Raw genomic sequence first — 57,671 nt, 5'->3', positions numbered from 1 at the left:
TGCCACCACCACGGCGCGGCGCTCACCGGCGGACGCCGTCGCCCCGCCGGTGAGCACACGGCGGGGCGTTTGATGCGTTTTGACCCTCAGGCCAGGGGTAGGGAGTCGGGAGCCCGCTCGCACACGCTCCATGGAGAGGTTCGTTCATAGTGGATTCCAGCAAGCCCGCCGAAGCGGTCAAGCACGCCGTGAAGACGGCCTCAGAGAAGATCGCCGACATCCTGACGCCGGACGTCCCGGGTGCACCGGGCAGCGCGCCGCCGACCGTCGAGGAGCCCACGACGCCGCACGACCCGCTCCCGCCGAAGAAGGAGCAGGGCGCCCCGCAGACCCGCACGCCGACCGGCGCGGAGACCGGCGCGCCGACGACCGCCAACGGTCAGCAGGGCGCCTTCCTCACCACCGCACAGGGAGCGCGGCTCCGCGACACCGACCACTCCCTCAAGGCCGGACCACGCGGCCCCGTCCTGCTCCAGGACCATCACCTGCGCGAGAAGATCACGCACTTCGACCATGAGCGCATTCCCGAGCGCGTGGTGCACGCCCGTGGCACCGGCGCACACGGCGTCTTCACCGCGTACGGCACCGCGGAGGGAGTCACGAGGGCCGGCTTCCTCAAGAAGGGACGGCAGACCGAGGTCTTCGTCCGGTTCTCCACCGTCCTCGGCTCGCGCGGTTCCGCCGACACGGTCCGCGACACCCGCGGTTTCGCGACCAAGTTCTACACCGACGAGGGCACGTTCGACCTGGTCGGCAACAACATCCCGGTGTTCTTCATCCAGGACGCCATCAAGTTCCCCGACATCATCCACGCCGGCAAGCCGCACCCGGACCGGGAGATCCCGCAGGCGCAGAGCGCACACGACACCTTCTGGGACTTCGTCTCGCTGCACACCGAGGCGCAGCACCACACGATCTGGAACATGTCCGACCGGGGCATCCCGCGGTCGTACCGGACGATGGAGGGCTTCGGCGTCCACACCTTCCGCCTCGTCAACGAGGCCGGGGAGACGGCGCTGGCCAAGTTCCACTGGAAGCCCAAGCTCGGCGTGCACTCCCTGACCTGGGAGGAGGCACAGATGCTGGGCGGCGTGGACCCGGACTTCCACCGCCGGGACCTCTACGACGCCATCGAGGCCGGCGCGTTTCCGGAATGGGAACTCGGCATCCAGGTCTTCCCGGACACCCCCGAGGAGACCTTCGCGGGGATCGACCTGCTGGACCCGACGAAGATCGTGCCGGAGGAGTTGGCACCGGTGCAGCCCGTCGGGACACTGACGCTCAACCGGACGCCGACGAACTTCTTCGCGGAGACCGAGCAGGTCGCCTTCCACCTCGGCCACCTCCCGCCGGGCATCGACGTCACGAACGACCCGCTGCTGCAGGGCCGGCTGTTCTCGTACGTCGACACGCAGCTCACCCGGCTCGGCGGACCGAACTTCTCCCAGATCCCGATCAACCGGCCGCACGCCCCGGTCAACGACATGCTCCGCGACGGCTTCCACCAGCACGCCGTCCACGCGGGGGTCGCGCCGTACCGGCCGAACTCGCTCGACGGCGGCAACCCGTTCCCGGCGGGCGATGACGAACACGCGTTCCTCGACGTGCCGGTGAAGGTCGCGGAGGCGCCCAAGGTCCGCGCGAACCCCGCCTCGTTCGACGACCACTTCAGCCAGGCGCGCCTGTTCTGGCTGAGCATGTCGCCGGTCGAGAAGGAGCACATCATCCGCGCCTACACCTTCGAGCTGGGCAAGTGCTACCACCAGGCGATCAAGGAACGCCAGCTCCAGTGCCTCGCCAACATCGACCCGGTGCTGTGCGCGCAGGTCGCCACCGGTCTGGGCCTGCCCGCGCCGGAGCCGACCGTGCCGCTCGCCGACGCCACGCCCAGCCCCGCGCTGTCGCAGGTCGGCGGGGAGTGGCCGGCCGACGGCCGCATGATCGGGATCGTCGTCGACCCCGATTCCGACCTCGACGGCGTCAACCAGGTACGCGAAGCCGTGTTCGAGGCCGGCATGGTGCCCCTCCTGATCGCCCCGCACGGCGGCACGGTCGGCAACCTGCCCGTACAGCGGACCTTCGCCACCGGTCGATCTGTCGAGTTCGACGCGCTCCTGCTGGCCGGGGCGCCGGCGCCCGCCCCCGATGCCATCCCCGCCCGCGACGACAAGGCGGGGACGCCGGACCGGACCACCGTGGATCCCCGCGTGCTGCTTCTCGTCCAGGAGTGCTGGCGGCACGCCAAGGCGATCGGCGCCTGGGGCGCCGGCGGCAACGTGCTGGAGCAGGCCGGCGTGACCGGCACTCCCGGTGTCGTCACGGCCGGCACCGGCGTCGAAGCCCTGAGTGCGGTACGGCAGCTGATGGCCGCGCACCGCGTGTGGGACCGGTTCCCCGCCTCGGTCGCCTGACACGACCAACTGTCGACGAGGGCTGTCCTCCGGTTCGCCCGGAGGTCAGCCCTCGTCAGCGCGGTTCACCACGCGTTGTCGTGAGCGAGCACCCGGTTGATCGCCGCACGGATGTACGGGGGAATTCGCAGCTCCGGGAGGCGCTGCGGCGGAAAGAATCGCAACTCGACACCCTCGGAGAGGATGAGTCGTTCCGGTCGGCCGGTCCAGCGCCCGGCGAAGAAGGTGATCAGCTGTCCCGACCCGAACTCGTCCCTGATTTGAAAGAGCTCAACGAACCCGTCGGCGGTCAGACCCGCCTCCTCGGCGAGTTCACGCTCGATGGCCGCACGCGGGCTCTCCCCCGGATCGCAACCCCCACCCAGGACGCTCCAGTAGCCGGGCCAGGAGATCCCCGGGATGTCGTCCCGCAGGTGCAGAAGAAGATCGCCGACATCGTCGAAGATCAGGGCGACCGCGCCCTGCGGCTCCTCAGACGTCATGCCGCGACCGCCTCCATCGGGTGGTGGAACCTGCTCTTCCTGACAGCAGATTTCGACGGACGACGTCGGCCTTTGTGTGCCTCGGACCATTCCCGTCGACCAGAGTCAGCCGATGTCGGCCAACCGCGGCAGCACCTCGTCGCCGAGCCGCCGGGCGAACTCCACCGGGTGGCGGTCCGGCGTGACCTGCACCTCGGTGACCCCGAGCGCGGCGTACGAGGACACCTCGGCGAGGAACGCGTCGACGTCGACCAGGGGCGGCTGGTGGGCGACCACGGTCTTGGCGATGGTGTCGTAGTCACGGCCCTCCGCGTCGCAGTGCCCGCGCAGCACGTCCAACTTCCGCGCCACGTCGTCGGCGCCGGCGGCCGTGCCGAACAGGTTGCAGGCGTCGGCGTACCGGGCGACCAGGAGCAGGGTCTTCTTCTCGCCACCGCCGCCGATCATGATGGGCGGGTGCGGGCGGCTCAACGGCTGCGGCGAGTTGATCGTCTCGGCGAGCTGGTAGTGCCGTCCGGCGAACGGCCCGTTGTCGTCGCTCCACATCTGCCGCACGATGCGCAGCGTCTCCTCCAGCCGCTCGAACCGTTCGGCCATGGGGACCACGGGGACGCCGAGCCCGCGCTGCTCCCGCTCGTACCAGGACGCGCCGATCCCGAGCCGGGCCCGGCCGCCGGAGAGCACGTCGAGGGTCGTCACGGTCTTGGCGAGCAGCCCCGGGTACCGGTACATCACGCCGGTGACCAGCACGCCCAGCGTCATCCGTTGCGTCTTCGCCGCGACGAAGCCCAGCGTGGTGTACGCCTCCAGCATCGGCTCCTCGGCCGCCGCCACCGCCTCCATCTGGAAGAAGTGGTCCATCACCGTGAACGACGCGACGCCGGCCTGCTCGGCGGTGGTCGCCGCCTCGGCCAGGGTCGGTGCGATCGCCGCCGCCTCGGCCGGGGTCGAGTAGGTCCAGTAGTGCAGTCCGAGTTTCATCCCTCGCCACCTCCGCACCGAGCCTAGTGGCCCCGCCGACATCCATTACCGGTTCATGACACTTCACGGATCACCCGGGGATATCCGACTGACACCTTCGGTCGGGTGATCCGACAGCCGACAACCACCGACGCCCGGCCACCCGAGCATGAGCCCGACGGTACGCACGTCCGGTTCCGCCACCGGAGGCACCGGACGCTGTCCGGCACCACCGCGGGACGGCCACACCGAGCGGAGTGGGCCGACGCCGCGAAGGGCGTCTGCATCATCCTGGTCGTTCTGTGGCACGTGGTGGTCAAGGACTACCTGCAGATCGACTGGCACATCGGCGTACCGGTGCCGGGTCTGTGGGGAACGGTGGGTGAGCAGTTCCTGCCGCTGCGGATGCCGCTGTTCTTCACCATCTCCGGTGTCTTCGCGGCGAACGCCGTCCAGCGGCCCTGGCGGGTCGTCGCCCGCAGCCGGATCGCGGGGTTCCTCTACCTGTACGCCGTCTGGCTGCTGATCCACACCGCGATCCTCGCCGCGGTCCCGGACTTTCCGACCGACCGGGCCACGTCGGTCCCCGGTCTGCTGGAGCAGCTCACCGTCACGCCCTCCAACCTCTGGTACCTGTACGCGCTGGCGCTCTACTTCACGATCGCCAAGGTCGTCCGCCGGGCCCCCCGCGTACTGGTTCTGGCACCCGCCGCGACGCTGTCCGCCGTCGCCGCCGCCGGCCTGCTCGCCACACCCGGCAACCGCGCCGGCCTGTACCAGAACCTGATCTTCTTTCTCGCCGGCCTGTACCTGCGGCCCCGGATCGAACGCTGGGCGCCCACCGCCACCGGGCGCCGGCTCGCGCTGACCTCGGGCGCCTACGTCCTCGCGCTCGCCGCGATGGCGGCTGCCGGCGCGCAGCGATGGTTCGGCGTGTGGCCGGTGGTCTCCGTCGTGGCGGTCGCCTTCGGCATCACGGCCGCCGCCCGGCTGGGCCGGTGGCCCGCCCTCAGCACCCGGCTCGCCACGCTCGGCCGCAGCACCCTGCCCATCTACGTCATCCACATGCCGGTGCTGGCGCTGCTGCACCGGCTGCTGCTCGGGCCGGTCTCCGGGCTCGACCAGGTCGGCCAGGGCCTGCTCGTGCTCAGCTACCCGATCGTGCTGACCGGGCTCGTGATCGGCGCAAGCCTGGCCATCCACCGCGGCCTCCTGGCGGTCCACGCGCGCTGGCTGTTCGCCCTCCCCGAACACCGGCGGGTGGAGGCGGCCGGATGAGCGCCCTGGGCGAGGCGGTGATCGACCTCGACGCGATCGCCCGCAACGTGCGGATGATCGCGGCGGTCGCCGGCACCCCGCTGATGGCCGTGGTGAAGGCGGACGGGTTCGGCCACGGCGCGGTGCCGGTCGCGCGGGCCGCGCTGCGTGCCGGCGCCGGCTGGCTCGGGGTGACCTCGGCGTCCGAGGCGCTGGCCCTGCGTGCGGCGGGCATCACCGCACCCACGCTGAGCTGGTTGCACCGCCCCGACGACGACTTCGGCCAGTTGATCGCCGCCGGCGTCGACATCGGCGTGTCGACCACGACCCACCTGCATGCTGTCGTCGACGCCGCCCACCGGCTCGGTGTGCCGGCGACGGTGCAGCTCAAGGCGGACACCGGGCTGTCCCGCAACGGGGCCGCCGGCGACGACTGGCCCGAACTGGTCGGCTGGGCCCGCAAGTACGAGGTGGAGGGCGGGGTCCGGGTGCGCGGCGTGTGGTCGCACCTGACCGACGCCGACGAACCGGGCAGCCCCCGGCTCGTCCCTCAGGTGGCGGCCTTCGAGGAGGCGCTGCGGGTCGCCCGGTCCGCCGGCCTCGACCCGGACCTGGTGCACCTGGCCAACTCCGCGGCCGCGCTGGCGGCGCCCCGGACCCGCTTCGATCTCTGCCGGATCGGGCTCGCGCTGTACGGCGTGGATCCGTTCGGCCCGAGCGGTCCCGGCGACGTCGGGCTACACGCCGCCATGACCCTGCGTACGACCGTGGTCAACGTGAAGCGGGTGCCGGCCGGAACCGGTGTCTCCTACGGACCCGGGTACGTGACCCGCGCCCCGACCACCCTGGCCCTGCTGCCGCTCGGCTACGCCGACGGCCTGACCCGGGCCGCCGAGGGCCGCGCCGAGGTGTGGCTGGGCGGCCGGCGTCGCCCGATCGCCGGACGCATCGCCATGGACCAGTGCGTGGTCGACGCGGGCGACCGTCCCGTGGCGATCGGGGATCCGGTCGTGGTGTTCGGCCCCGGACACGGGGACCGTGCCCAGCCGACCGTCGCCGATTGGGCGCGGTGGGCCGGCACGAACCCACACGAGATCTTGACCGGTGTCGGGGCCCGGGTGGCCCGCGACCACCTCCAGGAAAGGGCGGAAACGTCATGACGATCCGACTGGCAGTGCTGTATGGCGGGCAGAGCGGCGAGCACGAGGTGTCCCGCCGTTCGGCGGAGAGCATCCTCGCCGGCCTGGACCGCAAGAGGTACCAGGTCACCGAGGTGCTCATCGGTCGGGACGGCGGGTGGCACGTCGACGGCCGTCCGGTGCCACTCCCCCTGGCGCTGCGCGTGCTGCGCGCCCAGGACGTGGTGTTCCCGGCCCTGCACGGCCCGTACGGCGAGGACGGCACCGTCGCGTCGCTGCTGGAGTGGCTCGGGGTGCCGTACGTCGGCAACGGCGTCTTCGCGAGCGCGGCCGGCATGGACAAGGGCGTCACCAAACGCCTGCTCGCCGCGGAGGGCCTGCGGGTCAGCCCCGGGGTGACCCTGCGTCCCGGCGAGGAGCTGTCCCCGGCCGAGCAGCGACGGCTGGGCCTGCCGGTGTTCGTCAAGCCCGCCCGGGCCGGCTCCAGCCTGGGCGTGGTCAAGGTGACCGACTGGGCGCGATTTCCCGCCGCGCTGCGGCAGGCCCGGGAGGTCGACCCGAAGGTGCTGGTCGAGCAGGGTGCGCGGGGACGGGAGATCGACGTGGCCGTCCTCCAGCATCCCGACGGCCGGGTGCAGGCCGGGCCACCGTTGGAGATCAGGGTGGCCGGCGCCGGCTTCTTCGACTACCACGCGAAGTACGACGGCGGGGCGGTCTTCCAGATCCCCGCCCCGCTCGACCCGGCCACCACCGAGGTGCTTCAGGACCGCGCGATCCGCGCCTTCGACGCCCTCGACTGCCGGGGGTTGCTGCGCGTCGACTTCTTCCTGCCCACGCAGGGATCCACCGAGCCCATCGTGAACGAGGTGAACACGTTCCCGGGGTTCACCACCGCGTCGCAGTTCCCCCAGATCTGGCAGCAGGCGGGAATCGGGTTCGCCAGCCTGCTCGACATCCTGATCTCCGGTGCGCTGACCAGTCCGGGCCGGATCCGGGCCGGCGGGCTGCCCCGGCCGGCACGAGCGGTCGACCTGGTCTGAGGGGCCGTCGCCCCGGTCACTTGATCGGACAGGGCCGGGGCGGGCGGGCGCCGTCCGGCCCGGCGATGGTGACCGGGGCGAAGCTGTCCCCACCTCCGGTGACCGCCACGGCAAGGGCCGCGGTGCAGATGATCTGGTCGGCCGCGCCCGTCGACAACGGCAGCACCGGACCCGTCATCGTCACCGTGAGGCCGGATCCGTCGGCCGTCCACGTCACCGGGGAGGCCGGGACGAGGCCGGCCGGCACCTCGCTGACGAGACCCTGGCTCCGCTCGGACTCGCCCGGACCCGCCGCCAGCAACCCGAGCGTCTGCTCGGGCGAGACGGTGATCCCCTTGGTCTCGCGGATGACCAGCGCGGGCCGTCCGTGCGAGAGCAGGTAGAGGCCGACGCCCACGGCCGGGCCGGTCGTCGCGGAGCGGCCGGTGATGACCCCGCTGGGCCGGACCCCGCAGCCCGTCGCGAGCAGCGTGAGCAGGAGCACGCCGGTGAGCAACGCCCGGGCCGCCCGGCGGCCGGTCACCGTACGCCTCCGGCGTCCGCCGCGACCGCCGTGTCCGTGGCCACCCGGGGCAGCCGGAGCGTGAACACCGCGCCGCCCGACGGGTCGTTGCCCGCGATGAGACTGCCGGGCTCCCCGGCGTGCTGGTGCAGGCGCGCGTTCTCCCACGCGATGGCGAGCCCGAGGCCGCTGCCCTCCGAGCGGGTCCGGGCGGTGTCCGCCTTGTAGAAGCGGTCGAACACGTGCGGCAGCACCTCCGGGTCCAGCCCCGGCCCGTGGTCGCGGACCTCGATGGTGATCCAGTCCGGCTCGGCGCGCAGGCGTACGGACACCGGCTCGGCCCCGTGCCGGAACGCGTTGCCGACCAGGTTGGCGACGATGACGTCGAGCCGGCGGGGGTCCAGCCGGGCGAGAACTCCGGACGGCAGCTGCGCGCGTACCCGATCGGCCCAGCCCCGGACCCGCAGGGTCGCGGTCACCGCCGCGGCCACGTCGACGTCGTCGAGGGCGAGTCGCGCCGTCCCGGAGTCGAACCTGCTGACCTCGATGAGATCGTTGACCAACTGGGTGAGGTTCTGCGTCTCCTGGCTGACGAGCCGGGCGGCCCGGCCGGCATCTCCGGGCAGCCGGTCCGCCTCCTCGTCGAGCACGTCGGTGACCGCCGTCATCGCGGCCAGGGGCGTGCGGAGTTCGTGGGACACGTCGGCCACGAAGCGTCGGGCGTCGGCCTCCATCCGTCGCAGCTCACCGACCTGCCGCTCCAGCGTCCCCGCGGTGTCGTTGAAGGTCCGCGCCACGTCGGCCAGCTCGTCGACCCCCCGGACCGCCAGCCGGGTGGTCAGGTCGCCCTCACCCAGCCGGCGCGCCGCCCGGCCCAGCTCGCGGACCGGCCGCAGAACTCCCCGGGCGGCCAGCAGCGCCAGCAGGACGGCGAGGACCAGGGAGAGCCCGCCGGTCAGCCACGCCAGGGTGGCGAGCCGGTCGACGCTCTGCTGCTCGGAGGCGAGGCTGCGCACCGTGTAGACCTCCAGGCCGGACGGCATGGGCGTGCCGTCGGGCCGGTCGATCTCCAGCTGGGTCCCGATGAGCAGCACGGGCTCTCCGTCGCGCGAGACGCGTTGCCAGGCGAGGACGCCATCCCCGACCGCCTGCCGCAGCTCCGGGGTGAGCGGCTCGGGCACCTGAGCGCCCTGCGCCCGCATGTCCCGGTAGAGGACCACCGCGAACCCCTCCCGGTCGGAGAGGCGCTGGGCCAGCGTGTCGAGGTCCTCCTGGGACGGCGGGATCCGGCGTAGCGGGTAGACCTTCGTGAGTTGGTCGGTCAGCGACGCCACGGCCGCGTCCTGCGCCTGCTGGAGGATGACCTTCCGGGCCTGGAAGTAGCTTCCGCTGGCCACCACCGCCGTGGTGGTCACGCCCAGCAACGCGAAGGCCAGCAGCAGCCGGACCCGCAGGCCCGACGCCCGGCCACCGGCCCAGCGCCACGGCGTCACAGCGGCCCGAACCGGTATCCGAAACCGCGTACCGTCTGGATGAAGACCGGCGCCGACGAGTCGTCCTCGATCTTGGCGCGCAGCCTCTGCACGCAGGCGTCCACCAGCCGCGAGTCGCCGAGGTACCCGTGCTCCCACACGGCCTCCAGCAGTTGCTGGCGGCTCAGCACCTGGCCCGGCGTCTGCGCGAGTTCGAGCAGCAGACGCAGCTCCGTCGGGGCGAGGCTGACCGGCACGCCATCCTTGCTGACCACCAGCGCGGATCGGTCGATGCTGAGGCCACCGTGCTCCTCGGGGCCGGACCGTTCGCCGGCGGTGCGGCGCGACTCGCCAGCGGTCCGCCGCAGCACGGCACGGATACGCGCCTCGAGCACCCGGGGCTGCACGGGCTTGACCACGTAGTCGTCGGCGCCGGCCTCCAGGCCCGCCACCACGTCCATGTCGTCGTTGCGGGCGGTGAGCATGATGATCGGAAGGTCGCCGAGCTGCCGGATCCGGCGGCAGACCTCGAACCCGTCCATCCCGGGCAGCATGAGATCGAGGACCACGACGTCGGCCGGGACCGCCCGCAGGCGGTCCAAACCCTGCTCACCGGTCGCCACGGCATCGACCGTGTGGCCCTGCCGGGTGAGCGCCAGTTGCAACCCGTCGCGCACCGTCTGGTGGTCTTCGATCAGCAGGACCTGGGACATGTCGCCAAGTATCCCATCATGAATAGATTTACCCATCCGTCGATGTCCGGGCCGTCGGGTATGAGCCCTGTGGCGTCCCGCCATGCCCGCTGTCCGACGTCGGGTGCCCCTGGGCACGGCGCCCCAGCCGGGTTGGGACGACGAATTCCGCCGACCTAAACAGGAACACCACCGAGCCCACCGCCAGCATCGTCACCCCGGTCACCACCGCGATGGCGACCAGCAGCCCGGACTGCACCGACGCGGCCAGACCGGGCAGCACCACCAGAAGCGCCCAGAGCAGCACAGCCAGCCCCACGGTCCCCTCGACCAACCGGCGGCCCACAGCGCTGTCCGGTCCGCGGCGCGGACCGGCGCCGCCGCCCGGGTCGGCGTCACCGCGCCGACCCGCGGCCAGCGCCGCCGCTGCCAGGTAGAACAGCGTCACGCCCAGCAGGACGCCGCCGAGCGCGTCGCTGAAGCGGTGCCACCCAGCGATCATGGTGGCCGAGGCGATCACCGAGACACCCGCCGCGCCCGGCACCGCCAGCCAGCGTCGGGCCCACCTGGGCAGGACCAGCATGAACGCGAGCAGCAGCGCCGTCGCGGCCGCGACGTGCCCACTGGGGAAGCTGTTGTGGGTGCTGGAGCTGACGATCTGGAAGTCCGCGCGGGGAAGCACCGACTTCACCGCACCGGCCACCACCACCGCCAAGAGGACCATGCCGACGCCGACCACTCCGGCCAGCAGCCGCCGGCAGAGCACGCCCACCAGCAGCACCGTGCCGAGCAGGACGGCCAGCAGCATCGGGCTGCCGAAGGTGGCCAGCACGGTCCGGGCCGGATCCACCAGGACGGTCTGCTGTTCGTAGCCCCCGCCCCGCTCGGCGCGCGGCAGGAGCAGCCCGTCCAGCCACTGACCGGGGTGGGTTCGCACGAAGACGGCGCAGGTGACGCCCAGGGCGAGCAGGTGGCCCAGGGCCGCCCCGAGCAGCAGCCGGCCCAGGGGCGCGGCTGCGCGGACACGTGGCAGCGGTCGCGCCGGCTGCGGGCCGGGCGCCGACCGTCCGATGTGGTACGACGATCCGATGGACATACGGGCCATCGTCGGCCCGCCAGGTCCGGACGGCGTCCGCGGATTGTCTTCGTTCTGTCACAGTTCCCGGCCCCCGCCACAGGAGATCGGGCGGACCGGGCCGGTACGCGAGCGGCCGGAGGGTGCCGCAGCGTCGATACCGCTAACTCCCCCGCAAATCCTGCCAAGTTGGATCGAATGACTTATGTAAAGCGTGAAAGGTCATTCATATGCTTGCATGCAACTATGTTTTACCCTGCCGAGACGCAATAGCACTAAGGTCAGGACGCCGATCAACAATGTTTCGGTCGGCGGTGCGAAAACCATCCGGAGTGAGTTGGGGAACCGGAAGGGGTTGGGGAAAATGCAGGAGATTCCGGTCGCCTCCCTGGTCATCGGCATCGCGTCCTCGCCGGCCGAGCGCAGACAGCTGGCCCGGCTGCTCGGCGGCAGTGACGCCTTCCTGATCGTCTCGAATGTCGACCAGGCGCGGGAGTTTCTCGGGGTGGTCGAGATGCCGGCCGCCGCCGCGGTGATACCCACCGCCCAGAGCGTGGTCGCCGAGGCGGCGCAGAGCGCGCAGACGCCGCCACCTCCCGACCTGGCGGTCGATTCCGACCGGCGGGTCCTGCGGTGGCGCGACCGGGAGATCGACCTGACCCGGTTGGAGCACGACGTCCTGCTCTGCCTCGTCGACGCGCCCGGGCAGGTCTGGACCTACGAGCGACTGCACCTTGAGGTCTGGGGCAACCGGCACCTCGGCCGCGGCTCGGACATGCACTCCGTGATCCGCCGCGTACGCCGCAAACTCGCCCGCCTCAACGCCGCGGCGACGATCCACGCGGTCCGCGGCGTCGGTTTCCGGCTCGCGCCGGTCTGACCGCCGGGAGACATGGTCCGGCCCGCCTGGTCGGCGACCAGGCGGGCCGGATCTGTCAGCTACCGGTCAGGCGTTTCAGCACCGGACGGGAGACAACCCGAAATTCTCCACCGTTGGCGTGGTGGTGTCGATCCTCGTCTGACGGGTCTGCGGCTTCCAGCCGTCCTTGGCGACGATCATCGTGAGCGGGTTGTTCCGACGGTCCACCCAGTAGGCGTACTTGCCCTGGGCGTCGGTGGCGAAGGTCCACGACATGGCCCACGAGTCGACCTGGACCACCGCGCCGGCGATCGGCGCGCTCGCACCCGCACAGCTGGTCCCGGTCACCGTGCCCATCAGCTTGCCCCACGTCTTCGGAGGCGTCGCGGTCATGGTCACCGCCACCGGCGCCACCGTGTACGGCGTGTTCTCCTTGATGCCGACCGAGCCGGAGTAGGTGCCCGGCTGGTCCACGTTCGCCGTCATGCCGACGGTGACCGTGACCTTCTGACCCGGCGTCAGGGTGACCGCCGACTTGTCGATCGTCATCCAGCTGACATCGGCCGCCGCCTCGGCGCAACCCTCGAACCCGGGCAGCACCTCGCTGTCCGGCGCCGCGCTGAAGCTGCCGGACGAGCCGCCGATCTTGTAGAAGCCGCACGCCGCGCCACCGCGGTACCGCGCGGTGTTGGAGTTCGGCAGGTTCGACCACGAGCTGGTGCCCGGGTCGTAGGCGAAGCCGGCGTTGCTGATGGCCCCACCCTGCGAACCACCGACGACGAGGAGCTTGCCGCTCGCGACAGCGAACGAGCTGGCCCAGTTGTCGACCGGCGCGTCGGCGATGGCGGTCCAGGTGTTGGCACCCGGGTCGAAGGAGTAGCTGGCCTTCTGCGAGGCGGCCCCGTCGTTGCCGCCGGTGCAGTAGATGGTGCCGTCGATCCCGCCGCAGGAGGCGAACGCCACCGACTTCGGGTAGTTGGCCATCGTCTCCCAGCTGTCGCTGCCCGGGTCGTACCGGACGACGGTGTTCGACATCGGCGTACAGGCCGCCGTGGTGCAGCCGCCGATGGCGTACAGCTTGCCGTCGACCACCGCCTGCGCGGCGGCGGCTCTCGGCGCCGGGTTGTCGGCCAGCTCCGTCCAGGTGTTCGCCGCCGGGTCGTACGACCAGGTGGCGGAGTCCGGGCCGCCGTCCGCCCAGCCGCCGGTCGCGATGATCTTCCCGTCCACGACGCCCACCGCCAGGGCGTTGCGGGCACCGGGGAGATCGGCGATCGCCGTCCAGGTCTGGGCCACCGCGTCGTACGCGTAGTTCTTCGTGGTCGAGCTCGACCCGTCGCCGCCGCCGATCGAGTACACCTTGCCGTCCAGGGTCACCACCCGGTTGTCCATGATGTTGGCCGGGTAGTCGGTGATGTCCGTCCACGGCGCGGCCTGGGGGCCGACCGCGGCGGGGGTCGCCATCGCCGCCTTGCCGGACGCCTTGGCGGCGAACGACGTCGGGACGGTGAGCCGCTGCTCCGGTGCGCCGGTGGCGCCGAGCACCTGCTGACTGGTGATGCGGGATCCGTCCGCCCGGAGGAGTTCGAATCCGTTGTCGCGCTCACTGAACTCGACCTCGACCGGCGCCCCGCCGGTGTTGGTCACCGTGAACGTCCTGCTGGCCTTGCCGTTGGGCATCTGCACCGTCGCGCTGAGCTGAGCCGGCGTCACCGCCAGCCGACCGGCCGCGAGCTGGAAGTTCGCGGTGGTCGCCCAGTCGGCCTGGACGTCGACCTGCTTGCTCTGGCTGACGTAGTTGCCGGCCGTCGCGGTGAACTTGTGCGTCCCGGTCAGCGTCGAGTAGAGCCAGTAGAAGCCGTCGGCCAGCTCCGGGTCGTCCGGGGTCGCCACGGTCACGGCCTTCTCGGTGGGCCGGTCGACACTGGTGACGGTGGCGCCGTTGACGTAGCTGTTGTCGTTCTTGTCGCGGACGTTACCGACGACCAGACCGCCGTCGACCGGCACGCAGGTGACCTGGCTGCCGATCAGTACGTTGTCGACCTCCCACCACCACTCGTACGAGGCGTCGTAGTAGTGGAACCGCACCTGGACCTGCGCCTTGCCGGCCGCCTGCGGGATCGGGATCTCGGTGACCTTCGGCCCCCGGACGTCCGTCTCCTGCCGGAGCACGTTCGTCCAGGTGGCACCGCCGTCGATGCTGAGATCGACATCGGCGGTGTCGTCGGCCAGCTGGTTGAAGTCCTGGTTGAACCGGATGACCGGGGCCGTGACGTCGGTCAGGTTGACCACCGGGCTGACCAGGGAGCTGTCCTGGCTGCCACCGGCTCCGTAGGCGTCGCTGTCGATCACCGCGAAGTTGCCGGTGCCGCCGGTCAGGTTGCCGCGGGCGCCGTCGTCCGTGAACTTCCAGACCTGGCCCTTGCCCGCGTTGTCCACCACGGACCAGCCGGCCGGCACGGTGGTGCCGTCGAAGGTCTCGTACTCACCGTCGGAGCCGAACGTGTAGCCGGGCGCCGTCGTGCAGGTGGTGGTGTCCACCGGCACCGCGACGTTGGCGGTCACGTTGCGCGAGCCGACCACGACCTCCTTGGTGACGGTCTGGTAGCCCGGGTACTGCGTCTCGTACTTCAGGGTGTACGTCTGCCCGGCCGGCAGCTTGATGCTGTAGCGGCCGTTCACCGGCGTGGTGTAGTCGTACACGCCCGACACGCCGGTCACCGTGACCTTGGCGTACAGCGGCCAGCCGTGTCCGGACCCGTCGGTGACCGCACCGCTGACGTTGACGCTCGCCACCGCCGTCAGCGCGACGTTGAGGGTCGTCGTCGCGCCCTCGGTGACGGTCGCCGACTTCGTCGAGCTGGCGTACCCGAACGCCGCCACGGCGACCTGGTAGTCACCGATCGGGAGCGTGGTCGAGTACTTGCCGTCCGCGCCGGTGGTCACCTCACGGCCGGTCGGTCCGGTCAGCGTGAGGGTGGCGCCGGCGATCGGGCTGCCGGTGGTCGCGTCGGTGACCGTGCCGGCCAGGGTGCCGGTGTCGCCGGTCGGGGCGGCGTTGAGCAGGGCGAGAGCGTCCAGTCGGCCTTCGCCGTAGACGTTGTTGTCCGCCGGAGTGCCACCGCACTGGTCGTCGGCCTTGTCGATCGCGGTGCCGTTGAGCAGCGCACGGGTCGCGTTGACGTCACCGACCAACGACGGGGCAGCCGAGTACAGCAGGGCGATCGCGCCCGCGAGGTGCGGGGCGGCCATCGACGTGCCGCTGATGCTGCCGTAGGAGCTGCCCGGGATGCTCGACCGGACGTTCACGCCCGGCGCCGAGATGTTGGGCTTGATCTCGCCGTTCTGTCCGACCCCCCGGGCCGAGAAGCCCGCGACGTTGTTGTTGATGTCGTACGCGCCGGTCGAGTAGTTGCTGACGAGGCTGCCCGGCGAACCACTGGTCTGGCATGCCGGCCCGCTGTTGCCGTTGGACCAGACACCGAAGATCCCGGAGGCGGCCCAGGCGAGGGTCACGTCCTCCATGAAGGGCTCGTTGGACGGGTTCTGGGTGCCCCACGAGTTGTTGATGATGTTCGGTCGCTTGCCCGCGTCCGCGTTCTCGCCGTTGAGGTCCGTCGGCTCGAGCATCCACTGACCGGACTCGACCAGGGCGGCGTCGCTGGGGCAGCAGCCGTTCGCCGCGATCCACTTGACGCCGGGGGCGACACCGATCTGGTTCGCGCCGTCGGAGCCGGCCATGGTGCCCATCGTGTGCGTACCGTGGCCATCGCTGTCACAGGGCGCGGTCGCGCAGGTCCCGGCGGCGTTGAACCAGTTGTAGTTGTGGTCGAACGTGCCGTCGCCGTTGTTGCCGCGGTAGGAGTTGACCAACGCCGGGTGGTCGAACTGGACCCCGGTGTCGATGTTCGCGATGGTGATGCCCTCGCCCGTGGCGCCGTACTGGGACCAGACGTCGTCGGCGTTGATGTTCGCGATACCCCACTCGAGGGCGTTCACGGTCTTCTCGTCGGTGCCCTTGGTGACCTCGGGCACCTTGTAGGCGACCGGAGCGTAGAGACCCTCCACCTCCGGGTGGGCGGCGAACTTCTGCGCCATCGCCAGCGAGCCGCTGCTCACCTTGATGGCGTTGGTCGCCCAGAAGGTCTGGTACTTCGCGCCCGAGCCGTCGAGATCGGCCCGGATCTTGCCCTGGCTCTCGGCGGCGGTCTTGCGCAGTGCCTCGGCGACCGCGGCGCCCCGCTTCGACCAGTCCTTGATGGCACTGGCCTTGCTCAGGTCCGCCCGGTCCTTGAACCGGATCCAGAAGTCCCCTTCGCTCTTGGCCTGGAGCTGCTTCGCGAGCTCCGGTCGGATCTTGTCTCCCGGAGCGGCGCCGGCCCCCGTCGCGCCGGGCGCGGCCTGCGCGCCCGAGCTGATACTGGCCAGGCATGTCGCGGCGAGGATCATCGCCGCACCGGCGCTCACCAGTGATCTGGCGGTGCGCCTCCATCGTGGACGTCTGAACATCGGTGCTGCCTCCCTCAGAACGACCCAGGGTGAAAAATGGGCCATGGTGAAGGTGCAGGGGGTCCGTCTCGAATGGAACCGAGCGGACGAACCCCTTCATGCCCCCCCATGCACCGCGCGGGTCACGCCGGTTGCCCGAGTGGACACTATGATCGAGAAGAAAGGACGATCAAGAACTTGCCGTGAGCAACTTGTCGCTAACGGTTGCCAGGCTGGCGGCACGCTTGCCAAACACTGTCAGGACCATGACGGAAGCTGGGCATGATGATGCCCATGGATCCCGGGTGGGTGCTGTGGCCGAGGACGACGAAGCGGCGGTGGACGGGTCCGAGCCGGTTGACGAGCCGTTTCCGCTGCTGATCGCGGTGACCTCCTCGCCGACCGAGCGGATCCGGCTCGCGGAACGCCTTGAGGGCATCGCGCCGCTGCTGCTGGTGGCCGACCTCGACGAGCTGCGCCGGCTGATCGCCACTCCCCCGGGCCCCGCCGGGGCACCGTCCCAGCCGGCGCCCGCCGCCCCGACCGACTCCGCCCTGGTCATCGACTCACCCCGGTCCACCGCCCGCTGCCAGGACCGCGAGGTCGACCTGACCCGGCTCGAACACGACCTGCTGATCTGCCTGACCACCGAGCCGATCCGGGTGTGGAGCTACGCCGAGCTGCACCGGTCGGTCTGGCGCGACGAAGGGCGCGAGCGCAAGGCCGACGTCCAGTCGCTGGTGAAGCGGCTGCGCCGCAAGCTGCACGACCTCGGCACCGGCGCCACGATCGAGGCCGTACGCGGCGTCGGGTTGCGGCTGACCGACCGCCAGGAGCCGCGGATCGGGCGGGCCTGACGCGGCTGCCTGATGTGGGCAGCGCCCCGGTGGCCCACCTGCCGGCGAACCGTCAGATCAGCCCGGCGCGGGTCCACAGCAGACGTCCCGGCCCGGCCACCAGGCCCACGCCCGCCAGGTGGGTGTGCACCCGCTCCGCCGACCAGCGCAGGGTGGCTCGCCAGTGCGGGTTGGCGCGGGCGGCGGCCCGGCCGACCGCCGGCGGAATACCCACCGCCGCGTACGCGTCCGGATGAACCAGGCGGTTGGCGATGGTGTGGGCGGCACGGCCGACCAACAGCCGGGCGTACGACATGCTCAGCGGGCCCGCGGCCTCGACCTGGCCGGCCAGTTCCTCGCGGGCGAACCGGACGTGCCGTGCCTCCTCCACCACGTGGATGCGCGACACCATCCGGATGAGCGGCTGGAGCGATTCGTCCGCCATGATCTCGCGCTGGAACGCGTCGAGGATCTCCTCCGCGATGAGGATCGCGGCGTACATGCGGGGGCCGCTGGCGGTCGCCTTGAGGAACCGGCCGAGCAGGTGATCCCTCGTGCTGGCCCGGTAGACCGGGCAGCCCATCGCCTCGATCAGCCGACCGAACATGATGGAGTGCCGGCACTCGTCGGCGACCTCGGTCAACGCGTACTGCGCCTGTCGACTGGTCGGATCGGCGTCGTAGTACTCCCGGATCAGCATCTGCATGAGGATCGTCTCGAACCACAGCCCGGCGCTGGCCGCGCTGGCGACCTCGTGCTTGGTGAGCTCGACGCGCTGCTCCTCGCTGAGCTGGGCCCAGAGCGGGGTGCCGTAGAGGCTGCTGCGGTGCGGCGGGAGCCAGTAGGCGCCCGGGACGTGTGGCGCGTCCCAGTCGATCTCGACGACCGGGTCGTAGCTGGTACGTAGCGAGGACGTGAGCAGTCGTTCGGCGACCGCCGCGCGCTCGGATTCCGCCGGTGCCGCGTCCATGGCCCCTCCATATTGACGTGACGTCGGGTAACTGTTACGAGTAGTAGCATGCAATCGCCGCTCAACGATGTCAATGCATCCGATCCCCCGGCCCCGGCCCCTGACGAGCGCCGGAAGGCGAAGGGCAACGGCCGCCGGGACCGGTGGGCCGACCATCGCGAGCAACGACGACGGGAGCTGATCGGGGCCGCCGTCCAGGCGTTGCTGCGGTACGGCCCGGAGGTCGACATGGACCAGGTGGCCGCCACCGCCGGCGTCAGCAAACCCGTCCTGTACCGCTACTTCGCCGACAAGTCGCAGCTCTGGGTCGCGGTGAGCGAGGTCGTGGCGGCCCGGATCATCGACACCGTGGCGCCCGCCGTGGAGCAGGTCCGCGAGGAACGCGGCCTGGTGCAGGCGACGATCGACGCGTACCTCGGGGTGATCGAGGCGCAGCCCACGCTCTACCGGTTCCTGATGCACCAGTCCGGGCACCCCGGCATCCACCAGGTGGTCGCCGGGACCAGCCAGCAGGTCGCCGCCGGGCTGGCTCGCGTGATCGGCGACCGGCTGCGCGCGCTGGGCCTGGACGCCGGTCCCGCCGAACCGTGGGCGTACGGCCTGGTGGGCTTCGTGCAGGCGGTCGGCGACTGGTGGACCACGCACGGCCAGCCGATCAGCCGGGCGGCCCTCACCGACTACCTGACCGCTCTGCTGTGGAACGGGATCGAGGGCGTACGGGCCAGCGCCGACCTGCCTCGCGAGCTCACCCGCGCCCACGAACGGATCGCGCCATGAGCTACCACGGCCCGGCCGGCGTCGCGGGCGCCACCGTCCGGGTGCACCTCAGCGGGCGGTGGGAGCCGGTCGACGGGCGCTACCACTGGGGCGGGCGGATCGAACCCGACCCGCGGGTGGCCCAGCTCCTGCGCTCCGGCCGGCGCGACGTCGAGCTGCGGATCGCCGACCGGGTCCGGCCCGCCCGGCTGGCCGAGGTCGACCCGTGGGGTGGCGTACGGATCACCGGCGTGGGCGATCCGCCCTGGCCGCCGCCGGCCGGACCGGAACGGGAGCACGCCGATGCGGTATGACCTGGCGGGCAGGACCCTGCTCATCACCGGCGCCGCACGCGGGATCGGGGCGCACCTGGCCCGCGCGGCCGTCGCCCGCGGCGCCCAGGTCGCCGTCGTGGGCCTGGAAGCCGAGCTGCTCAAGCAGCTCAGCGCCGAACTGGACGCGCACTGGTACGAGTGTGACGTCACCGATCAGGCGGCTCTGGACGCCGCCGTCGCCTCCACCGTGGACCGCTTCGGCGGCATCGACGTGGTCGTGGCGAACGCCGGCATCGCGAACCTCGGCACCGTCGCCGTGGGGCCGGTCGACGCGTTGGTCCGTACCGTCGAGGTGAACCTCTGCGGCGCGATCCGCACGGTCAGCGCGGCGCTGCCGCACGTCACGGCCGCCCGCGGCCACGTGCTCATCGTCTCGTCCGCCGCCGCCTTCGCGGCGATGCCCGGCATGGCGGCCTACTGCGCGTCGAAGGCGGGCGTGGAGCAGTTCGCGAACGTGCTGCGCCTGGAGGCCCGCCAGCGCGGCGTCACCGTCGGCACCGCGCACCCGATCTGGATCGACACCGATCTCGTCCGCGACATTCGTGCCGACCTGGCGTCGTTCCGCGACACGCTGCGCCGGCTGCCGTGGCCGCTGTCCACCGTCGTACCCGTCGAGCAGTGCGTCGACGCCCTGCTGCGGGGCATCGAACGACGCAAACGCAAGGCCTACGTGCCGCGCTCGCTCGCCGTGGTGCAGGCGCTGCGACCGGTGGTGTTGAGCGGGTTCTCGGACGCGCTGATCACCCGGTTCGGCGGGCGAAGCATGGTCGACCAGATGGAAGACGAGGTACGCCAGCTGGGGCGTTCCTTCGGCAGGACCTCCGTGGAGGGGTAGTCGTGACCGTTCACTTCCGTCGCGCGGGCAGCGGTGAGCCGCTCGTGCTCATCCACGGCATCGGCCACCGCCACCAGGCCTGGGAACCGGTGTTCGACCGGTTGACCGCCCACCACGAGGTGATCGCGCTCGACCTGCCCGGCTTCGGGAACTCCCCGGTGCCCGACGCCGGCATGCCCGCCGACATGGCCGGCACCGTCGCCGGGATCCTGCCGGTCCTGACCGGGTGGGGGCTGGAGCGCCCGCACGTGGCCGGCTACAGCCTCGGAGGGGCGATCAGCCTGGAACTCGCCGCCACCGGGGCGGTCGCCTCGGCCACCGCCTTCTCCCCCGCCGGCTTCTTCACCCCCGCGGAGCGCCGACGGGCCCTGGCCATCCTCACGATGTTGCGAGCCAACTCGTACCTGCCCACCCCGATCATGCGGGTCGCCCTGCGCTCGGCGTACCTGCGGGCGATGTGCTTCGCGCCGCTGGTGGCCCGTCCGAGGCTGTTGGACGTCGACCGCGCGCTGGGCGACGCGCTCGCCCTACGGCGTGGGCTCGGCTTCAGCGCCGTGGCCAGGGCCGCCCGCGACTACCGCTTCGACGGTCTCCGGCTGGCCGACACGACGGTGCCGGTGACCATCGGCTGGGGTGACTGCGACCGGATCTTCGGCGTACACCAGGCCGAGCGCGCCCGGGCCGGCCTGCCGGCGGCCCGGGTGGTGACGATGCCCGGCTGCGGGCACGTGCCGATGAGTGACGACCCGGATCTGGTCGCCGCGCTCATCCTGGAGACGACCGGTGCCGTGCCCCGCACCGATCGACCGGACCGGGTGGGTCAGGAACATCACTTCACAGAATAAAAACTTGCAGGATCCGCAAGTTGCCTTCTAGCCTCCCCGGGTGACCGATACCGACCAGGCCGCCACCGGGCGTCGTGACCGCAAGAAGCGGCAGACGCGGGCCGCGCTGACCGCCGCCGCGCTGCGGCTGGTCGCCGAACGCGGCCTGGAGCACGTGACGGTGGAGGAGATCAGCGAGGCCGCCGACGTCTCCTCGCGCACCTTCTTCAACTACTTCACCTGCAAGGACGAGGCGCTTACCGACGATCCGGCGCTCGACGGCACGCCGGTCGTGGCGCGGCTGGCCACCGCCCCGCAGGAGGTGCCGGCGTTGCAGGCCGTGCGACTCGCCCTCGACGAGGCGGTCGACACGATGCAGGCCGACCGGGAGTTGTGGCGACTGCGGTTGGCGGTCATCGCCCAGAACCCCGCGCTGCTGCCCCGGCTGATGGCGGGGAACATCGAGACCGAGCGGGCCATGATCACGACCATCGCCGCCCGCCTCGGCGTCGATCCCGACCACGGCCACCCGGCGCTGGTCACCGCTGTGGCCGGCGCGACCTTCCGCACCGCGATGCTGCGCTGGGCCGCCGACGACGACAGCCGGCCCCTGCGCGACTTCGTGGACGAGTCGTTCGCCGCGGTCGCCGCCGGCCTGCCGGATCCACCACACCCGGCCTGACCACCAGTCTCCGCCCCGGTGCACCGGCTCCGGGGCCAGCCACTCCGACAAGACCCCGAAAAGAGAGCGTCAATGACCACAACCGCCCCGCCCGCTGACGTGGCCGATGTCAGCACGCGCATGTCGCGTCGGGAGGTTCTTCAGGCCCTCTCCGGCCTGATGGTCGGCATGTTCGTGTCCATCCTCGCCTCCACGGTGGTGGCGAACGCGCTGCCGCGGATCATCGCCGACCTGAACGGCAGCCAGACCGTCTACACCTGGATCGTCACCAGCGAACTGCTCGCCATGACGGCGACCGTGCCGCTCTGGGGCAAGATGGCCGACCTCTACAGCAAGAAGCTGCTGATCCAGCTGTCGCTGGGGCTGTTCGTGGTGGGTTCACTGATCGCGGGCTTCACGCCGAACGTCGAGGTGCTGCTGATCAGCCGGGTCGTACAGGGCATCGGCGCCGGCGGCATGACGGCGCTGGCCACGATCGTCATGGCGGCGATGATCCCGCCCCGTGAGCTGGGCCGCTACGCCGGCATCTTCGGCGCGGTCTTCGGCGTCGGCACCATCGCCGGTCCGCTGATCGGTGGCCTGCTCGTCGACACGTCCTGGTTGGGCTGGCGGTGGTGCTTCCTGATCGGGGTTCCGTTCACCATCCTGTCCATCGTCCTGCTCCAGCGCACCCTGCACCTGCCGGTCGTCCGTCGCAAGGCAAAGATCGACTGGCTGGGCGCCCTGCTCATCACCACGGGCGTCTCCACGCTGCTGATCTGGTCGTCCCTGGCCGGGAACAAGTTCGACTGGGCCTCCGGTTGGACGGCCCTGATGGTCATCGGCGGTCTGGTTCTGCTGGCGCTGGCCGTGGTCGTCGAGTCGCGGGCGGCGGAGCCGATCGTCCCGCTGAGCATCTTCCGCAACCGCACGGTCTCCCTGGCCACCATCGCCAGCGTGCTGGTCGGTGTCGCGATGTTCGGCGGCACCGTCTTCCTGTCCCAGTACTTCCAGATCTCGCTGGGCAAGTCACCCACCGTCGCGGGCCTGATGAGCCTCCCGATGATCTTCGGTCTGCTCGTCTCGTCGACGGTGGCCGGCCAGCTCATCACGAAGTACGGCCGGTGGAAGGCGTACCTGGTGGCCGGCGCCGCGGTGATGACCGTCGGGATGCTGCTGCTGGGCACCATCGACGCCAACACCAGCGTCGTCGTGCTGTCGATCTACATGGCCGTGCTGGGCGTCGGCGTCGGCATGCTCATGCAGAACCTCGTGCTCGCCGCGCAGAACGACGTGCCGGCCCACGAGCTCGGTGCCACCACCTCCGTGCTGACGTTCTTCCGTAGCATGGGCGGCGCGATCGGGGTCAGCGCCCTCGGCGCGGTCCTGGCGAACCGGGTGACCTCGCTGACGACTGAGCGGCTCGGCCCGGCCGCGGCCGGTGGCGGCTCCGCCGAGGTGCCCGACCTGTCCACCCTGCCCGAGCCGGTGTTGCGCATCGTGCAGGACGTGTACGGCACCGCCACCGCGGACCTGTTCCTGGTCGGCGCCCCGATCGCGCTGATCGCGCTGATCGTCGTGCTGTTCATCAAGGAAAAGCCGCTCCACACCCTCAGCGGGGACGAACGACGCGCACAGGAGGAAGCAGCCGCGAAGGCGGCGACTCACTGAGCTGCGCCTGTGCGAACGGGGGCGGGCCGAGATGGCCCGCCCCCGTCTCTGCGCGCTCCGCCGGCACGCCGTCGTCGCTGGCCACCGGTGCCGTGGCCGCGTTTTTCGGTAACCACAAGCTGCCGACCGGTTGGCACGTAACGTGAGGTACAGCCGGTCAACGGCTGACGCCAGACGTGCGCCGGGCCGCCACTGCGGCGGCGCCGCTCGGCACACTGCCGTGGGTCCGGCGAGATTACCGACCCGGCGGTGATCCGGGTACGCGTGGATTCTGCCCAGTGGGCACTGTGACGGTGCGAGGCTTCGGCCTGCTCTGCGCCACCGTCGGCCCACGCAGCCGCAGGAGGTGCGGACGATGCCCATGCTGTCGGTATTCGATCCTCGGCACACGGTCGCTCCACCGGGATACAGCCGTTGGCTCATCCCGACCGCGGCGCTGGCCGTGCATGTCTGCATCGGGCAGGTCTACGCGACGAGCGTCTACAAGAACTCCCTCATCGCGCACTTCGACGCCAGCCAGACGGCGATCGGGGCGATCTTCAGCATCGCCATCGTCATGCTGGGTTCGTCCGCTGCCGTGGGTGGCCGGTGGGTGGAGCGCAACGGACCGCGCCGGGCGATGTTCGTCTCCGCCTGTTTCTGGGCCGCCGGGTTCCTGATCGGTGCGCTCGGCATCGCGACCAAGCAACTGTGGCTCCTCTACCTCGGGTACGGCGTCGTCGGCGGCATCGGGCTCGGTATCGGCTACATCTCGCCGGTCTCCACGCTGATCAAGTGGTTCCCGGACCGGCCCGGCCTCGCGACCGGCCTGGCCATCATGGGTTTCGGCGGCGGTGCCCTGGTCGCCGGCCCGCTCGCGCGCCAGCTGCTCTCCCTGTACGACCCCGGCTACAACCCTGCCAACCCGGCCGCGGTGGCATCAGGGCACGCCCTGGTGGCACTCTTCGTCACGTTCGCCATCGGATACTTCGTGATCATGATGTTCGGGCCGTTCAACGTCCGCGTACCCGCGCCGGACTGGCGGCCCGCCGGGTTCGACCCCACGCGCGTCGCCAGCAAGCCGCTGGTGACACGGGCGAGCGTGTCCGCGTCGAACGCCGTACGCACCCGTTCGTTCTGGTTGCTGTGGATCGTGCTGTTCTGCAACGTCACCGCGGGCATCGGCATCCTGGAACAGGCCAGCCCGATGATCCAGGACTTCTTCCGGGACAACGGCGTCAGCGCCGTCTCGGTGTCGGCGGCGGCCGGTTTCGTGGGCGTGCTGTCGCTGTTCAACATGGCCGGACGGTTCGTCTGGTCGACGACGTCCGACCTCATCGGCCGCAAGCCCATCTACATGGTCTACCTCGGCGTGGGCATGGTGCTCTACGCGCTGCTGGCCATCGCCGGCCACGCCGCGACGGCGGTCTTCGTGCTGATCGCCGCCGCCATCATCTCGTTCTACGGCGGCGGTTTCGCCACCGCCCCCGCCTACCTGCGGGACCTGTTCGGCACCTTCCAGGTCGGCGCCATCCACGGCCGACTCCTGACCGCCTGGTCGGCGGCGGGCATCGCCGGGCCGCTGATCGTCAACGGCATCCTCGACACGCAGGGCAAGCCCGGCACCCTCACCGCGTCGGCGTACCGGCCCGCGCTGTTCACCATGGTCGGCGTCCTCGCCATCGGCTTCATCGCCAACCTGCTGGTCCGCGCCGTGCCGGAGCGGTTCCACGAGCCCGACCGGGGGCCAACCTCGCCGGTGGCGCGTGCCACGGTGACCGAGCCGGTCGCCCTGGGCCCGGAAAGTCAACCGTCGGTGCCGAAGCAGGTCGGCAACCAGACCGGGCGCCTCTGGCTCTCGTGGCTGCTCGTCACGGCGCTGCTCGGATACGGCATCGTCCAGACCGCCATCACCGCCGCGAAGCTGTTCACCGGCTGACGTCAGCCGCGCCGCTGGTGGCTGGCTGACCGCCGACACGCCCCGGGCCACCTACCTAGCTGGTAGGCGGCCCGGGGCGTTCCGCGCTAACGGCCGGCCGTCGGCCCGTGCTGGTCGAGCCGCTCCCGTTGCGGCAGGACCGTGTACTTCGGATCGCGCGCGGACACCCTGCCGGCCTCGAAGACGCCGAACCGGGTGGCGACGGACGATGCCACGAGGGCCGCGCCGGAGATGGCCGACAGGATTCTGCTGCGCCGGTTGACCAGTGCGGCGACGGTGCCCACCGCGAGCAGCGCGCGCCCCGCCCGAACCAGTCGGCCGCTGCGTCCGTGCGCGTAGGGCTCGCCGGTCACGCCCAGCCGCTCCATCCGGCGACCGCCGACAAGTTCGATGGTCGCGGCGGCCACGGCGAGTCGCCGCAGCGGGGCGGTCTCCGCGGCCGGTGCCGCGATCAGCCCGACCCCGGACGCGGCGGCGAGCGCGCTGCCGGCGAAGACGAACGGCAACGACGGATACGCGTCGTGCCAGGACGGTACGGCGGTGTCGGCGAGCAGCACCCCGGTGTAGGTGGCCAGCGCCGGCGCGGTGGCCGCGGCGGCCAGACCGGCGATGTCACCGACGGGCGGCGCCAGTCGGCGGGCGAGCCCGAGCGCACCGTGCTGTGGAAGCAGCGGCGCAAGCTCGGCGACCGCGGCCACGCCGGCCATCGGTCCGAACGCGGCGAGGATCCAGGTGCCGACCGACATCGGCGAGGTCAGCTTCGCCACCCGGAGCATGTGGTGGAACCGGGCTGGCCGCCCGAGGTCGTGAACCAGGAGGTACGTGCTGGCGGCGACCCCACCGAGGGCCGTCCAGCGGCTCACCGTCCGCAGTCCGGGCCGTCCGGTCAGTTGGGCGCCCGCGCCGATCAGGGCGCTCCCCGCGGCGAGGCCGCCGGTGAACAGGTAACCGGCGATGTCGTGCTTCCACACCGGCGGCTTGAGGACCGGCCGGCCGTAGTAGGAGCTGAAGTCGGCGGGCGGCACGGTCAGCTGTTCGCCGCCGTGGCCACGCCCTCGACCGGCCTGGCGCTGCCTGTCGGGTCGCGTCGTGTCCGTCATGGCCGCCTGCCCAGAAACGCGACCGCGGTGGCGGCAGCCATCGTCATCGCCGCGAGCCCGGCGCGTTTCCACATGGCCGGCAGGTCGCGGGTGGTCACGACCGGGTCCGGTGGCAGCCCGTACACCTCCGGCTCGTCCAACAACAGGAAGAACGCCCCGTCACCACCCACCCCGTCGTCCGGGTCGTGCCCGTACAACCGCGCCTCGGGCACCCCCCGCTCATGCAGCGTCGCCACCCGCGCCGCCGCCCGCTCCCGCAACTCCTCCAACTCCCCGTACTGGATCGACTCCGTCGGACACGCCTGCGCACACGCCGGAGTCATCCCCACACCCAACCGGTCGTAACACAACGTGCACTTCCACGCCCGACCGTCATCCTTACGCTGATCGATCACCCCGTACGGGCAGGCGGAAATGCAGTAACCACACCCGTTGCAGATGTCCTCCTGCACCACCACCGTGCCGAACTCCGTCCGGAACAACGAACCCGTCGGACAGACATCCAGACACGCCGCATGCGTGCAGTGCTTGCACACATCCGACATCATCAGCCACCGAAAATCCGTACGCCCCTCCGCACCGCTGCCCCGACCCGGCGGGTGCGCACCCGGCATCCCGAGGAACTCCGACCCACCCGACATCCGGGCCGCCGCTCCCGGCGAGCCGCTCGGCAGACCCGGGTACGTTCCGGTGTCGGTGCTGGTGTGCGCCGCGACCTCCGCCGTCGCCGGGCTGACCGGCGGCCCGTCCGGAGTGTCGAGGAACGCCGGTGTCGCCCAACCGGCCGGGCGAGGCTGCTCGACGAACGCGACGTGCCGCCACGAGTTCGCGGTCAGCGCCCCGGTGTTGTCGTACGACATGCCCAGCAGGTCCCGGCCGCTCTCCGGGACGAGGTTCCATTCCTTGCAGGCCACCTCGCAGGCCTTGCAGCCGATGCAGACGCTGGTGTCGGTGAAGAACCCCATCCGCGGCGGGGCGTCGACGTAGCCGGCGTCGGGTGCCGGGTCGAGTGGGCCGTACAGGCTGTTGGCATGGGGCATCGTCAGACCTCCGGGTCGCGGCCGCTGTCGGCGACGTCGGTCGTGACCTGCGGTGGATAGTGCGGGCCGAGATCCCCGGACCGTCGCTGGTAGTCGGCGACGAGGTCCAGCAACTCCTGGCCCCGCGGTCGTCGACCAGGCCGGACGTCGCAGGTGCCGACCTTGCTCTCCTGGATCAGGACGTTGGGATCGAGGCTGATGCCGAACAGGTCGTTGGCCGAGTCACCGGTCACCAGACCCTCGAACCCGAAGTGGTACGGCAGCCACACCTGGTGGATGATCCGACCGTCCACCCGCAGGGGCGTGAGCCGGTCCGTCACCAGCACCTTCGCCTCGACGGCCGCGCGCGTGGTGATCAGGTGGGCCCAGCCCAGGTGGTTCAGCCCGACCTCGGCGGCCAACTCGGGGGACACCTCGACGAACATCTCCGGTTGCAGTTCGGCCAGCGGGCGGACCATCCGGCTCATCCCGCCGGCGGTGTGGTGCTCGGTGAGCCGGCTGACCGTGAACACGTACGGGAAGACCTGACTGTGCTCCTCCGGCGGGCTCGGATTGAGCGTGTTGATCGGATGGGTGTAGACCTTGCGGGTCGGGTTGGCCTGTTGCCGGTACAGCGGGTTGCGCACCGGCGACTCGACCGGCTCGTAGTGCGTGGGCATCGGCCCGTCGAGCACGCCGGTGGGCGCGTACAGCCAGCCCTTGCCGTCGCCCTGAAGGACGAACGGGTCGTCGCCGGCGAGCCCCGCCACGCCCGAGGAGTCCGCGGGCGGCCGGTACGACGGTGGCTTGGTCTTCTCGAAGTCCGGCACGTCGTAGCCGGTCCACTCGCCCTTGTCCGGGTCCCACCAGACGTACCTCTTGCGCTCGCTCCACGGATTACCGTCCGGGTCCGCGGACGCGCGGTTGTAGAGGATCCGTCGGTTCGCCGGCCAGGCCCAACCCCACTCGGCGGCCACCCAGTCCTGCTCGTGCCGGGACTTGCGCCGCGCGGCCTGGTTCACCCCGTCGGCGTACACCCCCGTGTAGATCCAGCAGCCGCCGGCGGTGGAGCCGTCGTCCTTCATCTCGGTGAACGTCGACAACGGCCGGCCGCTGGCCACCTCGTAGCCGTTGATCTCGTACAGCACCGCCTCGGCGCTCGGCTCGGCGTTCGGGCCGTGCGTCGGGTAGTTCCAGTTCAGGTCGAGCAGTGCCCGGTCGCGGGGTCGGGTCGACGTGGCCAACCGTTCCCGGATGATGCGCCCGAGGTGGTAGAAGAACCACAGCTCGGAACGGGCGTCGCCTGGTGGCTCGACGGCCTTCTCCCGCCACTGCAACAGCCGCTGCGTCTGGGTGAAACTGCCCTCCTTCTCCACGTGCGAGGCGGCGGGCAGGAAGAACACCTCCGTACGGCACTCCTCGGGCACGATCTCGCCGGTCTCGATCTCCGGCGCGTGCTGCCAGAACGTGGCGCTCTCGATCTCGAACAGGTCCCGGACCACCAGCCAGTCCAGGTTGGCCATGCCGAGCCGTTGGGCCCGCCCGTGCGCCGAGCCGACCGCCGGGTTCTGCCCGAGCAGGAAGTACCCCTTGATCTTCCCGTCGATCATGTCCAGCACCTGCTGGTATGTGCCGTGATCGCCGGTCATCCGCGGCATGTAGCCGTAGCAGTAGTCGTTCTCGGCGGTGGCCGCGTCCCCCCAGTACGCCTTGAGGAGGTTCACCCCGTAGGTGCGGGCGTTGCCCCAGAAGCCCTTCTGCCCCGGATGCCGGATGCTGTCCACCCAGTCGTCCAGGGTCGGGTGGTCGGAGTGGTGCGGCATCGGCAGATAGCCGGGCAGCAGATTGAACAGGGTCGGAATGTCGGTGGAGCCCTGGATGCTGGCGTGCCCGCGCAACGCCATGACTCCACCGCCCGGGCGACCCACGTTGCCGAGCAGCAGCTGGATGATCGCCCCGGTACGGATGTACTGCACCCCGACGCTGTGCTGCGTCCAGCCCACCGAGTAGACGAGCATGCCGGTGCGCTCCCGGCCGGAGTTCCGCGTCCAGGCCTCGGCCAGCTCCAGGAACTTCTCCTGCGAGATGCCGCAGACCCGCTCGACCATCTCCGGTGTGTAGCGCGCATAGTGCCGCTTGAGGATCTGGTAGACGCAGCGCGGATGCTGCAACGTCTCGTCCCGTTCGGTCTGCCCGTTCACCGGCGCGCCGTGTGACTCGTGCTCCAGCCCGGCGGCGGTTTCCCGCTGTGTCTCGGTGTCCCGGGTCGCGGCGTTCTGGCCGTTCCCCGCGTACCGCCAGCTCTTCTGGTCGTAGCTGGCGTTCTCCTCCTTGAAGCCGGAGAAGAGGCCGTGCATGTCCTCGGTGTCGCGGTACTCCTCGGTCACGATCGTGGCGGCGTTCGTGTAGGAGATCACGTACTCCCGGAAGTCGAGTTCGTTCTCCAGGATGTAGCGCACCACCCCGCCCAGCAGCGCGATGTCGGTGCCCGCCCGGATCGGCAGGTACCCGTCAGCCAGCGCGCTCGTGCGGGTGAACCGGGGGTCGACGTGGAAGACCTTCGCGCCACGGCGCTTGGCCTCCATCACCCACTGGAAGCCCACCGGGTGCGCCTCGGCCATGTTCGAGCCCTGGATGACGATGACGTCGGAGTTGGCCAGGTCCTGCTGGAACTGGGTGGCGCCGCCGCGACCGAAGCTGGTCCCCAGACCGGGGACGGTGGCGGAGTGTCAAATACGGGCCTGGTTCTCGATCTGGAGCGCCCCCATCGCGGTGAACAACTTCTTGATGAGGTAGTTCTCCTCGTTGTCCAGCGTCGCCCCGCCCAGGCTGGAGATACCCAGCGTCCGGTTGAGCGGTCGGCCCTCGGCGTCGACGTCCTCCCACGTCTCGTCCCGGGCCGCCAACACCCGATCGGCGATCATGTTCATCGCCGTGTCGAGGTCCAGGTCCTCCCACTCGGTGCCGTACGGCCGGCGGTAGCGGACCGTGGTCTGCCGCAACGGGCTGGTCACCAGGCTCTTGCTGGCCGCGCCCTTCGGGCAGAGCCGACCCCGCGAGATCGGGCTGTCCGGGTCGCCTTCGATCTGGCTGACCTGCCCGTCCTTGACGTACACCCGCTGGGCGCAGCCGACGGCGCAGTAGGGACAGACGGACTTGGCCACCGAATCGGCGGTGTCGGTGCGGGCGGTGAGCGACAGTGAGCCCGCGGACTTGGACGCGGCGCCCCGGCCGAGCGGGTCCGTGCCGGTCAGCTGGCGATAGACCGGCCAGCCTTCGAACCAGCTGCGCACCCCCATCGCCGCACCTTCCCGACTAATCACACCAAATATGAACAGCCTGACACTAGACGAGGTGCCAGCCCGGTCGCAGCGAGATCAGCAGAGACAGGCCTCCCCCGGCCCTTTTCGCACAGGCCGGGAAAGGCATGGTGTATGGAACCGGCGAGGACATGGCGTCAGCGCGCGGGCCGGCGATCCCACAACACCAGGCCGGCGAGCAGCATCGCGACGCCCACACCGATCATTCCCCACCCCACCGCCGTGCGCGCGCCGGCGTCCAGGTGGCCCGCCACGATCCACCCGCCGTCGATCCCGAACGCCAGCGGCATCACCCCCTGCGGGATCAGCGGGATCCACCCCACCGTCAGCAACCCCAGCGCCCACGCGGTCGCCGTGTTCTCCCGATACCACTGCACGTTCCATGTCAGCGGGATCACCGTCTCCGGGGGCCGGCTCCGCTGACCGGCCGCGGCGAGCACCTCGGGGCCGCGCCGGGCGAGGCGGTCGTCGGCCAGCCACACGCCGCCCCACCAGACGGCAGCGCCGCACAACAGCCCGACCAGCGGCAGAAGCGGCGCCGCCTCCGGCGGGCCCCAGACCGCCAGCGCGAGCACCGGCGCCGCGGCGAGCAGCCCACCAGCGGTGGCAACCAGCACGCTGACGATGTCGGTCGGGTTGTCGGCCGAGGTGGGATGCCGTGGGTCGGCCACCGGGCGCACCCGCAGCAGCGACACCCACACCGGCACCGACGCGCCCGCGCCGAGCAGAGCCGGCAGGGTGGAGAGCGCGGTCAGCGCGTCGACCCGGGGCGCGAGGATGACGCCGGCGACGGTCAGCAGCACCCCGATCGGGGTGACCACAAGCAACCACGCCAAGGCCCGACCCCGGACCTCGGCACGTTCGCCGCCCGGCGCGGTGAGCGGCAGCCACAGTGCGGTGCCGTCCAGTCCGACCAGCCCCGCCGACATCGCCGCCGCGCCGAGCACGGCGAGCGGTCCGGCCCACGGCAGCAGCAGATCCACGTCGGACAACAGCGGAAGGCCGGCGAGCAGCGCCCCGTACACCACCGCGAACGCCAGATACTGCAGGCGCAGCGGATGCCGCATCCAGGCACGGGCCTCGCGGCCCGTAACCGCCCGCGTCGCCGCCGGCACCCACCCCAGCCGCTCGCGCCTGGCTCCGACCGGTGACGCCGCCGTGGTCGCACGCGGCCGGAACGGCACGCCGGCGATGAGCACCCGTCGGACGAGCATGATGTACGCGGCGGCGCAGAGCGCCACGATGCCCACCAGGGCCGCCATCCTCCGCACCCCTTGCCCGGTCGGCCCTGTCGCGGCGGTGATCGGCCAACCGCTCGGCACGTACGCCATGGCCCGGACCACTCCCTCGGGCGCTGCCGTGAGCAGGACCGACACCCACGGGAAGACCGCCCAGAGCGACCCGGCGACTCCCATCGCCGTACCGGTGAAGATGCCAGTGAGCAGCGCCCCGACCGGACCGCCGGCGTGGCCGACGACCTCCAGTGCGATGGCCGAGCCGATCAGCCCGAGCAGCCAGAGCAGCACCGCACCGGAGGCGGTGACGAGGACCGCGACAGTGCCGTGCCGAGCGGCGTGCACCGGCAGCGCGGCGAGCGCCACCAGCGAGACGGCCGGACCGATGCCGATCGCCGACGCGGCGAGCAGACCGATCGCGGCCGGGACGCCGCCGATCGGCTCCAACCGCAGGTGGGCCGGACGGACCCGGCCGCGCCCACCGCCGAGCAGCAGCGGCAACACGATCCAGCCGAGAACCCACGCCCCGGCGAGCAGACCGAGGGTGTGCTGGTCGCCGCGGAGCGCGTACCAGATCAGCCAGGCCGCCGCGAGCAGTCCGACCAGACCGGCCACCGCGGGTCCTGGATGCTCGCGCAGCGAGCGACGCAGCATTGTCGCCCGCATCCGGGCCGGTACCGCGACCGCGCTTAGGGTGCCGGCCGGCGGACCGGCGGTGGCGGGTGCCGCGCTCATCGTGCCCCGGTCAGCCAGTCCAGACCGGCGCTGCCGGAGGCCTCGGCGCCGACCAGCTCGACGAACCGGTCCTCGAGGCTGCTGCCGGCGGCGACCTCGGCGACCGGTCCGGCGGCGACCACCCGGCCCTGATGGATCACGGTCACCTCGTCGCACATCTGCTCCACCAGCAGCATCGAGTGGGTGGACAGCACGCAGGTGCCGCCGCCGGCCACGAACCGGCGCAGCACACGGCGAATGGTGGCCGCGGAGACCGGGTCGACCGCCTCGAACGGTTCGTCGAGCACGAGCAGCCGGGGCGCGTGCAGCAGCGCCTGGGCGAGACCGAGCTTCTTGCGAGTGCCGGTGGAGCAGTCGGCGAGTGGTGTGCCGGCCCCCTTGGCCAGACCGAGCACCTCGATCAGTTCGGCGGCACGGTCGGTGGCCGCGGCCCGACGCAGCCCGCGCAGGCCGCCGGTGTAGCGCAGCAGTTCGGCGCCGGTGAGGCGTTCCGGGAAGTCGAGGCCGTCGGGCAGCACGCCGGTCAGCGCGCGGGTCAGGCCGCGGTCGCGCAGCGCGTCGTGGCCGAGGATCCGGATCTCCCCGGAGTCCGGGGTGAGCAACCCGACCGCCATCCCGATGGTGGTGGACTTGCCGGCGCCGTTGGGCCCGACGATGCCGTGAAACGTGCCGGTGTGGACGGTCAGATCGATGCCGTCCACCGCGCGATGCGCCGCGAAGGTCTTGACCAGGCTGCGGATCTCGAGTGCCGGGGGGATCACGCGCCGAGCATAGGTGACCCTGCGCGGCCTCGTGGCCCGCTGATCACCGGTCGCCGGCCCTGCGCGTGACGATCCAGTTCGGTCAGGTGTGGTGGATCGGGGTCGCCAGGTCGCTGAGCGGGCGACCCGACCCACCCCAGGTCTGGGCGGTGATCTCGGCGGCGATCGCCACGGCGGTCTCCTCCGGTGTCCGCGCGCCCAGGTCCAGCCCGATCGGCGAGCAGAGCCGGGCCAGCGCGGTCTCGCTCACGCCCGCCTCGCGCAGCCGGCGCATCCGGTCGTCGTGTGCGCGACGGCTGCCCATCGCGCCGATGTAGCGGGCCGGTGTGCGGAGGGCGACCTGAAGCAGCGGCACGTCGAACTTGGGGTCGTGGGTCAGGACGCAGAGCACCGTGCGGTCGTCGACCGTCGTCGACTCCAGGTACTTGTGCGGCCACTGGACGACCAGGTCGTCGGCGTCGGGGAACCGCGCGCGGGTGGCGAACACGGGACGGGCGTCGCAGACCGTGACGTGGTAACCGAGGAACGTGCCGATCCGGGCCATCGCGGCGGCGAAGTCGATCGCACCGAAAATAATCATCCGGGGTGGCGGCACGTACGACTGGACGAACACGGACACCTCGTCGAGTCGCTCCTCCCCCTGGCGGCCGAGGTGGACCATGCCCGTGGCGCCGAGGGCGAGCATGCCGGCGGCCTGCCGGGCCACCGCGTCATTCAGGTTGGCCGCGCCGAGGGTGCCCGCGACCCGGTCCGGCCAGATCACCAACTGCGCGTTCTCGACCGAGGCCGTGGCGACCGGCCGGCCGTCCCGGATCGCCGCGAGCACCTCGTCGGACCCGGTCATTGCGACGTCCGGCTGGACCAGCACCTCGATCGTGCCGCCGCAGGTCAGGCCGACATCGAACGCGTCGTCGTCGCTGACGCCGTAGGTCTGGGTGCGGGCCCGGCCGGTCTCGACCGCCGTCCGGCAGAGCTCGTAGACGGCGCCCTCGACGCACCCGCCCGAGATGCTGCCCAGGACCTCGCCGCCGGCGGAGACCGCCATGGCCGCGCCTGGCCGCCGGGGCGCCGACTGCCAGGTCCGGACGACGGTCGCGACGGCGAATGGAAGGCCGGCGGCGCGCCAGCCGGTCAGTCCGTCGACGATGTCCCGCATGGCCGCACGATCCGCGAGCGCGGGCGGCACCGTCAACGGCGACCTAAGCAGTTGCTTAGGTCGCCGTTGACTTCGGCCGGCGTCCGGATCAGATTTTCCGGGACCACGGAGGTGCGACATGCAGGTGCCGGCACCGTTCGAGTACGAGCGAGCCACCAGTGTGGACCATGCCATCGGCCTGCTGGAGCGGCTGGGCAGCACCGCCCGGCTGATCGCCGGAGGGCACAGCCTGCTGCCGATGATGAAGCTCCGGCTGGCCAACTTCGACTACCTCATCGACATCAACGATCTGCACGGCGAGCTCGGCTACATCGAGACAGGTCCGGACGAGGTACGGATCGGCGCGCTCACCCGACATCGGGAGCTGCTCGAGTCCACCCAACTCGCCGCGGCGTTCCCCATCTTCGCCGACGCCGAGCGGGTGATCGCGGACCCGGTGGTGCGTAACCGGGGCACGCTGGGCGGCTCGCTCTGCCAGGCCGACCCGTCCGAGGACCTCTCGGCGGTCTGCACCACCCTGGACGCGAGGTGCGTGATTCGCGGCCCGGGCGGCGCCGAACGGGTCGTGTCGATGGAGGAGTTCCACGTCGGGCCGTACGAGACGGCGGTCGCGGACGGCGAGATGCTCATCGAGGTGCGGCTGCCGGTGCGGCCCGGATGCGGCAGCGCGTACGAGAAGGTCGAGCGCCGGGCCGGCGACTGGGCGGTGGTGTCGGCCGGCGCGGCGGTGTGGCTCGACGGCGGCACGATCGTCGACGCCCGGGTCGGGCTCGCGGCGGTCGGCCCGAACACGACCGGCATCCCGGAGATCTCGGCGGCGCTGCGCGGGCGGGAGCCCTCTGAGAGCCTGTTCGAGCAGGCCGGCGCGATCGCCGCGGCCAGCTGCGATCCGGTGACCGACCAGCGCGGCAGCGTCGACTACAAGCGGCATCTGGCCGCCGAGCTGACCAGACGGACCCTGCGCCGGGCCGTCGAGCGGGCGAGGAGCTGAGCATGCAGGTCACGATGACCGTCAACGACGTCGAGGTCACCCGGGAGATCGAGGCCCGGCTGCTGCTGGTGCACTTCCTGCGGGACGTGCTGGGCCTGACCGGCACACACTGGGGCTGCGACACCAGCAACTGCGGCACCTGCGTGGTCTGGCTGGACGGCGAGCCGGTGAAGTCGTGCACGGTGCTCGCCGCGATGGCCGGCGGCCATCAGGTGCGTACCGTCGAGGGCCTCGCCAAGGGCGCCCAGCTCGACCCGGTCCAGGAGGGCTTCATGCAGTGCCACGGCCTGCAGTGCGGCTTCTGCACGCCGGGAATGATGATGACCGCCCGAGCGCTGCTCGACCGGAACCCGGATCCGAGTGAGACGGAGATCCGGGAGGCGATCTCGGGTCAGATCTGCCGGTGCACGGGTTACGCCACCATCGTGCGGTCGGTGCGATGGGCCGCCGTGGCCGAGGCGGAGGCCGCCGCCCGGGTCGCCGAGACCACCGAATCGAGCGAGGCCGGCGAGATCGCCGACGCCGGCCAGACTGCGGGGGCCGTCGCATGACCACCGTGCACGAGCGCGCGGACACGTTCCACGACAACGACCAGAAACCCGTCGGGTACGGCCGGATGCTCCGCAAGGAGGACCCGCGGTTCCTGCGCGGTCGCGGCCGGTACGTCGACGACGTCCAACTACCCGGCATGCTGCACCTGGCCATCCTCCGGGCTCCGGTGGCGCACGCCCGGATCGTCAGCATCGACACGAGCGCCGCCGAGGCGTCGCCCGGGGTCCGGGCGGTGGTGACCGGGGCGATGCTGGCGCAGCAGGGCCTGGCCTGGATGCCGACCCTCTCCAACGACGTGCAGGCCGTGCTCGCCACCGACAAGGTGCGCTTCCAGGGCCAGGAGGTCGCGTTCGTCGTCGCCGACGACCGGTACGCGGCGCGCGACGCGTTGGAGTTGATCGACGTCGAGTACGACGCCCTCGATCCGGTGATCGACGCCCGCCGTGCGTTGGCGCCGGACGCTCCGCTCATCCGCGACGACCTTGAGGGAAAGACGAACAACCACTGCTTCGACTGGGAGACCGGCGACGAGGCGGCCACCGAGGCGGTGTTCGCGCGCGCCGACGTCGTGGTCAGCCAGGATCTCGTCTACCCCCGGGTGCACCCGGCGCCGATGGAGACCTGCGGGGCGGTCGCCGACTTCGACGCCGTCGACGGCAAGCTGCGGCTCTGGTCCACCACCCAGGCGCCGCACGCGCACCGCACCCTCTACGCCATCGTGGCCGGCATCCCGGAACACAAGATCCAGGTGATCGCGCCGGACATCGGCGGCGGGTTCGGCAACAAGGTGCCGATCTACCCCGGATACGTCTGCGCGATCGTCGCCTCGATCGTCACGGGCAAACCGGTGAAGTGGATGGAGGACCGGTCGGAGAACCTGATCAGCACGGGCTTCGCCCGCGACTACATCATGCGTGGTGAGATCGCGGCGACCCGGGACGGCCGGATCCTCGGCATCCGTACCAACGTGCTGGCCGACCACGGCGCGTTCAACGGCACCGCCGCGCCGGTGAAGTACCCGGCCGGCTTCTTCGGGGTCTTCACCGGCAGCTACGACATCGAGGCCGCCTACTGCCGGATGACGGCGGTCTACACCAACAAGGCGCCCGGCGGGGTCGCGTACGCCTGCTCGTTCCGGATCACCGAGGCGGTCTACCTGGTCGAGCGGATCGTCGACTGTCTCGCCGACGAGCTGGGCATGGACCCGGCCGAACTGCGGCTGAAGAACTTCATTCAGCCGGAGCAGTTCCCGTATACGACGAAGACCGGCTGGGTGTACGACTCCGGCAACTACGAGCCGACCATGCGGCTGGCGATGGACATGGCCGGCTACGCCGAGCTGCGCCGCGAGCAGGAGGAGAAGCGCGCCCGCGGCGAGCTGATGGGCATCGGCATCGCGTTCTTCACCGAGGCGGTCGGCGCCGGACCCCGTAAGAACATGGACATTCTCGGGCTGGGCATGGCGGACGGCTGCGAGCTGCGCGTCCACCCGACCGGCAAGGCCGTGGTACGCCTCAGCGTGCAGTCCCAGGGCCAGGGGCACGAGACCACGTTCGCGCAGATCGTCGCCGAGGAGATCGGGATCCCGCCGGCCGACATCGAGGTGCTGCACGGCGACACCGACAACACCCCGTTCGGCCTCGGCACGTACGGCAGCCGCTCGACGCCCGTGTCGGGCGCGGCGGCCGCCCTGGTGGCCCGCAAGGTGCGCGACAAGGCCCGGATCATCGCCTCGGGCATGCTCGAGGTCTCGGTGGCGGACCTGGAGTGGGAGAAGGGCGCGTTCCACGTCAAGGGCGACCCGGGCACGTCGGTCACGATCCAGGACATCGCCATGCGCGCGCACGGCGCGGGTGACCTGCCCGAGGGCATCGAGGGCGGGCTGGAGGCGCAGATCTGCTACAACCCGTCGAACCTCACGTACCCGCACGGCGCGTACATCTGCGTGGTGGACATCGATCCCGGCACCGCGCAGGTGAAGGTGCGGCGGTTCATCGCGGTCGACGACTGCGGCACCCGGATCAACCCGATGATCATCGAGGGGCAGGTGCACGGCGGGCTGACCGACGGGGTCGGCATGGCGCTGATGGAGATGATCGCGTTCGACGAGGACGGCAACTGCCTCGGCGCGTCGCTGATGGACTACCTGATCCCCACGTCACTCGAGGTGCCCGACTGGGAGACCGGCTTCACCGTCACCCCGTCGCCGCACCACCCGATCGGCGCGAAGGGCGTCGGCGAGTCGGCGACGGTCGGTTCTCCGCCGGCGATCGTCAACGCGGTCGTGGACGCCCTCAAGCCCTTCGGCGTACGGCACGCCGACATGCCGCTGACGCCGTCGCGGGTCTGGGACGCCATGCGCGGCCAGGCCCGGCCGCCGATCTGAGGGGCGGGGATGACCACGATCGCGGAACGTGCCCGGGAGCTGACCACCTCCCGGGAGCCGTTCGTGCACGCCACCGTGGTCCGCGCGCAGGAGCCGACGTCGGCCCGGCCGGGCGACGCCGCGGTGATCCGGGCGGACGGCTCGATCGAGGGCTTCGTGGGCGGGGTGTGCGCCGAGAGTTCGGTGCGGGCCGCCGCGCTCGACGCCCTGCGCGACGGTGACGCCCTGCTGCTGCGGGTGCTGCCGGACGGCGCGGAGCCGTTTCCGGAGACGCCGGGGGCACGGGTGGTGGTGAACCCGTGCCACTCCGGCGGCGCCGTCGAGGTCTTCCTCCGACCGATGCTGCCGGCGCCGATGCTGCGGGTGGTGGGTGACACGCCGATCGCCGCCGCGGTGGCGACGCTGGCGGCCTTCCTGGACTTCGACGTCGTCACGTCGGACGACCGGCCCGGCTGCACCGCCGTCGTGGTGGCCGGACTGGGCCGCGGCGAGCAGGACGCGATCCGGGCCGCGCTGGACGCCGGCGTGGGGTTCGTCGCGCTGGTCGCCAGCGCCAGACGCGGCAAGGTCGTGCTCGACGAGCTGGGGTTGACCGACGTCGAACGGACCCGCGTCCACTCCCCCGCCGGGCTGGACATCGGCGCGCGTACGCCGCAGGAGATCGCGCTGTCCATCATGTCCGAGGTGGTCCGGGCGATCCGGGTGGACGGGCTGAGCCCGTCGTCGGGCGCGCCGGCCGCGCGGCCACCGCAGGCCGTCGACCCGGTGTGCGGGATGACCGTGCTGGTCGGGCCGGAAACGCCGTACGCGCGGGTCGACGGGCAGGACGTCTGGTTCTGCTGCGCCGGCTGCCTCGCGCGTTTCACGGCGGCGTAGCCCGTGTTCACGACCGGACTGGTGCTCGCCGCGGGGGCGTCGGTTCGTCTCGGCGAGGCTAAGCAGTTGCTTCCGTACCGGGGACGGACGCTGCTCGACGCGACCCTTGAGCTGGCCCGCTCGTGCGGCTTCGACCAACTGCTCGTGACCCTCGGCGGCGCGGCGAGCGGAATCCGCGACCGGGTGGACCTCACCGGGTGCCAGGTCGTCGAGAATCCGGCGTTCAGCAGCGGCTGCGGGTCGTCGGTCAGCACGGCCGCCCGGGCGGTGGACCCGCGCGCCGACGCGCTCGTGCTGCTGCTCGGCGACCAGCCCGGGGTACGCGCGGCCGACGTCCACCGGGTCGCCACGGCGACCACCCCGCTGGCCGTGTGCCGGTACGCCGACGGCCTGGGCCATCCGTTCCGCTTCGGCCGCGAGGTCCTTCCCGAGCTGTACGACCTGCACGGCGACAAGGCCGTGTGGAAGCTGCTGCACTCCGGCCGCCACCCGGTGACCGAGGTGCCCGTCGACGGGCCGGTGCCGATCGACGTGGACACCCGCGCGGACTACGAGCGGCTGCTGGCGGGAGAGCCGTGAAGGACGCGCTGACCGTCCGGCACCGCCTCGACGCCGTCGACTACCTGGTCGACGACGGCATGGCGATGGCCCTGTTCCTGGCGTTGCGGCTCGGCCGGCCGCTGCTGCTGGAGGGCGAACCCGGAGTCGGCAAGACCGCCGCCGCGAAGGCGCTGGCGAGGGCGTTGGAGACGCCGCTGATCCGGCTGCAGTGCTACGAGGGGCTGACCGCCGGCGAGGCGCTCTACGAGTGGAACTACCAGCGGCAACTGCTGGCGATCCGGCTCGCCGAGGCGCAGCGGACCCGGCTCACCGACGCTGACCTGTTCAGCGCCGAGTTCCTCCAGGAACGGCCGATCCTGCGGGCCGTACGCCACCAGGGACCGGTCCCGCCGGTGCTGCTGATCGACGAGATCGACCGCGCCGACGACGAGTTCGAGGCGCTGCTGTTCGAGTTCCTCGGCGAGGCCGGGGTGACGATCCCCGAACTCGGTACGTTCACCGCCCGTACGCCGCCCGTCGTGGTGCTCACGTCCAACCGCAGCCGGGAACTGCACGACGCGCTGCGTCGCCGCTGCCTGTACCACTGGATCGACTTTCCCGAACCCCACCGGGCCGTGGAGATCGTCCGCCGGGCCGTCCCCGACGCGACCCTGCCGCTGATCCGTACGGCGGTCCAGTTCATCGGCGGCGTGCGGGGCCTCGGGTTGGAGAAGGCGCCGGGGATGGCGGAGACCATCGACTGGGTCGCCGCACTGTCGGTGCTGGGCGCCGCCGACCTGGCCACCGCCGAGGTCGCACGGACCATCGGCACCATCGCCAAGACCGCCGACGACCGCGCCGTCGTCGCCGCCGCGCTCGGCAGCCACCAGGAGAGTCAGGTATGAAGATCAGCAACGAGTTCGCGGTCGCCGTTCCGGTCGAGCGGGCCTGGGCCGTGCTCACCGACCTCGAAGGGATCGCGCCGTGCCTGCCGGGCGCGCAACTGACCGGCGTCGACGGTGACGTCTATCGGGGCAGGGTGAAGGTGAAGGTCGGTCCGGTCATCTCGGAGTTCGCGGGCACCGCGCAGTTCGTCGAGAAGGACGACGCGGCGTACCGCGGGGTGATCGACGCGAAGGGCCGTGACGCCCGGTCGACGGGGAACGCCTCCGCGCTGGTCACCGCCCACCTTCGACCGGACGGCGACCGGACGCTGGTCAGCGTGGACACCGACCTGAAGATCTCGGGGAAGCTGGCCCAGTTCGGCAGCGGCATGATCAAGGAGGTGTCGGGCAAGCTGCTGGCCCAGTTCGTCACCAACCTGGAGGCCAGGCTGGCCGCCGAGCAGGCGCCCCCGGCCGCCGGGGCGGCCGCGTCGGTGCCCGCCGCCCGGTCCGAGGCCGGGCCCGTCCGGGCCGCGTCCGCCACGCAGCCCGAACCCGGGCTCGACCCGGCCGCGTCCGCCGCCGCGGTCGCGACCACGCCCGCCACCGCCGCTGTCGCGCCCTCTCCGGTCGAGTCGCCGCCGCGCACCTCGTCGCCCGCCGAGTCGCCGCCCACTCCGTCGCCCGCCGGGTCGGCGCTCACCGAACCGCCTGGCATCGGGCCGTTGGCCACCGAGGCCGTGCCCACCGGGCCCGCGGCCACCGGCACGCGCACCACGCCGGACGCCGAGCCGGAGGCGCTCGACCTGCTCAGCATCGCCGGCGGGTCGATCACCAAGCGGCTCGTTCCGGTGATCGTCGGCCTCGTCGCGGTCGGCGCGGTGATCGCCTGGCTGGTCGCGCGCCGGTGAGTCCGGCGATGCTGCGGGGGGTCGACCGGGCCGCGTTCGCGGTGGCGTTCGCCGGGCGGCTGCGGCACGCCGGCGTCCCGACCGGGCTCACCGACATCGACGACTTCGTCCGGGCACTCGACGCCAGCCCACCCGACTCGCTGTCCACGCTCTACTGGACCGCCCGGATCAGCCTGGTTCGACGGCACGCCGACCTCGGCGCGTTCGACCGCGTCTTCGCGGTTGTCTTCGGGGACCCGCCCCCGCTGCCACCACCGCACCGAACCGCGGTCCCGACGGGAAACCGCGACGACGTACACGTGCCGGTGCCCACCAGCACGGCCGACGATGGTCCGGGCGGCGGGCTGCCCTGGGCGACGTTGCCGCCGGCCGTCGCCCAGACGCCGGAGTCCGACACCGCTCTGCGGCTGCCCGAGCGGCAGCCCAGCGCCCTCGCCGGGGTCGCCGAGAAACCCTTCGACGAACTCGACCCCGCACAGGTCACGCTGCTCGGCGACGCCCTGCGCACAGCCGTCGCCGGCTGGCCGACCCGCCGCGCCAGGCGGCACGCCGTCAGCCCGACCGGACGGCGGATCGCGCTGCGGCCCACGATCACCCGGGCCCGCCGTACCGGATGGGAGCCCGTCGAGATCGTCCGCGAACGGCCGGTACGGCGACCGCGCCGGGTCGTGCTGCTCTGCGACGTCAGCGAGTCGATGCGGGCGCAGGCGACCGCGTACCTGCACCTGATGCGGGCGTTCGCGGTCGTCGCCGAGGCGGAGGCGTTCGCGTTCGCGACGACGCTGACCCGGCTCACGGTGGTGCTGCGGCACACCTCGGCCGCCGAGGCGGTCGCGCGGGCCAGCGCGGCCGTGACCGACCGGTACGGCGGCACCCGGATCGCCACGAACCTGCGCACCCTGCTCGGCGGCCAGCACGCGGACACCGTCCGAGGCGCCGTGCTGGTGATCGGCTCGGACGGCTGGGACAGCGACCCGCCCGACGAGTTGGCCGCCGTGATGGCCCGGCTGCGCCGCCGCGCGTACCGGATCGTCTGGTTGAACCCACGCGCCGGCGCCCCCGGCTTCGCCCCTCGGGCGGCCGGCATGGCCGCCGCGCTCCCCTACTGCGACCGGCTGTTGCCGGCCGGGACGTTCCACGACCTGCTGCTCGCCGCCCGTCAGCTCCAGAGCGTCACGTGCACCGACGGCTTGAAGTGACCGATGCTGACGCCCGCGCCGCGCATCATCGCCTGAATCGCCCGAGGTGTCGACGAGAATCGGGCCAGTTCGGCGGCGGCCGACAGCGGGCCCGGACCGGCGAGGACCTGCGAGTGCCACACCGCCTCGACGGTCGCGTGCGGTCCCACCACCTGCTGGAGCTGGCCCTCGCGGAGGTCCGGCGCGACGGTGAACGCGAGCGCCGGCGAGACGCCCCGGCCCCGCTTCGCCTCCCCCAGCGCCGCAGCGTGGCTCTGGAAGATCTGCTGCCGGTCGTCGGGCACGGCCAGCCGGCGCAGCATCACCGGAACGGCGCCCAGGTCGGTGGCCGCCGACGGGCCGAGCAGCCAGGTCTGCTCCCGCAACTGCCCCGGCGACGCCGACACACCGGCCAGCGGATGGTCCGGGCCGACCACGACCACGAGCCGGTAGTTCATCATCGGCCGGCAGGCGATCGCCCGGTCGACAACCGGCGGCTGCGGCCCGACCGCGATGTCCGCGGCGCGGGTCAGCAACAGCGACTCGAACGCGTCCGGGTTGCGCACGCTCAGCTCCACGTCCAGGTCGGCGGCCCGCTTCGCGAACAGCTCGATCAGCCCCGGCGCGGCGAACTCGGCGAACAGGCTGGACGCGGCCACCCGCAGCAACCGTCGGCCACGTTTCGCGGCGCTCACCTCCAGGATCGTCCGGTCCTGCAGACCCAACAGCTCCGCCGCGCGACTGGCCAGCCGGAGCCCGCCCGGGGTGAACGCGAGCCCCGCGGCCGTCTTGGTGAACAGCCTGTCCCCGAACTCCCTGCGCAACTGTGCGACGTGGAGCGACACGGCCGACTCGGACACCGCCAGCTCGGCGGCGGCCTGCTTGACGGACCCCAGCCGGACCACGGCGACGTACGCGCGCAGTTGCGTCGGGGTCATCGGCGTCACCCACCTCCCCGCCCGATCGCCTGGTCCGGCTCTCCGTCGAGACGAGCCTCGATCATCCCCCGCTGAGCAGACCCGCCGCCAGCGTCGGTTCAGCCGAGCGTCAGCCGCCCGACCGGGTATCGGCTCGGCCTGACGTGCCTGGTAGCCGCACCGGACATCGATCCGGTCTCAGATGCGAAAGCCCTTCCGGTGGACGTTCGGAATCGGCTTGCCGGCCCCGGGGTCCTTGCCTACCGTCGTGGGGCACCTCCCGGTGCGCAGGCAACGGCTACTTCCTCTCTCAAGGGGAGACGTGGGTTCGAATCCCACCGCCACTTCGGGTGGCGTCGACCAGCGGCCCAGGTCACCTTGGCCCGCAAGGGCCGGTCGCCGTCGCCGCTTCGATCTCGGGAGGCGCGCCCACGCCGCACGCCCGGTGCGACGGACCCGGCTACTTCTGGTGACGGCCCTGCAAGGGCCTGGCGGTTCGAGCCCGCAAACGCCGTGTCCACTTACGATCTCGGGCGTGTGGCGTGACCACATCCCATCGCCTGAAGATCGCAAACCCCGTTGCCCGGCCAGCGCTGCCGCCGCTACGGTCGTGACCGCACTTCCCGGTGCATAGGCGACGGTTACATCTGGTTGGGGTTCACTCCCCGGAAGGACCGCCGTCGCCGACCTCGATCTCGGGGAGCGCGCGACCACGCCACACACCCGGTGCGCAGGCAACGGTTACTTCAGGGTTCCGCAGATGGGGGTTCGAGTCCCTCGCCGCCTTCGGGTGGATGGTTCAACGGACAGAACGGCGGACTAGTCCGTGGCCGATTCTGATCTCGGGTGTGTGGTGTGGTCGCGCCTTCCCGGCCGACCGACGTGGGGGACGTCATGGCCAAGTTCAACATCAAGCTACGCAAGAGCCGAAACCAGCCGACGACCGCCGAGGGCGCGCGGGGTTTCACCCGTGAGCCACGCGCCGAGCTGTTCCTGCTCGGTGTGTCGAACATGGTCGGCGCGGACACCTTCTACGAGGGCGCCACGGACCGGGACACTCGCTTCCGGGACCTGGTCGCCGCCGTGGCCGTCGCCGACCCCGACTGGTTCTCCCGTTTCGTGCCGTGGCTCCGGTCCGGCGCGATGATGCGCTCCGCGTCCGTGGTGGCGGCTCTGGAGGGCGCTCGCGCCCAGGTTGCCGCCGAGATCCCTGGTTCGCGGGCGGTCGTGAACGCCGCGCTGCAGCGTGCGGACGAGCCGGGCGAGGCTCTGGCGTACTGGCTGACTCGCCATGGCCGGGCGCTGCCCAAGCCGGTGAAGCGGGGCATCGCCGACGCGGCGGTCCGGCTGTACACCGAGCGGAGTCTGCTCAAGTACGACTCCGTCGGGAGCCAGGTGCGCTTCGGCGACGTCATCGACCTGACCCACCCCACCGTGAGAGACGAGCGGCAGGGTGACCTGTTCCGGCACGCGCTGGATCGGCGGCACAGTCGCGACAATCCGCTGCCGGCGTCGCTGCGGATGCTGGCGGCGCGGGACGCGCTCATGGCGTTGCCGGTCGAGCAGCGCCGGGAGGTCACCGATCCGGCGGTGCTGGGCGCGGCCGGTATGACGTGGGAGGCCCTGGCCGGCTGGCGACAGGGCGCGATGGACGCCGCGGCGTGGGAGTCGGTCATCCCGACCATGGGCTACCTGGCGTTGCTGCGCAACCTGCGCAACTTCGACCAGGCCGGAGTCGGCGACGCGGTCGCGGAGATGGTGGCGGCCAAGCTCTCGGATCCCGGCGAGGTCGCCACCTCGCGGGTGCTGCCGATGCGTTTCCTGTCGGCGTACAACGCGGCACCGAGCCTGCGGTGGGCGTACCCACTGGAGAGGGCGTTGCAGCACGCCCTGGTGAACGTGCCGGCTCTGGACGGGCGGACCCTGATCCTCATCGACACGTCCGGTTCGATGCAGAGTCCGTTCAGCAAGGACGGCACACTGCGCTGCTGGGACGCCGCCACGGTGTTCGGCCTCGCGCTGGCTGCCCGGGCGCAGGCGGCGACGGTGGTGTCGTTCTCCAACGCCAGCCGGGTGTTCCCAACGACGGCAGGCGAGTCGGTGCTGGCGGCGGTGCGCCGGTTCAAGGACGGCGGCTACTTCTACGGCATGGGGACCGACACCGAGAAGGCGGTACGCGAGCACTACGACCGGCACGACCGGGTGGTCATCCTCACCGACGAGCAGGCCCACTGGCACGGTGCGGTGGACGTCGCCGCAGCGGTGCCCGCGGAGGTGCCGGTGTTCACCTGGAACCTTGCCGGTTACCGGGTCGGGCACACGCCGACCGTCGGCAACCGCCACACCTTTGGCGGCCTGTCCGACGCCGCGTTCGCGATGATTCCGCTCATCGAGGCCGGCTCCCGCGACCGGTGGCCCTTCTGATCCTCGCTGCGGGGCTGGAACTGCCCCGCAGCGGGGTCCGCCGCCGCTCGCCCCGTCGGCCGCTCAGCGGCGGGATCGGCCTCGACGCACCGCCCAGATGCCAGCGACGATCGCCGCCGCCGTCGGCAGGAGGCAGCAGAGGGTCAGGATGGACAGGTGCCACGGCTTGATCGCTCCCACGGCTGTGAGAGTAGGCATTGTTGACCACCACCGCTGTCCCGGCAGGGCCCAGCATGCCGGCAGGCAAAGCGGCGCTGCTCAGATGGTGTGCACCAGCTGGAAGCGCTCGGTCACCACCAGGGTGTCGTCGTCGACGGTGAAGCCGGGGTCGCCCAACTCCGCGCGCACCTCGGCGCTGTGCCAGAACGTCTCGTGCCCCGCCCGCCACTGCGCCACCGACTCGTCGCCCTCGCCCTCGTCCAGGGCGTGTTGCAGGTCGACGTCGGCGAGCCGGAGCACCCGCACCTCGGTCGTCTCGATCACCGCGACGCGTCGGTCCTCGGAGTCCACCACCGCGGCTCGCTCGCCAACCTCGGGCAGCGGCTCGTTCGCGCGCTCGTATCCGACCAGCAGGGCGGAGGTCGAGGTCTTCGCGCCGGACAGGATCGCGGCCACCAACCGGTCCCGCAACGGCCCGGGGAACGCGAACTCGGCACGCGGTAGCTCATCGATGACGTCCATGCGGGCAGGGTACGCGGTACGACCGCGAGCGGTCTGCCGACTTTCGGCGGGGGCGCGCACACGCGCTGGTCCCGGTCGGCGAGGACCGGGACCAGCGTGTGGCGGGATCAGGAGGCGGCGATGCCTTCCATGCCGATGCCGTCGGCGAACTTCGGCAGGCCCTCGACCGTGGTGACGAGGGTCAGGGAGCCATCCTTGTTCACCTCGTAGCCCTGCACGTTGCCGGCGGCGGCGTTCTGGACGTACAGGAAGCCGTCGCTGGCGGTCAGGTCGATCGACCCGCCACCGGTGTCGGCGGCGACGGCCTTGACGAGTTCGAGCTTGCCGTGGTCGTTGACGCGGTAGGCGCTGATGGTGGAGCTGCCGGCGTTGGCGACGTAGAAGTAGTCGCCGACGCGCTGGATCCAGCACGGCGCCTGCTGACCGTTGGGGACCGACGGCCCGATCTGGTCGAGCGCGCCGTCCTCCTCGAGTTCGAACCGGCTGACCTCGTTCGAGCCGGATTCGGTGACGAGCAGCGTGTCCTCGGTGTCGAAGGTGAAACCGAACGGCACGGAGCCCGCGTCGCTGATGACCGGGTGCCGGGCCAACTCGCCGTCGCGACCGATCTCAAAGCTGAACATGACGTTCGCAGCCTTGGTCGTCACCAACACGAACTCGCGGTCGGGGTCGATCTTGACCTGGGCGGGGGCGGTCATGAACGCGGGCGGGTTGCCGTTGTGCAGCCCGAGTGACCGGTTGGCGCCGCGAATGGGCGACAGGCGCCCCTTGTGCAACTCGAACCCTTGCACGGAGCCCTCGCCACCGGCGTTGAGCACGTACACCAGGTTGTCGCGGACGGTGACGCTGACCGGCAGCAGACCGCCGGACCAGATGACCTGGAGCTTGCGCAGCTTCGTGCCGTCGACGCCGAACACCGTCACGGTGTTGCTGCCGGCGTTCACGGCGAACAGCAGCCCACGGTGGTAGGTCAACGATCCCTGCGACGCCAACGCGTCCCCCGGCGCGCCGATGGTGAACCCACCCAGCCCGCCGGTCTCGTACTCGCCCGCCTTGGTGAGGCGGCCGTCCTCGTCGCGGTCGTAGACCTTGATCGTGTTGCCCTCGGCCTTGTTGGTCTGGACGAAGACCGCACCCTCGTCGTCGTGGTGGTTACCACGTCCGTCGCGGTCGTCGTGGTTGTACCCCGGACCGCCGCCGTCGGCGAAGGCGGCCCCCGGGATCGATCCGACGCTGGTCAGACCCGCCAGGAGAGCTGCCGCAACCGCAACGCTGCGCTTCATCGTTGGCTCCTTACGCGCACGATGGGATGAATAAGAGTTTTCCTCTCGTTATGAAGTTAACGGAGCATGTAGCCGGCATGGCGCCTTTACCCGAAAGGAGTATTTTCGTGCCGTTTTGTCGATTCGGGGGACGCTGGCCGGGGGCGATGGCAGGGGGTGCACGAGGTCGACTCACCTACGATCTGCCGCATGCGACGAGTTACGCCGGTACTGGCGTTCGTGCTCCTGCTGGCCTTCTCCGCCTGCACCTCCGAGCCCGAGGAGATGGTCGACAGCACGTTGACCGTCTTCCTGGACAGCGACGTGACCGCAGCGACGAAGAGCGCCGTGGAGCAGCGGCTACGGTCGATGCCCAGCGTCGAGGATGTCGCCCTCGGAACCCGCGAGCAGGCGTACGAGAGCTTGAAGGAGTCGCTGAAGGACAGCCCTGACCTGCTGGCGGATCTGAGGCCGGAGATTTTGCCGGAGTCGTTCCGCGCCACCGTCACCGATGCCTCGGTCGCCGAGGCGGTCGAGCTGGTGATGGCGGAGGCCGACGGCGTCGAGGACGTGGCGCTCAGGACCGCACAGATCGACCCTCTGCCGTCGCACATCGGGGTCATCGTCCGGCTGGAGTCGGCGGTGACCGGCGAGCAGCGAGCCGCCGTGGAGAAGGCCGTCCACGCGCTGCCGGACGCGGAGTCGGTTGCGTTCGAGGACCGCGATGCCGCGTACGAGCGCCTGCGCGAGCAGTGCCGAGGCAGGGGCGAGCTGGCCGCGCAGCTCGACCCGCAGATGACGCGCGCGTCGTTACGCTTCCAGATGCCCCTGGACCCGAAGGGACCGGGGCTGTCCGGCCTTCTGAAACTCGACGGGGTCGACGTGGTGCGGCTGGTCCCGATGGCGATGCTGTAAGCGCGGACGTTCGCCGGACCGGGCGGGCCCGGCCGATCCCGTCGGGGTTAGCGCTGCCAGACGTCGATGGTCCGAACGCTGTCGCGCAGGACCCGGTCCATGATCGTGGGGTTGCCGCTGGTGCCCTCCCACCCCTGATCGTTGAGCACGGTCACGGCGCCGTCGACGCGTGCGACGGCGATCTGGCTGGAGGCCGTGCCGCCGGTGCGTTCCCCGTTCAGGCTCGTCTCGGCCCACGTTCTGGTCACCAGCAGCGCCTCGTCCCCGACGCCGGGCACCGCTCGACTCTCGACCTCGACGGAATTCCTGGCCTCCTGGTAGGAGAGGCACGCCTCCACGCCACCTCGGAGCCGTCGCACGTAGTCCGAGGCGCCGTCGCCGTCGAAGGTGAAGATCGTTTGGTGGATCATGCCCTGCGGCACGTTGCTGTCCGGCTCGCCGGGCGTCTTGTAGGTGACGGTCATGGAGGCGCTCGCAGTGACTTGTCGACCTCCGGTGGCGAACTCGTCGCCGCACATCGTCGGCAGGGCGTCCGCGACGGGCGTCGACCGCCGGGGGGACTTGCGCAGTTCCGGTGGCAGTTCGACGAAGGCCGACGTCGGGATCGTCACCTGGGCGCTCGCGCTCGGCGACGGTCGTTCGGCCTCGATCGTCGGTGCCGACGCGGTCGTCGGTGGCGCGCTCGACGAGGCCGAACCGGGCTGGTCCTCGCCGGCGCCGCAGGCAGCGGTGAGCGCGACGGTGCCGAGCAACGGCAGGATCAGCGCACGCAGCCTGCGCGCACGGGTGGTCGCCAGCGTCGGGTAACGGCTCATTTTTCACCTCGTGATCTCTGTTCGGACATTCCCCGTGACGGACAGACCGAAACGACGGCGGTCCGCGTGCTCATGTCGTCGTCCGTCCAGGACGGCACCGAGGGCATCCGGCTCGCCGAGTCCTGGAAGCCATGGTCAGGGACAACGCCCGACATCCCCGTCGTGCCACGCTGTTGCGGTGACCACCTATTCGCGCAGGGCCGGGAGCATCGCAGTGACCACGCTCGCCGCGATCCTGCTGGCCTCCTGCGGAACAGGCCAGCGGGACACCGGGGCCGAACCGGCGAACGACGCGAACGACGCAGCCGGAACGGACGACAGCGACGCACGGCAGGATCCCAACGACGCGCGAATCACCGTTCCGGCCTCCTACCGAGGGGCGGGCCAGAGGCTTCACAACGTCGGCCCGGACACCGTTCGCGTTCTCAGCACGACCGGAGTCGCAGCGATCTGCCTCGACCGGCCGGGTCGAGTGACCATCAACGAGGTCGTCCCCGAGACGTCCGCGGGCGAAATCCGGGTTGAAGCCTTCGCGTTCACACCGTGGCGCAGTTCCGGCAACCGCAGTGCCACCCCGCTGCCTGGCGGTCCGGTCGTCCTCGACAGAGCCGCGGCCTGCGTCGCTGATGACCCGCACGCCAGGAACGACGCCGAGGCCTTGGCCGGGCTGCAGCTGCGGGTGCGAAAGGTCGGCCACCAGACGGCCACCGCCGAGCAACTGGTCCTGCGTTACACGTCCGGAGGCCACCCCTACGAGTTCTCGATGCGCTACAGCATCGCGCTGTGCGCACCAGACGACCCGACGACCCGCGAATGCCAGCCCGTCGGCTGAGTTGCCCGCGTGGTTCGCCGGCCCGCCGACAAGGTCACGTCTCGTCTCCTACCTGGGGAGGAGGCCGGCTCCGACCGTCGGCCGCAACCGGGGCTCGCGGTCGGACGTGCTCGGCGGATGCGGCCGGGAGCATCTACAGGCATGACTGTCACGCTGCGCCGGGCGGCACACTGGCACCGCCCACTCATGGTCTTCGTCTACGCGATGGCGGTGCTCACCGTCATCTCAGCGGTCGGCATCCTCGTCGACTCGCGGGTCCTCACCGGTGCGCCGATCTGGCTCAAGCCGTTCAAGTTCGCCGTGTCCTTCGTGGTGTACGGCACCACGCTCGCCTGGATGCTCTCCCTGCTGCCGCGCCGCAGCCGGATCGCGGAGTGGGCCGGCACGGTCATCGTCGCGATGGCGGTGATCGAGATGGTGGTGATCGTCGGGCAGGTGCTGCGCGGTACGACCAGCCACTTCAACGGCACCAGCCCGCTGAACGCCGCCCTCTTCTCCGTGATGGGCGCGGCGATCATGGTGCTGTTCGCCGCGCACTTCGTCATCGGGATCGTGGTGCTGATCCGACGGATCCCCGATCGGGTCGCCGCCCGCGCGGTCGCGTGGGGGCTCGGCCTGTCCCTGCTGGGCATGCTCGCGGCGGTGCCGATGGTGCTGCCGATGCAGGAACCGGGGATCGACGGGATCTCCGGGGCGCACGCCGTCGGCGTCCTCGACGGAGGAGCGGGGTTGCCGGTGGTCGGCTGGAGCACCACCGGTGGGGACCTGCGGATCGGGCACTTCGTGGGGCTGCACGCCCTCCAGGCGCTGCCGATCCTGGCGATCCTGCTGAGCCGGTTCCTCGGGGCGCGGCTGGACGAGCGCACCCGGGCGCGACTGGTGGTCGTGGCGGGAGCCGCGTACGGCGTACTCACGGTGTTGTTGACCTGGCAGGCCCTGCGCGGACAGCCGCTGCTGCGCCCGGACGCGCTCACGCTGGCCGCCGTCGCGGCCCTGGCGGTCGCGACGGTGGCCGCCACCGGCCTGGTGCTGGCGCGCCGGCGCGGCCCGGAACTGGCGCTGGCCGCATGACCGCCACGCTGTTCACCCTGACGTTCGCGGTGGCCGCGCCGTTCTGGGCGCTGATGATCCTGCTGCCCCGCTGGTCGTGGACCGCACGGATCATCTCCTCGCCGCTGGTCGTGCTGCCGGTCGTGGTGATCTACGCGCTGCTGGTGATCCCGGCGTTCGGTGACGTGCTGCCGGCCGTGGCGTCGCCGACCCTGGACGGCGTGCGGGACCTGCTCGGCACCTCCGACGGCGCGGCGGCGGGGTGGGCGCACATGATCGCGTTTGATCTGTTCGTCGGGCGGTGGGCGTGGCTGGACAGCCGGGAACGGGGGGTACCGGCGCTGGTCATGGCTCCGGTGCTGGTGCTGACCATCCTGCTCGGACCGCTCGGCCTGGCCGCCTACCTCGCGGTTCGATACCGGTGGCCGCAGGGACGTGTCCCCGGGCCGCAGGGCCTAGGCTGACCACCGTGCGGTGGGTGGGACGACTGTTCGACACGCGGGACACGCTCGTGCGGATGGTGCTGCTCAACCTCAGCGGTGTGGGCTACCTGGTCGTCGGCACGCACGCCGCCCGCCCGACGACGGCCACGCAGTGGGTTCTCGCGGTGGTCGCGTTCACCGGCGGGCTGGTGTTCCACCGTCGGCCGCTGGTCAACCTGGTGGTGCAGGCCGGGCTGCTGGCGGTCGCGTTTCCCCTGATCGACGACACCACGATCAACCAGGTGGGCGCCAGCTGGGCGCTGCTCGAGGTGACCATGTGGGCGCGTCGAGCGCACCGCATCTGGTTCGCCGCCGTGCTGCTGGCCGTGGTCGACCTGACCGACTCGATCGGCGATCCGATCGGCCGGTTCGCCTCCGGCGTCTTCGGGCTGACCCTGGAGGTCGGCGTGCCGGTGCTGCTCGGTCTGGTCATCCGCACCAACCGGGAGCTCGGCCGGCAGGCCGTGGAGCGGGCGGCGGCCGAGCAGCGCCGGCAGCAGTCGGAGAGCCGCGCCGCGCGCGCCGACGAACGCAGCGCCATCGCCCGCGAGCTGCACGACGTCGTCGCCCACCACGTGGCGTCGATGGTGCTGCGGGTCGGCGTGGCCCGGCACGTGCTCACGGACCTGGACCCGCGGGTGGGCGAGGTGTTCGACGACGTGCACGGCACGGGAACCGCCGCGCTGGCCGAGCTGCGCCGGCTGGTCACGGTCCTGCGCAACCCCGACGGGGTACGCGGTGACGCGGCGCTGACCGCGATCGAGCCGTCGGCGCTCCCGGCGGCACTCGGCGCGACGGTCGACCGGGCCCGGCAGGCGGGGGTCACCGTGGAGGCCGACATCGACCCGGCGGTCGGCTCACTCGACGCGGTACGCGGCCTGGCCGTGCTGCGACTGACTCAGGAGGCGCTGACCAACGTGGCCAAGCACGCCGGGACGTCCGCGCTGGCGCACCTCGTGGTCGCCGTCCGCGACGGGGCCGTCCACTGGGAGGTCTCGGACAACGGGCGCGGCTCGGCGGCGGCGGCGGTGCCGTCCGGAGGCGGGCACGGCATCACCGGCATGCGCGAGCGCGTCGAGGTCCTCGGCGGCCGGCTGGAGGCAGGGCCGGCCGGCGCCGGTTGGCGGGTGCGCACCGTCCTCCCGGCCGTGCCCTCCGCCTCCGGCGCCGGGACGCCGGCCGTGTCGGTGCCCCGTGACCGCGAGGCACCCGCTGGTTCGCCCGCGGCGGAGCCGGCGTGATCCGCGTTTTGCTGGTCGACGACCAGCACCTCATCCGGGCGGGCCTGCGCATGCTCTGCGACGCCCAACCCGACATCGAGGTGATCGGCGAGGCCGACAACGGCCGCGACGCGATTTCGCTCGCCGCGCGGCTCCTCCCCGACGTCGTCGTCATGGACCTGCGCATGCCCGGCGTCGACGGAATCACGGCGACCAGCCGCATCCTCGCCGAACGTCCCGCCACCCGCGTCCTGGTACTGACCACCTTCGGCGACGACGACCACCTCTATCCCGCCCTGACCGCCGGCGCCTGCGGCTTCCTGCTCAAGGACGCGCCACCGGTCGAGCTGGTGGACGGCATCCGCCGGGCCGCCGTGGGCGACAGTCCGTTCAGCCCCGAGGTGCTGCAACGCCTGGTCCAGCGCGCGGTGCACGCCCGCGCCGAGACGCCGCGACCGGTGCAGGGCCTGACCGCCCGCGAACAGGACGTGCTGGACCTGGTCGCCGAGGGTCTGTCCAACACCGAGATCGCCGACCGGCTGCACATCGGCGTCACGACGGTCAAGACCCACATCACCAACCTGATGACCAAGACCGACAGCCCCAACCGGGTACGCCTGGCCCTGTTCGCCCGGGGCGCCTGACCTGCGGCTGTCGGACGGGCCGGAGGGCCGGTCAGCCCCTCATCCGCGCGGACACGGCGATGACGAGCACGAGCGGCACGATCAACAGCGCCGGAGCGAGCACCGGCAGGTGCAGGGCGACCAGGGCACCGACCGCCGCGCCGGTGATCAGGGCCAGCAGGACCTGGGCCTTGGGCCGCAGACTGCCCCACGGGCTGCGCGCCGCCACACCGGCGATCAGGCTCGTCAGGGTCCCGGTCAGGTACGTGGAGGACAGACCCGGAACGCCGAAGCGCTGAATCGCGCTGCTCTGCACGCCCAGCGCCGCTGCCGACAGCAACAGGAGCGCGAGGTCGATGTGGTCGTCGTGATGGGGAAGGTTGACCTCCCAGACGATGAGGAACACGACGAACACCAGCAGTTCCAGGATGAGCGCCCAGGTGACCCGCCGTGGCCAGACGGGGTCGTCCGGTTGGGCCGAACCGACGAGGCGGGCGCCCGCGAGGACGCCGACGATGAAGCTGACGATGGCGCACCCTGAGGTCACGGCGAGCTCGGCCTCACCTCTGCCTGCCGAGAGTCCGAGCAGGACCATGTTGCCGGTCATGACGCTGGAGAAGGCTCCGCCCAGGGAGAGGAAGCCGATGGCGTCGGCACTGCCGGTGAGGAAGGTGAGTACGACGACGAGGGCGTGCCGTCGCCGCAGGAGGCGCTGCTTGTCCCGGGTGGCGGTGGAGGGGCGGGTGACGTGGGGCACTGTGCTCGACACTGTCGGCTATCCTCCAAAGATTGTTCTTCGTATACACTTTGCCCCGGACGATTCACGGAGAGGCGATCCAGGTGGCTGAAGATCTGCGGGACAAGCTCGGCGCTCAACACCTGCCGCTACGCGACCAGGTCCTCGCCGCCCTGCGGACCGCCATCATCGACGGCGACTACCTGCCCGGCGAGCGGCTGACCGAGGACCGGCTCGCCGAAGACTTCGGTGTCTCCCGCAACCCGGTCCGCGAGGCGCTCCGCGTCGCGGAGGCGGAGGGCTTCGTCGTGATCCTCCCCCGCCGCGGTGCGGTCGTCGCCTCCCCCAGCAGCGGCACCATCTCGGACATGTTCGTCGTCCGCGAACGCCTGGAGGCGCTGGCCGCCCGGCTGGCGGCCGAGCGGGCGACCACGGCGGACGTGGCCGCCCTGCGCGTGCTGCTGGAGCAGGGCCGCGAGGCGACGGAGCGCCAGGACCTGCGCCGGGTCGCCGAGCTGAACAGCGCCCTGCACCTGCGGATCCTCCAGATCAGCGGCAACCCCTGGCTGTCGTCGATCGCCAAGGCGCTGTACCTCCATGTCCAGTGGGTCTTCCGGCTGGGGGCCGCCGAACGCGCGCCACACTCGTGGGCCGAGCACATCCAGCTGGTCGATGCCATCGAGTCAGGCGACGGCGACCGCGCCGAGCGGGCCGCCCTCGCCCATCTCGACGCGGCATCCGCCGCCGCCTACGAGAACGCCGAGGGCGGCTACGGCGCCCGCTAACGCCCGCACGCGTAGCCCTGCATGCCCCGCGGGTTCGCGCCGGCGGCGAGCACGCCCGTGGCCGGGTCGCGGCTCACCGCACAGAGGCGACCGAGGCTCCACGCGTCGGACAGCCGCACCTCGTGCCCGTACGCCCGCAGCGCGGCCAGCACGTCCTCGTCGAACCGGTCCTCCACCACCAGGACACCCGGCTCCATCGTGCGCGGGTAGAACGACCCCGGCAGGCTGAGGGTGTGCCACGCGGGCGCGTCGATGGCCTCCTGAAGGGACTGGCCGCCGGCGAGGTGGCGGAGCAGGAACGGCAACTGCCACTGGTCCTGCTGGTCGCCGCCGGGCGTGCCACACGCCAGCACCGGCTCCCCGTCGCGGTGCACCATCGTCGGGCTCAACGTCGTACGCGGTCGCCGACCCGGAGCGAGCGACGAGGCGAGCCCCTCCTCCAGCCAGAACATCTGCAGCCGACTGCCCAGCGGGAAGCCGAGATCCGGAATGGTCGGCGAACTCTGCAACCAGCCGCCACTCGGGGTAGCGGAGATCATGTTGCCCCAGCGGTCGACCACGTCCACGTGGCAGGTGTCGCCCCGGGTCACCCCGTCCGACTGCACCGTCGGCTCCCCCGTCGTCGGGTCCGTGGGGTCGGCGCGACGGACGGCGTCGGGTCGAACGTGGGCCGGCAGGTGCGGTTCCGCCCCGTCGGGACGCCCCGGCCGCAGCTTCGCGGACGCTCGGGCCCCGATCAGGGCTGCCCGCTCCCGCGCGTACTCCCGGGAGAGCAGCGCCTTGGCGGGCACGTCGGCGCTGTCGCCGTACCAGGCCTCCCGGTCGGCGAAGGCGAGCTTGAGCGCCTCGACCTGGGCGTGGATGCCAGCCGCGGTCGACGAGTCGTACGCGCCGACGTCGTCGAGCGCGTCGAGGACGGACAGCGACTCCAGCAGCACCGGGCCCTGACCCCAGAAACCGGTCTTCGCCACCGAGTAGCCGTTCCAGTCGAGGGTGGCCGGTTCCTCCCACGTCGCCGAGTAGGCGGCCAGATCGGCGCCGGTGACGAGCCCGGCGTGGGGGCTCCCGCTGGAGTCCTGGAACGGCTCCCTGCTGAACCGGTCGATCGCCTCGGCGACGAAACCCGTACTCCAGGCCCGCCGCGCGGCCTCGATCTGCGCCTCCCGGTCCCCGCCGGCCGACTGCCCGGCCTGAACCAGTCTCTCCAGGGTGCGCGCGTAGGCCGGGTTGGCGAACAGCTCCCCCGCCGCCGGGGGCCGACCGTCGCGCAGCCAGAGCTGGGCGGAGGTGGGCCAGTGCTCCTCGAACAGCGACCGGACGGCGGCCACGGTGTCCCCGACCCGAGCCAACAGCGGGTGGCCCGCCGCGGCGTAGCCGATCGCCGGCTCCAGCACCTCGTCGAGGGAGAGCGTGCCGTGATCACGCAGCAGGAGGAGCCAGGCGTCCACGGCGCCGGGCACGGCCGCCGCGAGCGGGCCGGATCCGGGAATGAGGTCCATCCCGAGGGACCGGAAGTGCGCGATGGTGGCCCCGGCCGGTGCCGGCCCCTGCCCGCACAGCACCTTCGGCGCCGGGTCCTGGACGGTCGCCACGATCGCCGGCACCTCGCCGCCCGGCCCGTTGAGGTGTGGCTCGACGACGTGCAGGACGAACCCGGCGGTGACCGCGGCGTCGAAGGCGTTCCCACCGCGTTCGAGGATCCCCATGGCCGCCTGACTGGCGAGCCAGTGCGTCGAGGACACCATGCCGAAGGTTCCCTGCAGTGTCGGTCTGGTGGTGAACGTCATGACAACACCTCACTCGTTTCTGCGGCCCGGACGTCGGGCCCGCTGCCGTCCGGCCGGACCAGGTGGCACGCGGCCATGCCGTCGCCGATGCCCACCTGTGCCGGCACCTCCGTCGCGCACCGGTCGAACGCGAGCGGGCACCGGGTGCGGAACCGGCAGCCGGACGGCGGGTCCAGCGCGGACGGGAGGTCGTCGCCGAGCAGCACCAGCTGACGCTCCCGTTGACGGACCGGGTCGGCGACCGGGGCCGCGGACAGCAGCGCCTGCGTGTACGGGTGGGCGGGCCGGGCGAAGATCCGCTCGCGCGAGCCCTTC

General features: G+C 71.5%; 50 protein-coding genes. 29 read left to right on the top strand and 21 right to left on the bottom strand.

Features of this window, described 5'->3' with window-relative positions; translation table 11 throughout:
- Positions 1–149: 149 nt before the first annotated feature.
- Positions 150–2,411, top strand: a complete 2,262-nt coding sequence (locus EAD89_RS16935; protein ID WP_121676421.1) for a catalase — start codon at positions 150–152, stop codon at positions 2,409–2,411.
- 65 nt (positions 2,412–2,476) lie between these two features.
- Here EAD89_RS16935 and EAD89_RS16930 read toward each other — a convergent pair whose 3' ends face one another.
- A complete protein-coding gene (locus tag EAD89_RS16930) occupies positions 2,477–2,893 on the bottom strand; it encodes an NUDIX domain-containing protein (protein WP_121676420.1) in 417 nt (138 codons plus the stop codon).
- A 105-nt stretch (positions 2,894–2,998) separates the two neighbouring features.
- Entirely contained in the window at positions 2,999–3,874 is an 876-nt protein-coding gene (locus tag EAD89_RS16925; protein WP_121676419.1) for an LLM class F420-dependent oxidoreductase, read from the bottom strand.
- A 105-nt stretch (positions 3,875–3,979) separates the two neighbouring features.
- On the opposite strand from EAD89_RS16925, the gene EAD89_RS16920 reads away from it, so the two are divergent.
- Genes EAD89_RS16920 through EAD89_RS16910 form a run of 3 tightly spaced genes read left to right on the top strand, consistent with a single transcriptional unit; the run spans position 3,980 to position 7,289 of the window.
- Positions 3,980–5,131 carry an acyltransferase gene (locus tag EAD89_RS16920; RefSeq protein ID WP_121676418.1) on the top strand — a complete coding sequence of 384 codons (1,152 nt, stop codon included), beginning with the start codon at positions 3,980–3,982 and terminating at the stop codon, positions 5,129–5,131.
- Positions 5,128–6,270 (top strand): alanine racemase, encoded by a 1,143-nt coding sequence (alr, locus tag EAD89_RS16915; protein WP_121676417.1) that lies wholly within the window; start codon positions 5,128–5,130, stop codon positions 6,268–6,270. Before EAD89_RS16920 ends, alr begins: the two co-directional genes overlap by 4 nt.
- On the top strand, positions 6,267–7,289 hold the full coding sequence (locus EAD89_RS16910) for a D-alanine--D-alanine ligase family protein (RefSeq protein WP_121676416.1): 1,023 nt from the start codon (positions 6,267–6,269) through the stop codon (positions 7,287–7,289). The genes alr and EAD89_RS16910 overlap by 4 nt, the downstream gene beginning before the upstream one ends.
- A 16-nt stretch (positions 7,290–7,305) precedes the next feature.
- On the opposite strand, the gene EAD89_RS16905 is transcribed toward EAD89_RS16910, so the two are convergent.
- Genes EAD89_RS16905 through EAD89_RS16890 form a run of 4 tightly spaced genes read right to left on the bottom strand, consistent with a single transcriptional unit; the run spans position 7,306 to position 11,051 of the window.
- The gene (locus tag EAD89_RS16905) at positions 7,306–7,812 is read right to left on the bottom strand and encodes a hypothetical protein (protein WP_233578766.1); all 507 of its coding nucleotides are present in this window, start codon (positions 7,810–7,812) and stop codon (positions 7,306–7,308) included.
- Positions 7,809–9,284 carry a HAMP domain-containing sensor histidine kinase gene (locus tag EAD89_RS16900; RefSeq protein WP_121676415.1) on the bottom strand — a complete coding sequence of 492 codons (1,476 nt, stop codon included), beginning with the start codon at positions 9,282–9,284 and terminating at the stop codon, positions 7,809–7,811. The genes EAD89_RS16905 and EAD89_RS16900 overlap by 4 nt, the downstream gene beginning before the upstream one ends.
- Complete coding sequence (locus EAD89_RS16895; RefSeq protein WP_158610748.1) at positions 9,281–9,976, bottom strand: response regulator transcription factor; 696 nt, start codon at positions 9,974–9,976, stop codon at positions 9,281–9,283. Before EAD89_RS16895 ends, EAD89_RS16900 begins: the two co-directional genes overlap by 4 nt.
- A gap of 28 nt (positions 9,977–10,004) precedes the next feature.
- A complete protein-coding gene (locus EAD89_RS16890; RefSeq protein WP_158610747.1) occupies positions 10,005–11,051 on the bottom strand; it encodes a phosphatase PAP2 family protein in 1,047 nt (348 codons plus the stop codon).
- A gap of 343 nt (positions 11,052–11,394) precedes the next feature.
- Between EAD89_RS16890 and EAD89_RS16885 the strand changes: the two genes are divergently transcribed.
- Positions 11,395–11,910 (top strand): winged helix-turn-helix domain-containing protein, encoded by a 516-nt coding sequence (locus tag EAD89_RS16885; RefSeq protein ID WP_121655572.1) that lies wholly within the window; start codon positions 11,395–11,397, stop codon positions 11,908–11,910.
- A 75-nt stretch (positions 11,911–11,985) separates the two neighbouring features.
- Here EAD89_RS16885 and EAD89_RS16880 read toward each other — a convergent pair whose 3' ends face one another.
- Entirely contained in the window at positions 11,986–16,356 is a 4,371-nt protein-coding gene (locus tag EAD89_RS16880; RefSeq protein WP_233578764.1) for a S8 family serine peptidase, read from the bottom strand.
- Positions 16,357–16,682: 326 nt separating this feature from the next.
- On the opposite strand from EAD89_RS16880, the gene EAD89_RS16875 reads away from it, so the two are divergent.
- A complete protein-coding gene (locus EAD89_RS16875; RefSeq protein WP_233578763.1) occupies positions 16,683–17,234 on the top strand; it encodes a winged helix-turn-helix domain-containing protein in 552 nt (183 codons plus the stop codon).
- Positions 17,235–17,286: 52 nt separating this feature from the next.
- Here the strand turns inward: EAD89_RS16875 and EAD89_RS16870 are convergent, their stop codons facing one another.
- Positions 17,287–18,183: a diiron oxygenase gene (locus EAD89_RS16870; protein ID WP_121655575.1), complete on the bottom strand. Its 897-nt coding sequence runs from the start codon at positions 18,181–18,183 to the stop codon at positions 17,287–17,289.
- A gap of 48 nt (positions 18,184–18,231) precedes the next feature.
- Here EAD89_RS16870 and EAD89_RS16865 point away from each other — a divergent pair, with 48 nt between their 5' ends.
- The 7 genes from EAD89_RS16865 (at position 18,232) to EAD89_RS16835 (ending at position 25,183) form a co-directional block, all read left to right on the top strand.
- Positions 18,232–18,960 carry a TetR family transcriptional regulator gene (locus tag EAD89_RS16865; protein ID WP_121676411.1) on the top strand — a complete coding sequence of 243 codons (729 nt, stop codon included), beginning with the start codon at positions 18,232–18,234 and terminating at the stop codon, positions 18,958–18,960.
- Positions 18,957–19,253, top strand: coding sequence for a DUF4873 domain-containing protein (locus EAD89_RS16860; protein ID WP_121676410.1), 297 nt, complete (start codon positions 18,957–18,959; stop codon positions 19,251–19,253). The genes EAD89_RS16865 and EAD89_RS16860 overlap by 4 nt, the downstream gene beginning before the upstream one ends.
- A complete protein-coding gene (locus tag EAD89_RS16855) occupies positions 19,243–20,109 on the top strand; it encodes an SDR family oxidoreductase (protein WP_121676409.1) in 867 nt (288 codons plus the stop codon). Before EAD89_RS16860 ends, EAD89_RS16855 begins: the two co-directional genes overlap by 11 nt.
- Positions 20,110–20,111: 2 nt before the next feature.
- A complete protein-coding gene (locus EAD89_RS16850; RefSeq protein ID WP_233578761.1) occupies positions 20,112–20,954 on the top strand; it encodes an alpha/beta fold hydrolase in 843 nt (280 codons plus the stop codon).
- A gap of 40 nt (positions 20,955–20,994) precedes the next feature.
- Positions 20,995–21,615, top strand: coding sequence for a TetR family transcriptional regulator (locus EAD89_RS16845; RefSeq protein ID WP_121655580.1), 621 nt, complete (start codon positions 20,995–20,997; stop codon positions 21,613–21,615).
- 72 nt (positions 21,616–21,687) lie between these two features.
- Positions 21,688–23,265: an MDR family MFS transporter gene (locus EAD89_RS16840; protein WP_121676408.1), complete on the top strand. Its 1,578-nt coding sequence runs from the start codon at positions 21,688–21,690 to the stop codon at positions 23,263–23,265.
- A 361-nt stretch (positions 23,266–23,626) separates the two neighbouring features.
- A complete protein-coding gene (locus tag EAD89_RS16835; RefSeq protein ID WP_121655582.1) occupies positions 23,627–25,183 on the top strand; it encodes an OFA family MFS transporter in 1,557 nt (518 codons plus the stop codon).
- A gap of 86 nt (positions 25,184–25,269) precedes the next feature.
- Here EAD89_RS16835 and nrfD read toward each other — a convergent pair whose 3' ends face one another.
- The 6 genes from nrfD to EAD89_RS16800 form a co-directional block, all read right to left on the bottom strand.
- Complete coding sequence (nrfD, locus tag EAD89_RS16830; protein ID WP_121676407.1) at positions 25,270–26,283, bottom strand: NrfD/PsrC family molybdoenzyme membrane anchor subunit; 1,014 nt, start codon at positions 26,281–26,283, stop codon at positions 25,270–25,272.
- The gene (locus EAD89_RS16825; protein WP_121676406.1) at positions 26,280–27,323 is read right to left on the bottom strand and encodes a 4Fe-4S dicluster domain-containing protein; all 1,044 of its coding nucleotides are present in this window, start codon (positions 27,321–27,323) and stop codon (positions 26,280–26,282) included. Before EAD89_RS16825 ends, nrfD begins: the two co-directional genes overlap by 4 nt.
- 2 nt (positions 27,324–27,325) lie before the next feature.
- Positions 27,326–30,601 (bottom strand): formate dehydrogenase, encoded by a 3,276-nt coding sequence (fdh, locus tag EAD89_RS16820; protein ID WP_147457449.1) that lies wholly within the window; start codon positions 30,599–30,601, stop codon positions 27,326–27,328.
- Positions 30,602–30,759: 158 nt separating this feature from the next.
- Positions 30,760–32,592, bottom strand: coding sequence for a hypothetical protein (locus EAD89_RS16810; protein WP_147458820.1), 1,833 nt, complete (start codon positions 32,590–32,592; stop codon positions 30,760–30,762).
- Positions 32,589–33,353 (bottom strand): ABC transporter ATP-binding protein, encoded by a 765-nt coding sequence (locus tag EAD89_RS16805; protein ID WP_121655588.1) that lies wholly within the window; start codon positions 33,351–33,353, stop codon positions 32,589–32,591. Before EAD89_RS16805 ends, EAD89_RS16810 begins: the two co-directional genes overlap by 4 nt.
- An 82-nt stretch (positions 33,354–33,435) precedes the next feature.
- On the bottom strand, positions 33,436–34,509 hold the full coding sequence (locus tag EAD89_RS16800) for an XdhC family protein (protein ID WP_121655589.1): 1,074 nt from the start codon (positions 34,507–34,509) through the stop codon (positions 33,436–33,438).
- Positions 34,510–34,627: 118 nt separating this feature from the next.
- Between EAD89_RS16800 and EAD89_RS16795 the strand changes: the two genes are divergently transcribed.
- Genes EAD89_RS16795 through EAD89_RS16760 form a run of 8 tightly spaced genes read left to right on the top strand, consistent with a single transcriptional unit; the run spans position 34,628 to position 42,848 of the window.
- The gene (locus tag EAD89_RS16795) at positions 34,628–35,500 is read left to right on the top strand and encodes a xanthine dehydrogenase family protein subunit M (RefSeq protein WP_121676404.1); all 873 of its coding nucleotides are present in this window, start codon (positions 34,628–34,630) and stop codon (positions 35,498–35,500) included.
- A gap of 2 nt (positions 35,501–35,502) precedes the next feature.
- Positions 35,503–36,051 carry a (2Fe-2S)-binding protein gene (locus EAD89_RS16790; protein WP_121655591.1) on the top strand — a complete coding sequence of 183 codons (549 nt, stop codon included), beginning with the start codon at positions 35,503–35,505 and terminating at the stop codon, positions 36,049–36,051.
- Positions 36,048–38,438 (top strand): aerobic carbon-monoxide dehydrogenase large subunit, encoded by a 2,391-nt coding sequence (locus EAD89_RS16785; RefSeq protein WP_121676403.1) that lies wholly within the window; start codon positions 36,048–36,050, stop codon positions 38,436–38,438. Before EAD89_RS16790 ends, EAD89_RS16785 begins: the two co-directional genes overlap by 4 nt.
- A gap of 9 nt (positions 38,439–38,447) precedes the next feature.
- Positions 38,448–39,314 (top strand): XdhC family protein, encoded by an 867-nt coding sequence (locus EAD89_RS16780; protein WP_121655593.1) that lies wholly within the window; start codon positions 38,448–38,450, stop codon positions 39,312–39,314.
- 3 nt (positions 39,315–39,317) lie between these two features.
- On the top strand, positions 39,318–39,893 hold the full coding sequence (locus tag EAD89_RS16775) for an NTP transferase domain-containing protein (protein WP_121655594.1): 576 nt from the start codon (positions 39,318–39,320) through the stop codon (positions 39,891–39,893).
- A complete protein-coding gene (locus EAD89_RS16770; RefSeq protein WP_121676402.1) occupies positions 39,890–40,759 on the top strand; it encodes a MoxR family ATPase in 870 nt (289 codons plus the stop codon). Before EAD89_RS16775 ends, EAD89_RS16770 begins: the two co-directional genes overlap by 4 nt.
- The gene (locus tag EAD89_RS16765; protein WP_121676401.1) at positions 40,756–41,649 is read left to right on the top strand and encodes an SRPBCC family protein; all 894 of its coding nucleotides are present in this window, start codon (positions 40,756–40,758) and stop codon (positions 41,647–41,649) included. Before EAD89_RS16770 ends, EAD89_RS16765 begins: the two co-directional genes overlap by 4 nt.
- 8 nt (positions 41,650–41,657) lie before the next feature.
- Positions 41,658–42,848 (top strand): VWA domain-containing protein, encoded by a 1,191-nt coding sequence (locus tag EAD89_RS16760; RefSeq protein ID WP_233578760.1) that lies wholly within the window; start codon positions 41,658–41,660, stop codon positions 42,846–42,848.
- On the opposite strand, the gene EAD89_RS16755 is transcribed toward EAD89_RS16760, so the two are convergent.
- Positions 42,809–43,765, bottom strand: a complete 957-nt coding sequence (locus EAD89_RS16755) for a LysR family transcriptional regulator (protein ID WP_121676399.1) — start codon at positions 43,763–43,765, stop codon at positions 42,809–42,811. The genes EAD89_RS16760 and EAD89_RS16755 overlap by 40 nt on opposite strands.
- 834 nt (positions 43,766–44,599) lie before the next feature.
- On the opposite strand from EAD89_RS16755, the gene EAD89_RS16750 reads away from it, so the two are divergent.
- Positions 44,600–46,168, top strand: coding sequence for a TROVE domain-containing protein (locus EAD89_RS16750; protein ID WP_233578758.1), 1,569 nt, complete (start codon positions 44,600–44,602; stop codon positions 46,166–46,168).
- 258 nt (positions 46,169–46,426) lie between these two features.
- On the opposite strand, the gene EAD89_RS16745 is transcribed toward EAD89_RS16750, so the two are convergent.
- Both EAD89_RS16745 and EAD89_RS16740 read right to left on the bottom strand, forming a co-directional pair.
- Positions 46,427–46,849: an ASCH domain-containing protein gene (locus EAD89_RS16745; RefSeq protein ID WP_121676397.1), complete on the bottom strand. Its 423-nt coding sequence runs from the start codon at positions 46,847–46,849 to the stop codon at positions 46,427–46,429.
- A 107-nt stretch (positions 46,850–46,956) separates the two neighbouring features.
- Positions 46,957–48,132 (bottom strand): beta-propeller fold lactonase family protein, encoded by a 1,176-nt coding sequence (locus tag EAD89_RS16740; RefSeq protein ID WP_121656015.1) that lies wholly within the window; start codon positions 48,130–48,132, stop codon positions 46,957–46,959.
- A 189-nt stretch (positions 48,133–48,321) separates the two neighbouring features.
- Here EAD89_RS16740 and EAD89_RS16735 point away from each other — a divergent pair, with 189 nt between their 5' ends.
- Positions 48,322–49,026, top strand: coding sequence for a permease-like cell division protein FtsX (locus tag EAD89_RS16735; RefSeq protein WP_147458819.1), 705 nt, complete (start codon positions 48,322–48,324; stop codon positions 49,024–49,026).
- A 47-nt stretch (positions 49,027–49,073) separates the two neighbouring features.
- Here EAD89_RS16735 and EAD89_RS16730 read toward each other — a convergent pair whose 3' ends face one another.
- Entirely contained in the window at positions 49,074–49,841 is a 768-nt protein-coding gene (locus tag EAD89_RS16730; protein ID WP_121676395.1) for a hypothetical protein, read from the bottom strand.
- Positions 49,842–50,019: 178 nt separating this feature from the next.
- Between EAD89_RS16730 and EAD89_RS16725 the strand changes: the two genes are divergently transcribed.
- The 5 genes from EAD89_RS16725 (at position 50,020) to EAD89_RS16705 (ending at position 54,069) form a co-directional block, all read left to right on the top strand.
- A complete protein-coding gene (locus EAD89_RS16725; RefSeq protein ID WP_147458818.1) occupies positions 50,020–50,673 on the top strand; it encodes a hypothetical protein in 654 nt (217 codons plus the stop codon).
- Positions 50,674–50,814: 141 nt separating this feature from the next.
- Positions 50,815–51,744, top strand: coding sequence for a hypothetical protein (locus tag EAD89_RS16720; protein ID WP_121676393.1), 930 nt, complete (start codon positions 50,815–50,817; stop codon positions 51,742–51,744).
- Positions 51,741–52,187, top strand: a complete 447-nt coding sequence (locus EAD89_RS16715; protein ID WP_121656019.1) for an ABA4-like family protein — start codon at positions 51,741–51,743, stop codon at positions 52,185–52,187. The genes EAD89_RS16720 and EAD89_RS16715 overlap by 4 nt, the downstream gene beginning before the upstream one ends.
- Positions 52,188–52,192: 5 nt before the next feature.
- Complete coding sequence (locus tag EAD89_RS16710) at positions 52,193–53,446, top strand: sensor histidine kinase (protein ID WP_121656020.1); 1,254 nt, start codon at positions 52,193–52,195, stop codon at positions 53,444–53,446.
- Positions 53,443–54,069, top strand: coding sequence for a response regulator transcription factor (locus tag EAD89_RS16705; RefSeq protein WP_121656021.1), 627 nt, complete (start codon positions 53,443–53,445; stop codon positions 54,067–54,069). The genes EAD89_RS16710 and EAD89_RS16705 overlap by 4 nt, the downstream gene beginning before the upstream one ends.
- Before the next feature lie 31 nt (positions 54,070–54,100).
- Here the strand turns inward: EAD89_RS16705 and EAD89_RS16700 are convergent, their stop codons facing one another.
- Positions 54,101–54,817 (bottom strand): YoaK family protein, encoded by a 717-nt coding sequence (locus EAD89_RS16700; RefSeq protein WP_121676392.1) that lies wholly within the window; start codon positions 54,815–54,817, stop codon positions 54,101–54,103.
- Positions 54,818–54,888: 71 nt separating this feature from the next.
- Between EAD89_RS16700 and EAD89_RS16695 the strand changes: the two genes are divergently transcribed.
- Complete coding sequence (locus EAD89_RS16695; protein ID WP_147457468.1) at positions 54,889–55,569, top strand: GntR family transcriptional regulator; 681 nt, start codon at positions 54,889–54,891, stop codon at positions 55,567–55,569.
- Here the strand turns inward: EAD89_RS16695 and EAD89_RS16690 are convergent.
- Together EAD89_RS16690 and EAD89_RS16685 are read right to left on the bottom strand one after the other, a co-directional pair.
- Positions 55,566–57,356, bottom strand: a complete 1,791-nt coding sequence (locus EAD89_RS16690; RefSeq protein WP_121676390.1) for a gamma-glutamyltransferase family protein — start codon at positions 57,354–57,356, stop codon at positions 55,566–55,568. The genes EAD89_RS16695 and EAD89_RS16690 overlap by 4 nt on opposite strands.
- Positions 57,353–57,671 (bottom strand): oligopeptide/dipeptide ABC transporter ATP-binding protein (locus EAD89_RS16685; RefSeq protein ID WP_368666369.1); only part of this gene is annotated, 319 nt, incomplete at its 5' end. The genes EAD89_RS16690 and EAD89_RS16685, both read right to left, overlap by 4 nt.

This window comes from Micromonospora sp. BL4 (assembly GCF_003667505.1).
In the GTDB taxonomy this organism is placed as follows: domain Bacteria; phylum Actinomycetota; class Actinomycetes; order Mycobacteriales; family Micromonosporaceae; genus Micromonospora.
The sequence above is the reverse complement of the archived record's forward strand: the minus strand, read 5'-3'. Positions and strand labels throughout refer to the sequence as shown.

What these genes read in the sequence shown, in the direction of transcription:
- EAD89_RS16930 (WP_121676420.1), bottom strand. Translation starts at nt 2,893, where the DNA reads ATGACGTCTGAGGAGCCGCAGGGCGCGGTCGCCCTGATCTTCGACGAT.
- EAD89_RS16925 (WP_121676419.1), bottom strand. Translation starts at nt 3,874, where the DNA reads ATGAAACTCGGACTGCACTACTGGACCTACTCGACCCCGGCCGAGGCG.
- alr (WP_121676417.1), top strand. Translation starts at nt 5,128, where the DNA reads ATGAGCGCCCTGGGCGAGGCGGTGATCGACCTCGACGCGATCGCCCGC.
- EAD89_RS16910 (WP_121676416.1), top strand. Translation starts at nt 6,267, where the DNA reads ATGACGATCCGACTGGCAGTGCTGTATGGCGGGCAGAGCGGCGAGCAC.
- EAD89_RS16895 (WP_158610748.1), bottom strand. Translation starts at nt 9,976, where the DNA reads ATGTCCCAGGTCCTGCTGATCGAAGACCACCAGACGGTGCGCGACGGG.
- EAD89_RS16890 (WP_158610747.1), bottom strand. Translation starts at nt 11,051, where the DNA reads ATGTCCATCGGATCGTCGTACCACATCGGACGGTCGGCGCCCGGCCCG.
- EAD89_RS16885 (WP_121655572.1), top strand. Translation starts at nt 11,395, where the DNA reads ATGCAGGAGATTCCGGTCGCCTCCCTGGTCATCGGCATCGCGTCCTCG.
- EAD89_RS16870 (WP_121655575.1), bottom strand. Translation starts at nt 18,183, where the DNA reads ATGGACGCGGCACCGGCGGAATCCGAGCGCGCGGCGGTCGCCGAACGA.
- EAD89_RS16865 (WP_121676411.1), top strand. Translation starts at nt 18,232, where the DNA reads ATGCAATCGCCGCTCAACGATGTCAATGCATCCGATCCCCCGGCCCCG.
- EAD89_RS16860 (WP_121676410.1), top strand. Translation starts at nt 18,957, where the DNA reads ATGAGCTACCACGGCCCGGCCGGCGTCGCGGGCGCCACCGTCCGGGTG.
- EAD89_RS16855 (WP_121676409.1), top strand. Translation starts at nt 19,243, where the DNA reads ATGCGGTATGACCTGGCGGGCAGGACCCTGCTCATCACCGGCGCCGCA.
- EAD89_RS16840 (WP_121676408.1), top strand. Translation starts at nt 21,688, where the DNA reads ATGACCACAACCGCCCCGCCCGCTGACGTGGCCGATGTCAGCACGCGC.
- EAD89_RS16835 (WP_121655582.1), top strand. Translation starts at nt 23,627, where the DNA reads ATGCTGTCGGTATTCGATCCTCGGCACACGGTCGCTCCACCGGGATAC.
- nrfD (WP_121676407.1), bottom strand. Translation starts at nt 26,283, where the DNA reads ATGACGGACACGACGCGACCCGACAGGCAGCGCCAGGCCGGTCGAGGG.
- EAD89_RS16825 (WP_121676406.1), bottom strand. Translation starts at nt 27,323, where the DNA reads ATGCCCCATGCCAACAGCCTGTACGGCCCACTCGACCCGGCACCCGAC.
- EAD89_RS16810 (WP_147458820.1), bottom strand. Translation starts at nt 32,592, where the DNA reads ATGAGCGCGGCACCCGCCACCGCCGGTCCGCCGGCCGGCACCCTAAGC.
- EAD89_RS16800 (WP_121655589.1), bottom strand. Translation starts at nt 34,509, where the DNA reads ATGCGGGACATCGTCGACGGACTGACCGGCTGGCGCGCCGCCGGCCTT.
- EAD89_RS16795 (WP_121676404.1), top strand. Translation starts at nt 34,628, where the DNA reads ATGCAGGTGCCGGCACCGTTCGAGTACGAGCGAGCCACCAGTGTGGAC.
- EAD89_RS16790 (WP_121655591.1), top strand. Translation starts at nt 35,503, where the DNA reads ATGCAGGTCACGATGACCGTCAACGACGTCGAGGTCACCCGGGAGATC.
- EAD89_RS16785 (WP_121676403.1), top strand. Translation starts at nt 36,048, where the DNA reads ATGACCACCGTGCACGAGCGCGCGGACACGTTCCACGACAACGACCAG.
- EAD89_RS16780 (WP_121655593.1), top strand. Translation starts at nt 38,448, where the DNA reads ATGACCACGATCGCGGAACGTGCCCGGGAGCTGACCACCTCCCGGGAG.
- EAD89_RS16765 (WP_121676401.1), top strand. Translation starts at nt 40,756, where the DNA reads ATGAAGATCAGCAACGAGTTCGCGGTCGCCGTTCCGGTCGAGCGGGCC.
- EAD89_RS16760 (WP_233578760.1), top strand. Translation starts at nt 41,658, where the DNA reads ATGCTGCGGGGGGTCGACCGGGCCGCGTTCGCGGTGGCGTTCGCCGGG.
- EAD89_RS16755 (WP_121676399.1), bottom strand. Translation starts at nt 43,765, where the DNA reads ATGACCCCGACGCAACTGCGCGCGTACGTCGCCGTGGTCCGGCTGGGG.
- EAD89_RS16745 (WP_121676397.1), bottom strand. Translation starts at nt 46,849, where the DNA reads ATGGACGTCATCGATGAGCTACCGCGTGCCGAGTTCGCGTTCCCCGGG.
- EAD89_RS16740 (WP_121656015.1), bottom strand. Translation starts at nt 48,132, where the DNA reads ATGAAGCGCAGCGTTGCGGTTGCGGCAGCTCTCCTGGCGGGTCTGACC.
- EAD89_RS16735 (WP_147458819.1), top strand. Translation starts at nt 48,322, where the DNA reads ATGCGACGAGTTACGCCGGTACTGGCGTTCGTGCTCCTGCTGGCCTTC.
- EAD89_RS16730 (WP_121676395.1), bottom strand. Translation starts at nt 49,841, where the DNA reads ATGAGCCGTTACCCGACGCTGGCGACCACCCGTGCGCGCAGGCTGCGT.
- EAD89_RS16720 (WP_121676393.1), top strand. Translation starts at nt 50,815, where the DNA reads ATGACTGTCACGCTGCGCCGGGCGGCACACTGGCACCGCCCACTCATG.
- EAD89_RS16715 (WP_121656019.1), top strand. Translation starts at nt 51,741, where the DNA reads ATGACCGCCACGCTGTTCACCCTGACGTTCGCGGTGGCCGCGCCGTTC.
- EAD89_RS16690 (WP_121676390.1), bottom strand. Translation starts at nt 57,356, where the DNA reads ATGACGTTCACCACCAGACCGACACTGCAGGGAACCTTCGGCATGGTG.